At 69.4% G+C, this 47,661-nt stretch carries 45 protein-coding genes and 2 pseudogenes (1 of these 47 running past the window's edge); 30 read left to right on the forward strand and 17 right to left on the reverse strand.

Annotation, left to right across the window (positions count from 1 at the left end):
* The 5 genes and pseudogenes from ASF43_RS10340 to ASF43_RS29800 all read left to right on the forward strand — a co-directional run.
* A protein-coding gene (locus ASF43_RS10340) for an ABC transporter ATP-binding protein (protein WP_082497768.1) crosses the window boundary here: on the forward strand, positions 1-249 show its 3' portion. 951 nt of this gene lie to the left of the window's left edge; 249 of the gene's 1,200 nt are visible here — the last part of the coding sequence; its start codon lies off the left edge, out of view; the stop codon is at positions 247-249.
* Between the two features lie 56 nt (positions 250-305).
* Complete coding sequence (locus ASF43_RS10345) at positions 306-2,714, forward strand: glycoside hydrolase family 65 protein (protein WP_082497769.1); 2,409 nt, start codon at positions 306-308, stop codon at positions 2,712-2,714.
* A 39-nt stretch (positions 2,715-2,753) separates the two neighbouring features.
* A complete protein-coding gene (gene pgmB / locus ASF43_RS10350; RefSeq protein WP_235578207.1) occupies positions 2,754-3,416 on the forward strand; it encodes a beta-phosphoglucomutase in 663 nt (220 codons plus the stop codon).
* Between the two features lie 146 nt (positions 3,417-3,562).
* The gene (locus ASF43_RS10355; protein ID WP_056180023.1) at positions 3,563-4,819 is read left to right on the forward strand and encodes a carbohydrate porin; all 1,257 of its coding nucleotides are present in this window, start codon (positions 3,563-3,565) and stop codon (positions 4,817-4,819) included.
* 126 nt (positions 4,820-4,945) lie between these two features.
* Positions 4,946-5,154: pseudogene (locus tag ASF43_RS29800) on the forward strand (6-aminohexanoate hydrolase); the annotation flags it as partial.
* Positions 5,155-5,362: 208 nt separating this feature from the next.
* On the opposite strand, the gene ASF43_RS10360 reads toward ASF43_RS29800, so the two are convergent.
* The 3 genes from ASF43_RS10360 to ASF43_RS10370 are packed head-to-tail and all read right to left on the reverse strand — an operon-like array spanning position 5,363 to position 7,499.
* Positions 5,363-5,641, reverse strand: a complete 279-nt coding sequence (locus ASF43_RS10360) for a DUF3325 domain-containing protein (RefSeq protein ID WP_056180027.1) — start codon at positions 5,639-5,641, stop codon at positions 5,363-5,365.
* A complete protein-coding gene (locus tag ASF43_RS10365) occupies positions 5,638-7,212 on the reverse strand; it encodes a PepSY domain-containing protein (RefSeq protein ID WP_235578208.1) in 1,575 nt (524 codons plus the stop codon). Before ASF43_RS10365 ends, ASF43_RS10360 begins: the two co-directional genes overlap by 4 nt.
* A gap of 29 nt (positions 7,213-7,241) precedes the next feature.
* Positions 7,242-7,499: a DUF3649 domain-containing protein gene (locus ASF43_RS10370; RefSeq protein WP_235578209.1), complete on the reverse strand. Its 258-nt coding sequence runs from the start codon at positions 7,497-7,499 to the stop codon at positions 7,242-7,244.
* A gap of 319 nt (positions 7,500-7,818) precedes the next feature.
* Here ASF43_RS10370 and ASF43_RS10375 point away from each other — a divergent pair, with 319 nt between their 5' ends.
* Entirely contained in the window at positions 7,819-8,157 is a 339-nt protein-coding gene (locus tag ASF43_RS10375) for a PRC-barrel domain-containing protein (protein WP_056180036.1), read from the forward strand.
* A 9-nt stretch (positions 8,158-8,166) separates the two neighbouring features.
* Here ASF43_RS10375 and ASF43_RS10380 read toward each other — a convergent pair whose 3' ends face one another.
* Positions 8,167-9,657: a deoxyribodipyrimidine photo-lyase gene (locus ASF43_RS10380; protein ID WP_056180037.1), complete on the reverse strand. Its 1,491-nt coding sequence runs from the start codon at positions 9,655-9,657 to the stop codon at positions 8,167-8,169.
* A gap of 44 nt (positions 9,658-9,701) precedes the next feature.
* Here ASF43_RS10380 and ASF43_RS10385 point away from each other — a divergent pair, with 44 nt between their 5' ends.
* The 6 genes from ASF43_RS10385 (at position 9,702) to ASF43_RS10410 (ending at position 14,563) form a co-directional block, all read left to right on the forward strand.
* Positions 9,702-10,301, forward strand: a complete 600-nt coding sequence (locus ASF43_RS10385; RefSeq protein WP_056180040.1) for a YqgE/AlgH family protein — start codon at positions 9,702-9,704, stop codon at positions 10,299-10,301.
* Positions 10,298-10,720, forward strand: coding sequence for a Holliday junction resolvase RuvX (ruvX, locus tag ASF43_RS10390; protein WP_056180043.1), 423 nt, complete (start codon positions 10,298-10,300; stop codon positions 10,718-10,720). Before ASF43_RS10385 ends, ruvX begins: the two co-directional genes overlap by 4 nt.
* Before the next feature lie 165 nt (positions 10,721-10,885).
* Complete coding sequence (gene pyrR / locus ASF43_RS10395) at positions 10,886-11,386, forward strand: bifunctional pyr operon transcriptional regulator/uracil phosphoribosyltransferase PyrR (RefSeq protein ID WP_056180046.1); 501 nt, start codon at positions 10,886-10,888, stop codon at positions 11,384-11,386.
* Between the two features lie 2 nt (positions 11,387-11,388).
* Positions 11,389-12,351 carry an aspartate carbamoyltransferase catalytic subunit gene (locus ASF43_RS10400; protein WP_056180049.1) on the forward strand — a complete coding sequence of 321 codons (963 nt, stop codon included), beginning with the start codon at positions 11,389-11,391 and terminating at the stop codon, positions 12,349-12,351.
* A gap of 169 nt (positions 12,352-12,520) precedes the next feature.
* Positions 12,521-13,816 carry a dihydroorotase gene (locus ASF43_RS10405; RefSeq protein ID WP_056180053.1) on the forward strand — a complete coding sequence of 432 codons (1,296 nt, stop codon included), beginning with the start codon at positions 12,521-12,523 and terminating at the stop codon, positions 13,814-13,816.
* 3 nt (positions 13,817-13,819) lie between these two features.
* On the forward strand, positions 13,820-14,563 hold the full coding sequence (locus ASF43_RS10410) for a 1-acyl-sn-glycerol-3-phosphate acyltransferase (RefSeq protein ID WP_056180055.1): 744 nt from the start codon (positions 13,820-13,822) through the stop codon (positions 14,561-14,563).
* A gap of 3 nt (positions 14,564-14,566) precedes the next feature.
* Here ASF43_RS10410 and ASF43_RS10415 read toward each other — a convergent pair whose 3' ends face one another.
* Positions 14,567-15,433: a MurR/RpiR family transcriptional regulator gene (locus tag ASF43_RS10415; RefSeq protein ID WP_056180059.1), complete on the reverse strand. Its 867-nt coding sequence runs from the start codon at positions 15,431-15,433 to the stop codon at positions 14,567-14,569.
* 111 nt (positions 15,434-15,544) lie between these two features.
* Between ASF43_RS10415 and ASF43_RS10420 the strand changes: the two genes are divergently transcribed.
* From ASF43_RS10420 to ASF43_RS10430, 4 genes and pseudogenes are all read left to right on the forward strand, one after another.
* Positions 15,545-16,867, forward strand: coding sequence for an aspartate aminotransferase family protein (locus tag ASF43_RS10420; RefSeq protein ID WP_056180170.1), 1,323 nt, complete (start codon positions 15,545-15,547; stop codon positions 16,865-16,867).
* A gap of 72 nt (positions 16,868-16,939) precedes the next feature.
* Positions 16,940-17,053, forward strand: a pseudogene (locus ASF43_RS30665) (amino acid ABC transporter substrate-binding protein); the annotation flags it as partial.
* A complete protein-coding gene (locus ASF43_RS10425) occupies positions 17,053-17,709 on the forward strand; it encodes an aspartate/glutamate racemase family protein (protein ID WP_056180062.1) in 657 nt (218 codons plus the stop codon). The pseudogene ASF43_RS30665 and the gene ASF43_RS10425, both read left to right, overlap by 1 nt.
* A gap of 32 nt (positions 17,710-17,741) precedes the next feature.
* On the forward strand, positions 17,742-19,037 hold the full coding sequence (locus ASF43_RS10430; RefSeq protein ID WP_056180065.1) for an acetyl-CoA hydrolase/transferase family protein: 1,296 nt from the start codon (positions 17,742-17,744) through the stop codon (positions 19,035-19,037).
* Between the two features lie 5 nt (positions 19,038-19,042).
* On the opposite strand, the gene ASF43_RS10435 is transcribed toward ASF43_RS10430, so the two are convergent.
* The 3 genes from ASF43_RS10435 to ASF43_RS10445 all read right to left on the reverse strand — a co-directional run bounded on the left by ASF43_RS10435 (position 19,043) and on the right by ASF43_RS10445 (position 20,891).
* Positions 19,043-19,435, reverse strand: a complete 393-nt coding sequence (locus ASF43_RS10435; RefSeq protein ID WP_056180068.1) for a type II toxin-antitoxin system VapC family toxin — start codon at positions 19,433-19,435, stop codon at positions 19,043-19,045.
* 76 nt (positions 19,436-19,511) lie between these two features.
* Positions 19,512-19,760, reverse strand: coding sequence for a type II toxin-antitoxin system Phd/YefM family antitoxin (locus tag ASF43_RS10440; protein WP_056180071.1), 249 nt, complete (start codon positions 19,758-19,760; stop codon positions 19,512-19,514).
* A gap of 60 nt (positions 19,761-19,820) precedes the next feature.
* Positions 19,821-20,891, reverse strand: coding sequence for an ABC transporter ATP-binding protein (locus ASF43_RS10445; RefSeq protein ID WP_056180075.1), 1,071 nt, complete (start codon positions 20,889-20,891; stop codon positions 19,821-19,823).
* Between the two features lie 92 nt (positions 20,892-20,983).
* On the opposite strand from ASF43_RS10445, the gene ASF43_RS10450 reads away from it, so the two are divergent.
* Positions 20,984-22,591 carry an iron ABC transporter permease gene (locus tag ASF43_RS10450; protein ID WP_056180078.1) on the forward strand — a complete coding sequence of 536 codons (1,608 nt, stop codon included), beginning with the start codon at positions 20,984-20,986 and terminating at the stop codon, positions 22,589-22,591.
* A 42-nt stretch (positions 22,592-22,633) separates the two neighbouring features.
* Here the strand turns inward: ASF43_RS10450 and infA are convergent, their stop codons facing one another.
* Both infA and ASF43_RS10460 read right to left on the reverse strand, forming a co-directional pair.
* The gene (gene infA / locus ASF43_RS10455) at positions 22,634-22,888 is read right to left on the reverse strand and encodes a translation initiation factor IF-1 (RefSeq protein ID WP_056180081.1); all 255 of its coding nucleotides are present in this window, start codon (positions 22,886-22,888) and stop codon (positions 22,634-22,636) included.
* Between the two features lie 232 nt (positions 22,889-23,120).
* Positions 23,121-24,020 carry a LysR family transcriptional regulator gene (locus tag ASF43_RS10460; protein WP_056180084.1) on the reverse strand — a complete coding sequence of 300 codons (900 nt, stop codon included), beginning with the start codon at positions 24,018-24,020 and terminating at the stop codon, positions 23,121-23,123.
* A gap of 98 nt (positions 24,021-24,118) precedes the next feature.
* Between ASF43_RS10460 and ASF43_RS10465 the strand changes: the two genes are divergently transcribed.
* The 8 genes from ASF43_RS10465 to ASF43_RS10500 all read left to right on the forward strand — a co-directional run bounded on the left by ASF43_RS10465 (position 24,119) and on the right by ASF43_RS10500 (position 34,101).
* Complete coding sequence (locus tag ASF43_RS10465; RefSeq protein WP_056180086.1) at positions 24,119-26,230, forward strand: 3-hydroxyacyl-CoA dehydrogenase NAD-binding domain-containing protein; 2,112 nt, start codon at positions 24,119-24,121, stop codon at positions 26,228-26,230.
* A 35-nt stretch (positions 26,231-26,265) separates the two neighbouring features.
* Positions 26,266-27,453, forward strand: a complete 1,188-nt coding sequence (locus ASF43_RS10470) for an acetyl-CoA C-acyltransferase (protein ID WP_056180089.1) — start codon at positions 26,266-26,268, stop codon at positions 27,451-27,453.
* 176 nt (positions 27,454-27,629) lie between these two features.
* On the forward strand, positions 27,630-28,808 hold the full coding sequence (locus tag ASF43_RS10475; RefSeq protein WP_056180091.1) for an acyl-CoA dehydrogenase family protein: 1,179 nt from the start codon (positions 27,630-27,632) through the stop codon (positions 28,806-28,808).
* Between the two features lie 7 nt (positions 28,809-28,815).
* The gene (locus ASF43_RS10480; RefSeq protein ID WP_056180095.1) at positions 28,816-29,940 is read left to right on the forward strand and encodes an acyl-CoA dehydrogenase family protein; all 1,125 of its coding nucleotides are present in this window, start codon (positions 28,816-28,818) and stop codon (positions 29,938-29,940) included.
* Positions 29,937-30,731: an oxepin-CoA hydrolase, alternative type gene (locus ASF43_RS10485; protein WP_056180098.1), complete on the forward strand. Its 795-nt coding sequence runs from the start codon at positions 29,937-29,939 to the stop codon at positions 30,729-30,731. Before ASF43_RS10480 ends, ASF43_RS10485 begins: the two co-directional genes overlap by 4 nt.
* A gap of 126 nt (positions 30,732-30,857) precedes the next feature.
* Entirely contained in the window at positions 30,858-31,853 is a 996-nt protein-coding gene (locus ASF43_RS10490) for a tripartite tricarboxylate transporter substrate binding protein (protein ID WP_056180101.1), read from the forward strand.
* 54 nt (positions 31,854-31,907) lie between these two features.
* On the forward strand, positions 31,908-33,074 hold the full coding sequence (locus tag ASF43_RS10495; RefSeq protein WP_056180104.1) for a CaiB/BaiF CoA-transferase family protein: 1,167 nt from the start codon (positions 31,908-31,910) through the stop codon (positions 33,072-33,074).
* A 40-nt stretch (positions 33,075-33,114) separates the two neighbouring features.
* A complete protein-coding gene (locus tag ASF43_RS10500) occupies positions 33,115-34,101 on the forward strand; it encodes a tripartite tricarboxylate transporter substrate binding protein (protein ID WP_056180107.1) in 987 nt (328 codons plus the stop codon).
* A gap of 57 nt (positions 34,102-34,158) precedes the next feature.
* Here ASF43_RS10500 and ASF43_RS10505 read toward each other — a convergent pair whose 3' ends face one another.
* From ASF43_RS10505 to ASF43_RS10520, 4 genes are read right to left on the reverse strand one after another with little or no spacing between them, the layout of a single operon-like run.
* Positions 34,159-35,151 carry a tripartite tricarboxylate transporter substrate binding protein gene (locus ASF43_RS10505; RefSeq protein ID WP_056180110.1) on the reverse strand — a complete coding sequence of 331 codons (993 nt, stop codon included), beginning with the start codon at positions 35,149-35,151 and terminating at the stop codon, positions 34,159-34,161.
* Between the two features lie 28 nt (positions 35,152-35,179).
* Positions 35,180-36,133 carry a 2-hydroxyacid dehydrogenase gene (locus tag ASF43_RS10510; protein ID WP_056180113.1) on the reverse strand — a complete coding sequence of 318 codons (954 nt, stop codon included), beginning with the start codon at positions 36,131-36,133 and terminating at the stop codon, positions 35,180-35,182.
* A 17-nt stretch (positions 36,134-36,150) separates the two neighbouring features.
* Positions 36,151-37,347, reverse strand: a complete 1,197-nt coding sequence (locus tag ASF43_RS10515; protein ID WP_056180114.1) for a mandelate racemase/muconate lactonizing enzyme family protein — start codon at positions 37,345-37,347, stop codon at positions 36,151-36,153.
* A gap of 1 nt (position 37,348) precedes the next feature.
* Complete coding sequence (locus ASF43_RS10520) at positions 37,349-38,359, reverse strand: tripartite tricarboxylate transporter substrate binding protein (protein ID WP_056180117.1); 1,011 nt, start codon at positions 38,357-38,359, stop codon at positions 37,349-37,351.
* An 89-nt stretch (positions 38,360-38,448) separates the two neighbouring features.
* On the opposite strand from ASF43_RS10520, the gene ASF43_RS10525 reads away from it, so the two are divergent.
* Positions 38,449-39,135 carry a FadR/GntR family transcriptional regulator gene (locus ASF43_RS10525; RefSeq protein ID WP_056180121.1) on the forward strand — a complete coding sequence of 229 codons (687 nt, stop codon included), beginning with the start codon at positions 38,449-38,451 and terminating at the stop codon, positions 39,133-39,135.
* A gap of 21 nt (positions 39,136-39,156) precedes the next feature.
* On the opposite strand, the gene ASF43_RS10530 is transcribed toward ASF43_RS10525, so the two are convergent.
* A complete protein-coding gene (locus ASF43_RS10530) occupies positions 39,157-40,512 on the reverse strand; it encodes a chloride channel protein (protein ID WP_056180124.1) in 1,356 nt (451 codons plus the stop codon).
* A gap of 103 nt (positions 40,513-40,615) precedes the next feature.
* Between ASF43_RS10530 and ASF43_RS10535 the strand changes: the two genes are divergently transcribed.
* Positions 40,616-41,023 (forward strand): GFA family protein, encoded by a 408-nt coding sequence (locus tag ASF43_RS10535; protein WP_056180127.1) that lies wholly within the window; start codon positions 40,616-40,618, stop codon positions 41,021-41,023.
* Between the two features lie 405 nt (positions 41,024-41,428).
* Here ASF43_RS10535 and ychF read toward each other — a convergent pair whose 3' ends face one another.
* Together ychF and ASF43_RS10545 are read right to left on the reverse strand one after the other, a co-directional pair.
* Positions 41,429-42,520 carry a redox-regulated ATPase YchF gene (ychF, locus tag ASF43_RS10540; protein WP_056180130.1) on the reverse strand — a complete coding sequence of 364 codons (1,092 nt, stop codon included), beginning with the start codon at positions 42,518-42,520 and terminating at the stop codon, positions 41,429-41,431.
* Positions 42,521-42,622: 102 nt separating this feature from the next.
* Entirely contained in the window at positions 42,623-43,537 is a 915-nt protein-coding gene (locus tag ASF43_RS10545) for an MOSC domain-containing protein (RefSeq protein ID WP_056180133.1), read from the reverse strand.
* 109 nt (positions 43,538-43,646) lie between these two features.
* On the opposite strand from ASF43_RS10545, the gene ASF43_RS10550 reads away from it, so the two are divergent.
* From ASF43_RS10550 to ASF43_RS10560, 3 genes are all read left to right on the forward strand, one after another.
* Positions 43,647-44,795 carry an FAD-dependent monooxygenase gene (locus tag ASF43_RS10550; protein WP_056180136.1) on the forward strand — a complete coding sequence of 383 codons (1,149 nt, stop codon included), beginning with the start codon at positions 43,647-43,649 and terminating at the stop codon, positions 44,793-44,795.
* A gap of 119 nt (positions 44,796-44,914) precedes the next feature.
* Positions 44,915-45,622, forward strand: a complete 708-nt coding sequence (locus ASF43_RS10555) for a DsbC family protein (protein ID WP_056180173.1) — start codon at positions 44,915-44,917, stop codon at positions 45,620-45,622.
* Between the two features lie 50 nt (positions 45,623-45,672).
* Positions 45,673-47,517, forward strand: coding sequence for a M61 family metallopeptidase (locus tag ASF43_RS10560; RefSeq protein WP_056180139.1), 1,845 nt, complete (start codon positions 45,673-45,675; stop codon positions 47,515-47,517).
* Positions 47,518-47,661 lie beyond the last annotated feature (144 nt).

The raw sequence follows: 47,661 nt of genomic DNA on the forward strand, positions 1-47,661 counted from the left end.
CTGGGCGAGGCCGGCTACGTCTATGTGCGGCTGGCCGGCGGTGAGCTCGTCACCGTGCGCCAGACCGGCCATTCCGCCCTGGCAGTCGGCAGCCCCATCAGCCTGTACTTCCCGCCGCAGGACATCCATGTGTTCGACGGCAACGACGTGGCCGTCAAGCGCACGGCCGACACGCTCACGCACGACCAGCCGCCCATGGTGGCCGGCGTGTCGATCTCTCGCACGAGCAGCTACGCCGGACGGCACTGACGCCAGCGCCCGGCCGCGGTGCGCTGCGCACCGCCCCTTTCACTTCGACTGAGTTCATGACCGACACCGAAACCTCCCCGCTGGGGGTGGCTCCCTGGAGCCTGCCCGAATCGCGCTTCGACCCCGCGCGCGCGCCCCTGCACGAGACCCTGTTCTGCCTGGGCAATGGCCGCATCGGCCTGCGCGGCGCGCACGAAGAAGCGCACTGGCCCGGCACCGAGCAGGACGCCACCTACCTGAACGGCTTTCACGACGTCGAAGACATCGCCTATGCCGAAAACGCCTACGGCCTGGCCCGCCACCACCAGTTCCTGGTGGCCGTGCCCAACGCCAAGGCCATCGGCTGGCAGATCGACGACGAGCGCTTCGACCCGCGCACCGGCGCCATCGAGGACTACCAGCGCGCCCTGGACTTCCGCACCGGCCTGCTCACCCGCAACTTCACATGGGTTTCGCCGCAGGGCCGGCGCGTGGCGGTGCGCAGCACGCGCCTGGTGAGCCTGGAGCGCGAATCGATCTGCGCGCTGCGGTATGAGCTGCAGGTGCTGGACGGGCCGGCGCGCATCGTCGTGGAGTCCTTCATCGACGCGCGGGCGCACGAGATGGAGGTCAGCGACGATCCGCGCGTGGGCTCGGCGAACGCCGCCAAATCGCTGGTCGAAGTCTCGGCCGAACGGCGCGCGCAGCAGGTGCAACTGATCCACCGCACCAAGCGCAGCGAGCTGTATGTGGCCAGCTTCATGCACAACAGCGCCGAGGGCTCGCAAGGCGCCATCGCCGCGCACGACGCCGGCACCACGGCCTGCCTGGGCCACCGCTTCGAGGCCGAGCTCATGCAGGGCGAGAGCCTGCGGCTGGACAAGGTCTTCGGCCTCATGAGCTCGCAGCACGCGCCTGCGGCCGACGTGCCGGCGCTGCTCGGCCGCGCCGTGGAGCAGGCGGTGGAGGCCGGGTTCGCACAGCTGTGCGCGGAGCAGCAGGCCTACCTGGCGCGCTTCTGGCAGGACGCCGACATCGAGATCGAGGGCGACGACGCGCTGCAGCAAGGCATGCGCTTCAACCAGCTGCATCTGCTGCAGTCGGTGGGCCGCGACGGCCGCACCAACATCGCGGCCAAGGGCGTGACCGGCAGCGGCTACGACGGCCATTACTTCTGGGACACCGAGATCTACGTGTTCCCCATGCTGCTGCACACGCAGCCACAGATCGCGCGCCGCCTGCTGGAGTTCCGCTACCACACGCTGGACGCCGCCCGCGCGCGCGCGCGCGAGATGGCGCATGCCCAGGGCGCGCTGTTCCCGTGGCGCACGATCAACGGGCCGGAATGCTCGTCCTACTTCCCGGCTGGCACGGCGCAGTACCACATCAACGCCGACATCGCGTTCGCCGTCAAGCGCTACTGGGAGGCCACCGGCGACGACGCCTTCATGCTGGCCCACGGCGTGGAACTGGTGTTCGAGACCGCGCGCATCTGGATGGGCCTGGGCCACTTCCAGGACGGCCGCTTCGAGGACGGCAGCACGCGCCGCTATTGCATCCACACCGTGACGGGCCCGGACGAATACACGGCGCTGGTCGACAACAACTTCTACACCAACGCGATGGCGCAGATGCACCTGGCCTTCGCGGTGGAGCTGGTGCAGTGGATGGCGCAGCAGCATGCCGGCACGCTGCTGCAGCTGCAGTTGCGCATCGGCCTGGACCTGCGCGAAGCCGAGACCTGGCAGGAAGCCGCGCGGCGCATGTATCTGCCCTACGACGGCGCGCTCGGCGTGCACCCGCAGGACGATGGCTTCCTGGCCAAGCCGCGCTGGGGCTTTGACACCGGCAGCGACGACGCGACCGCCCAGCGCCCGCTGCTGCTGCACTACCACCCGCTGGTGATCTACCGCCACCAGATCTGCAAACAGGCCGACGTGCTGCTGGCCCTGCTGCTGCTGGGCGAGCAGTTCAGCCTGGCGGACAAGCGCCGCGACTTCGACTACTACGAGCCGATCACCACGCACGACTCCTCGCTGTCGCGCTGCATCTTCGGCATCGTGGCCTCGGAGGTCGGCTACCACGCCAAGGCCTACGATTACTTCGCGGCCGGTGCACGCGCAGACCTGGACGACCACCACCACAACACGCGCCACGGCGTGCACACGGCCGCCATGGCCGGTGCCTGGCTCGGCGTGGTGGCGGGCTTCGCCGGCCTGCGCATGCACAAGCGCATGCCGACTTTTGCGCCCACGCTGCCCGCGCACTGGCAGCGATACGGCTTCAAGTTGCGGCTCGCTGGCGTGCAACTGCAGCTCAGCGTGGACGCCGAGTCCTGCACCTACCGGCTGCTCGAAGGCGGCTGGCTCGCGCTGCGCCACTGCGGCCAGACCGTCGTGCTGGGCGGCGAGCGCACCGAAATGCGCCTGCCACTGGCCACGCGCCCCCCCGTCCTGGCCGTGCCCGCAGTGGCCCACCCCGCCTGATTTCTCACCTGCCACACCACCACAAGAAAGCTCGCCACCGTGACCTTGCGCTTCACCCACGCCTTCATCTTCGACCTGGACGGTGTGATCACCGACACCGCCACGCAACACCTGCAGGCCTGGCACAACCTGGCGCTGGAGATCGGCGTGCCATTCGATCCGCAGATGGGCGAGAAGCTCAAGGGCCTGTCGCGCATGGACTCGCTGGAGCTGCTGCTGGCAGGCTCCAAACGCCACTTCGACGACCGCATCAAGCAGCAGTTCGCGGACCGTAAGAACGCCGCCTATGTGCAGTCGCTGGCCCGCATGTCGGCCGCCGACCTGCTGCCCGGCGCGCTGGACGCGCTGCAGGCCGTGCGTGCCGGCGGCTGGGGCCTGGCGCTGGCCTCGGCCAGCAAGAACGCCATGACCGTGCTGGACCGCCTGGGCATCGCCCACCTGTTCCACCACGTGGTGGACGCCGCGCGCATCGCCCGCGGCAAGCCCGACCCCGAGACCTTCCTCGCCGCCGCGCAGGCGCTGGACGTGTTTCCCACGCGCTGCATCGGCATCGAGGACGCCGTGGCCGGCGTGCAGTCCATACGAAGCGCCGGCATGTTCGCCGTCGGCATCGGCAGCGCCGAGGTGCTGGGCGCGGCCGACCTGGTGCTGCCCGACCTGACGGCCCTCCAACCCGAGGCCTTGCTGCGACGGCTGCCCTGACGTCCGCACCGCTGCCTCTCCCACAAGAACAGAAAAGGAGACACCCCCACGAAAGCAGTCCACGCCCGCCACCGACCGACGTCACGACCGGCCGGCGCCCCTGCACGCGCCGGCCTCATCCCCCAAAAAGATCCGAGGAGATTTCCATGATCACCCATCCCTTGACCCGCACGGCCGCGGCAGCCGCCGCGCTGCTGCTGGGCGCCGTTCCCCTGCTGGCCCAGGCCCAGGACAAGGCCGACCCCACCAAAGAATTCGTCCAGAAGGTCAACAACGCGACCGGCCTGGAGTTCTGGGGCTATGCACGCAGCGGCTTCTACGTGGGCCACAAGGACCAGGGCCGTCTGCGCGGCAACTATTCGCTGGGCGGCGATCTGCACAAGTACCGCCTGGGCAACGAAGGCGACCACTACATCGAGTTCGGCATCGGCAAGCGCTTCGACCTGGGCGACGGGCTCAAATGGGGCGTGTTCTACATGCCCAAGATCTACAACGGCGACACCGGAACGGCCCAGGCCTACGCCACCATGACCGGCATCTTCGACAACAGCGCGACGCTGTGGGCCGGCCAGCGCTTCCACCGCATCCAGGACGTGCACATCGTCGACAACTGGGTCATGGAAGACGGCGACAACTACGGCGCCGGCATCGACGACATCCCGATGTTCGGCGTGGGCACCCTGAACGTGGCGCTGCACACCTCGGACTCGTTCGACAACAAGGCCGGCAACGTGAACGACGCCAAGCGCGTGAACCTGCAGTGGCGCAAGATCCCGACCAACCCGGGCGGCAGCATCACGCTGACCGCGGGCCTGATCTCTGGCGACTTCGCCAGGGGCAGCGACGGCGGCGCTCTCGGCATCGTGCACAACCAGAAGGACTTCCTCGTCAAGGGCCTGAACAACTCGCTGATGTTGCAGGCCTCCACGGGCCATTCGGACATCCGCGGCAAGTTCAGCGGGCTGGACGTGGACGGCACTTCGTTCGGGGGCGCCAAGCAGCGCCGCATCCTGGACGTGGTGGACTTCCAGCTCGGCAAGCTCGGCGGCCAGGCCCTGATCGGCTACCAGACCATCGACCCGGACGACGGCGGCGACATCAAGGACTTCAGCCTGGGCGGCCGCGTGAGCTACGGCATCGCCAAGCGCACCAAGCTGCTGGCCGAGATCGCGACCACGCAGCGCAAGGTGGACGGCGAAGCCAACCGCCGGCTGAACAAGGGCACGGTGGCCGTGGCCTTCGCGCCCAACACCGACTTCTGGACGCGCCCGGAATTCCGCATCTACTACACGCACGCCAACTGGAACAACGCCGCGCGCCTGGCTGCCGCCAACTCCTACGGCTTCGGTGGCAAGCGCAACAACAACACCTTCGGCGTGCAGATGGAAGTGTGGTGGGAATGATGTGAAGACGGCCTCCGCCTGAGAGGGCGGGGCATTTGGTGCCGCCTCGGCCTCCGGCCGCAGGCGGCTTTTTCTTGCCCGCGCACGGTCCCGGGCCAGACCCGATGCCGGTGCGCAGGGCCTTCGGGCAGCGGCGAGACACTGGACTTCGGCCAGATGCTCACGCGCACCTACACCGACGGCATCCTCGTGCTGCACCAAGGCCGCGTGGTCTACGAGAAGTATTTCGGCGCGCCACGCCGGAGCGCCCTGGCGACGCCACGGTGCGCCAGGTGATGGACATGACGATTGGCGTCAGGTATTCGGAGAACTACGCCGATCCAAAGACCGAGATGGTGATCGTGCGCTACGCGGCGCACCCGATCGGGGCGAATGCCGGCAACGATCCGCTGACGCTTCCGGCGTTCCATGCGGTGGCAACGGCGTTGATGGCGCCGTGACCAGGCCGCACAGAGGCATCACAGGTTCAGAACTCCACCCGCGCCACGCTGTCGTGGCCGCCCTTGGCATCCTTCCCGACCACCGCCGGCGGCGGTGAAAGTGTCAGCCCACCAGGCGCTGGCGCACGACGAGAGAGATGGAGACCAGTCCTGCGCAGAGGCTGGTGTGCCCGCTGAGTGTCACCAGCCCCAGGCTCCATCCCTGTGCGCGCACTGCAGCCAGCAGGGCCAGCAGCAGCGCGGCCCAGCCCGCGCTGCGCAGCGCGAGCGTGGTGCGGCGTGGCAACGGGCGTTTGAACAGATCTTCCTGATGCCGCTCCATGGCCAGCGCCAACGCCGCAAAGCCCAGCAGCGACAGCGTGAAGACGGCGAGATGCGTCATGCGCCCTCCCCGACCGCATCGCCCGCCAAGGGGCGTGCAGCCGCAGCGCGCCGGGCCGGCCGCGCCTTGGGTTGGTGCCGCGCCGTGCGCAGGGCCAGCGTCGCGTGCAGCGCGGCCAGCGCCAGCAGCGTGAGCTCCAGGCCGGCGAAGGCCCAGTCGCCCTGGGCCAGGCTGGTCCACAGCGGCCGCTCGGTCGTGAAGACGTTGAGCACGGGCAGCAGCGCCAGCAATGCCGTGGCCGCCCACAGCTGCTCGATCCAGGCGCGCCTGGCGGGCCGCAGCACGGCATGCAGCAGCGTCGCGGCCCAGACCATGAAGAACAGGTGGATCTCCCATTCGCTGCGCGCGGTCATGGTGGTCGGCAGCAGCCGGTTGCCCCACAGGAAGGACGCCATCGCGATCGACAGCCCGGCGATGGCGGCGATGTTGAGCCGCTCCACGAGCCGCAAGCCAAGATAGGGCTTGTCCGGGTCGGGCAGCTGCGCGCGGCGCTTGACGGTCCACATCACGAGGCCCGTGCCCACCATGGCCGTGCCGGCCAGGCTCACGAGGAAGTACAGCCAGCGCGTGGTGGTGTCGGAGAAGCGCCCCAGGTGCAGCGCGTACAGCACGCCGCGCGTCTCGGCCGCGGGGCCCACGTGGTCCTTGGCCCCGACCAGCTGGCCAGTCGTTCCGTCGAACAGCAGGTACTGCGGGCTGTACGACACGCGGCCGACCTCGCTGCGCACCACGGTCACGCGGGCCGCGGCGTCGCCGCCGTGGTGGACGGTGATGCGGCCCACGCTGCCCGCGCCCCAGCGCACCTCGGCCTCGCGCACCATGTCGGCCACGGGCGCCAGCGGCGCGGCCTGGCCCGTGGGCTTGCCGGCCTGCACGAACGCGCTGAGCGCGGCATTCATGGCGCGCCGCTCGGCCTGGCTCTTGAATGCCGCGTCGCCGCCCCAGGGCATGTACAGCAACATCAAGGTGATCAGCCCCGAGTAGGTGATCATGAAATGGAAGGGCAGGCCGAACACCGACAGCATGTTGTGCGCGTCCAGCCAGGAGCGCTGGCCCTTGCCCCAGCGGAAGGTGAAGAAGTCGATGAAGATCTTCTTGTGCGTGACCACGCCGCTGACGATGGCCACCAGCATGAACATGCCGCAAAAGCCCGCCAGCCAGCGGCCCCAGAGCACCGGCATGTAGTGGAAGTTGAAGTGGAATCGGTAGAAGAAGTCGCCGCCGCCGGTTGCGCGCGCCTGCACCTGGCGGCCGCTCACCGCATCGAAGGTGGCGCGCTCGAAGCCGCGCCGGCCGTCGACGGCAGGCACGCGCCAGAACGCGTCCACCGTGGGGTTGCGCGCATCCGGCAGGCCGAAGCTCCACTGCGGGCTGCCGGGCGCCGCCGCGGCCATGGCGCCGGCCATGGTCTGGGCGACCGTGGCGGCGTCGGGCAGCGGCTGCTGCGCAGGCAGCTCCGGCCGCATCCAGCCCGAGATCTCGTCGCGGAAATAGGAGACCGTGCCGGTCAGGAACATGGCGTACAGCAGCCAGCCGACCAAGAGGCCAGTCCAGATGTGCAGGTCCGACATGGTTTGCCGAAGGCCGGGCGCTTTCGCACTCATGGCGCGGCCCCGTGCCAGTACGGCCAAGCCGCCAGCAGCAACGGCGCGGCCGCCACCAGCAGGCCCGCCCAGGCCCGGCGCGCGCTGCGCACGGCGAACACCCAGACCACCGCGCCGGCATAGACCAGGAAGCTCAGCAGCATCCCCGTCAGCACGGCCTCGGATCGGGACAGCGGCAGCGCCAGCGTGGCCACGGACGTGAGCGCCGCCAGCGCATAGCCGCCGAACAGCGCGGCCACGATGCGGGACAGCAAGGGGCCGTTACGATAAAGAGGAAGGGGGGCGCGCGCAGCCACGAGCAGACCTCGAACGGAATGGAGCAACTAGGACAGGGGCGCCGTCGACGGCCCGGTCTGGCTGCGGCTTGACCTGGGAGTGCGAAAAGCGACGGAACGGGCGCCGAGTATAGGTTCTGGATGCGAACAGTTCGCGTTGTCGCCCTGGCGCCGACGCAGGTTTGGCCGCGCTCCTACGGCCGGGCCACGCCGCCGACCACAGCGCCCAGCCCGGGGTGTGACCACACTGAAATCCTGAGGCCGGTCACCTCGATCGGCCAGCCAACAGGAGAACACCATGGGCAATCCCGTCATCTCGTCCGACAAGGTCGAAGGCACCACCGTCTACAGCCCGGACGGCGGCAAGCTGGGCAGCATCGACAACCTCATCATCGACAAGCGCTCGGGCCAGGTGCGCTATGCCGCGCTGGAGTTTGGCGGCTTCCTGGGCATGGGCACCGACCGCTACCCCATCCCCTGGAGCATGCTGACCTACGACACCAACCTGGACGGCTATGTTGTGCCTCTGCAGCAGGACCAGCTGGAACAGGCACCGCGCTACGACAAGGCCGAGTCGCCCGAATACACCGACGAATACGGCCGCCGCGTCTACGACCACTACGGCGTGACCTGGTAAGGCCCGCCGTCAGCGCCGCTTGGGCTTGGCGTCCAGCGGCTTCTTGACCACGGCATAGCGCGCGAGCGTCCGCTCGCGCGCATCGGCGTGGTCCACCAGTGGCCGTGGGTAGTCGTGGCCCAGCTTCACACCCGCCGCCTCCAGCTCAATCTCGCTTGCACGCCAGGGCGCGTGGATCAGCTTGTCGGGCAGGCTGGCCAGCTGCGGCAGATAGCGGCGGATAAACTTGCCGTCGGCGTCGAAGCGCTCGCTCTGGCTCACCGGGTTGAATATGCGGAAATAGGGTTGCGCATCGCAGCCGGTCGACGCCGCCCATTGCCAGCCGCCGTTGTTGGAGGCCAGTTCGAAGTCGTTGAGCTTCTCGGCAAAGTAGCGCTCACCCCAGCGCCAGTCGATGCCCAGGTCTTTCGTCAGAAAGCTGGCCACCACCATGCGCAGCCGGTTGTGCATGTAGCCGCTCTGGTTGATCTGCGCCATGGCCGCGTCCACCAGCGGGTAGCCGGTCTGGCCATGGCACCAGGCGGCGAACAGCGTCTCGGCATGCTTGCCGTGCTCCCACTTGATCGCGTCGTACTCGGGCTTGAAGGCCGAGCTCGCCACGTGCGGGAAGTGCGCCAGGATCTGCATGTAGAAATCGCGCCAGCACAGCTCGGACAGCCACACGCTGGCGCCCTGCATGCCCTGAAGGGACAGCTGCTGCGCCGTGCCCGCCAGCTGGCGGATCGACACCGTGCCGAAACGCAGGTGCACGCCCAGGTAGCTCGGCCCCTTCACGGCCGGGTAGTCGCGCGCCACGTGGTAGTGGTCCATGCGCTCGAAAAATTCTTCGAACAGCTCCAGCCCGCCGCTGGCGCCCAGCGGGATCTTCAGCTCGCGCAGGTTGGTCGCCTCGAAGCCGATGTCGGCCAGGCCCGGCACGGCCTTGCGGTCGCCCTCGGGCCGCGGCGCCAGCGCCTGGGCATGGCGATCCACGGGGTAGGACGACAGGTAGAACGGCTCGAGCTTCTTCAGCCAGGCACTCTTGTACGGCGTGAACACGCTGTAGGGCCGGCCCATCTGCGTCAGCACCTCGCTGCGTTCGAAGATCACATGGTCCTTGCTCGTCACGAGCGCGATGCCCATGCCGGCCAGGTCGCCGCGCACGCGCGCATCGCGGGCCAGCGCGAAGGGCTCGTCGTCGTGGTTGGCGAACACCGCCTGCGCATGCAGCGCCTGCGCCGTCGCGGGGATGGCATCGCGCGCGGAACCGATGCGCACGATGAGCCCCGCATGCGGCTGGCCGGCCAGGCGGCGCAGGGCGGTGTCGAGCTCCTGCAACGCTGCCAGGATGAACTCCACGCGCCGGTCGGCGCGTGGCAGGTCGTCCAGGATGTCGGTGTCCAGGATGAAAACACAGTGCAGCTGGCTGCACGAGCGCAACGCGTGGTAGAGCGCCGCGTTGTCATGGGCGCGCAGGTCGCGCCGGAACCACATCAAACCGGTTGGGTACTTCTTGTCCATCAGCTGGGGGATTTGGGCCGGCAGCACGCCGTTAAAATTCGGGAATGAGCTCAGATTCTGCGCCGATGAACCTCACGCATCATTTCCTGATCGCGATGCCGGGGCTGGAGGATGAGACCTTCTCCCGCAGCGTGGTCTACCTGTGCGAGCACAGCGCCCGCGGCGCGCTGGGCCTGGTGATCAACAAACCCAGTGACATCAACCTGAAAAACCTGTTCGACAAGGTGGACCTGCCGCTGCGCCGCGCCGACCTGTCGGAAAGCCCCGTGCTGCAAGGCGGCCCGGTGCAGACCGAGCGCGGCTTCGTGCTGCACGAGGCCGTGGTCGCCACGCCACCCGACGAGGGCGAGAGCATCTATGCCTCGACCATGACCATCCCGGGCGGGCTGGAGATGACGACGTCCAAGGACGTGCTGGAGGCGCTGTCTACCGGCGCCGGCCCCAAGAAGGTGCTGGTCTCGCTGGGCTACGCAGCCTGGGGCGAGGGCCAGCTCGAATCGGAGCTGGCCGAGAACAGCTGGCTCACGGTGGAGGCCGACACGGCCGTCATCTTCGACACGCCGATCGCCGAGCGCTACGACCGTGCCCTGCTGCTGCTGGGCCTGCAGTCGTGGATGCTGTCGCCTGAAGCGGGGCATGCGTGAGCATTCCCGTCGACACACCGGCCGTTCCTTCGCATTTCCAATCGTTTCTGGCTTTCGACTACGGCACCAAGCGCACCGGTGTCGCGGTGGGCAACAGGCTCACGCGCACGGCCACGCCGCAGGCCACGATCAAGGCCGAGGGCGCCGCGGCGCGGCTGGCCGCCGCCGAAGCCCGTGTGCGCGAATGGCAGCCCGACGCGCTGGTGATCGGCGTGCCCTACCACCCCGACGGCGCCGCACACGAGAACACGGCGCGCGCGCAGCGCTTCGGCCGCCAGCTCCGCGCGCGCCTGCAGCAGCCCGTCTACGAGGTGGACGAGCGCTACAGCACGACCGAGGCCCTGAGCGAAGGCGCGCGCGATGCCGATGCCGCCTCGGCCTGCATCATCCTGGAACAGTTTTTACGAGCCCTGCCATGACACAACCCCCACGCTCATCGCTTCGCGTATCGCTGCCCCCCAAGGGGGCCGAGCCCGGACACGAAAGGTCCGGTGGACCTTTCGCGCCTGGCGAGGGGCCGGGGCGCAAGCCCCGGCGCGGCCTGCAGGGCCGTCAGTGCCTTCGGGCGGCCGGGCGCCACTGACATGAGCACCCTGACCCTGAACGCCGAGGCGCTGTACGCCGAGCTGCTGCGCGGCATCCGCCCGCTGTGCACCCCTAAGACGCAACTGGTCGGCATCGCGTCCGGCGGCGTGTGGCTGGCCGAGCGCCTGCAGGCCGACCTGCAGCGCAGCGGCCAGCCCGGCACGATCTCGTCGTCCATGCACCGCGACGACTTCGCGCAGCGCGGCATGGTGGGCGGCAGCGGCAACAAGACCACGCTGGCCTTCGACGTGCAGGGCGCGCAGATCCTGCTGCTGGACGATGTGCTGTACACGGGCCGCACCATCCGCGCGGCGCTCAACGAGCTGTTCGACTACGGCCGGCCCACCAGCGTGCGCCTGGCCGTGCTGGTGGACCGCGGTTCGCGTGAACTGCCGATCCAGCCCGATTTCGCGGCGGCTCGCGTCACGCTGCCGGCGAACCAATCGCTGGCACTCGCGCGTGCCGACGACGGCGCCTTCAGTTTCAAGATCGAGGGCTGACCATGCTCGCCAGCAGAAATCCGCAGCTGAACAAGAACGGCGAGCTGATCCACCTGCTCTCCATCGAAGGCCTGCCCAAGGACATCCTGACGCAGATCCTGGACACTGCCGCCAACTTCGTGAGCGTGAACGACCGCGAGGTGAAGAAGGTGCCGCTGTTGCGCGGCAAGAGCGTCTTCAACCTGTTCTTCGAGAACAGCACGCGCACGCGCACCACGTTCGAGATCGCGGCCACGCGCTTGTCGGCCGACGTGATCAACCTGGACATCGCGCGTTCCTCGGCCGCCAAGGGCGAGTCGCTGCTGGACACCATCGCCAACCTCTCGGCCATGGCGGCCGACCTGTTCGTGGTGCGGCACAGCGAATCGGGCGCGCCCTACCTCATCGCGCAGCACGTGGCGCCGCATGTGCATGTGATCAACGCAGGCGATGGCCGGCACGCGCACCCCACGCAGGGGCTGCTCGACATGTACACCATCCGCCACTACAAGAAGGATTTCAGCAATCTCACGGTGGCCATCGTGGGCGACGTGCTGCACTCGCGCGTGGCGCGCTCCGACATCCACGGCCTCACCACGCTGGGCTGCGCCGAGGTGCGCGTGGTCGGCCCCAAGACCCTGGTGCCGAACGACTTGGCGCAGATGGGCGTGCGCGTGTGCCACACGCTCGAAGAAGGCATCAAGGACTGCGACGTGGTCATCATGCTGCGCCTGCAGAACGAGCGCATGAGCGGCGCGCTGCTGCCGTCCAGCCAGGAGTTCTTCAAGAGCTTCGGCCTCACGCCCGACAAGCTGGCGCTGGCCAGGCCGGATGCGATCGTGATGCACCCCGGCCCCATCAACCGCGGCGTGGAGATCGACTCGGCCGTGGTGGACGGCAAGCAGAGCGTGATCCTGCCGCAGGTCACCTTCGGCATCGCGGTGCGCATGGCCGTGATGGGCATCGTCGCAGGGAATGAAGCATGAACATGGGGTCCACCCTCGTTTCTTGCTCACTTCGTGTAGCCGAATCCTCCCTCAAGGGAGCGACACCAGCGGCCCGGCAAAGCCGGTTCCGCGGTGTCCCCCGCCTTCTGGCCGCAGCCTGCGTGAGGCCGCGCAACAAATTCGACAACGCTCGCTCGAGAGAATCGTCATGAAGACACTCATTCGCGGTGGCCGCGTGATCGACCCGGCCTCGGGCCTGGACACCACCTGCGACATCGCCATCGGCTCCGGCCGCATCCTCACCATCGGCCAGGTGAGCGCCGAGTTCAAGCCCAACCGCACGCTGGACGCTGCCGGCTGCATCGTGATGCCCGGCCTGGTGGACCTGTCGATGCGGCTGCGCGAGCCCGGCCATGAGCATGCCCGCATGCTGGAAAGCGAGATGGCCGCGGCCGTGGCCGGCGGCGTGACCAGCCTGGTCTGCCCGCCCGACACCGACCCGGTGCTGGACGAGCCCGGCCTCGTGGAGATGCTCAAGTCGCGCGCCGAGAAGCTGCACCAGGCCCGCGTGTTCCCGCTGGGCGCGCTGACGCGCAACCTGGCCGGCGAGGTGCTGACCGAGATGGTCGAGCTGACCGAAGCCGGCTGCGTGGGCTTCAGCCAGGCTGAGGTGCCGCTGGCCAACATCCAGGTGCTGCAGCGCGCGCTGCAATACGCCAGCACCTTCGGCCTCACCGTGCACCTGCGCCCGCAGGACCGCGACCTGGGCAAGGGCGTGGCCGCCAGCGGCCCGCTGGCAACGCGCATGGGCCTGTCGGGCGTGCCGGTGGCGGCAGAAACCATTGCGCTGCACACCATCTTCGAGCTCATGAAGACCACCGATGCGCGCGTACACCTGTCGCGCATTTCCAGCGCGGCCGGCATCGAGCTCGTGCGCCAGGCGCGCGCAGCCGGCCTCAAAGTCAGCTGCGACGTGAGCATCAACTCGCTGCACCTGACGGACCAGGACATCGGCTACTTCGACAGCCGCGCGCGCGTGAACCCGCCGCTGCGCCAGCAGCGCGACCGCGACGCCCTGCGTGCCGCGCTGGCCGACGGCACGGTGCAGGCCCTGGTCTCCGACCACACGCCCGTGGACGCCGACGCCAAGACCCTGCCCTTCGCCGAGGCCGAGCCCGGCGCCACGGGCGTGGAGTTGCTGCTGAGCCTGGCGCTCAAGTGGGGCGAGGAACAGGGCGTGCCGATGGCGCGCACGCTGGCCACCGTCAGCGCCGCGCCAGCCGCCGTGCTGGGCGGCGCGCTGGGCACCCTGCAGGCCAGCATCGGCCAGCTGGTGGAAGGCGGTGTCGCCGACGTCTGCGTGTTCGACCCCGCCGCGCGCTGGACGGTGGCCGACGAGGCACTGCGCAGCCAGGGCAAGCACACGGCCTTCACCGGCTACGAGCTGCCCGGCCGCGTGCGCTGGACGCTGGTCGGCGGCCACGTGGCGTTCGACGCCGCCTGAGGCATGCGCCACGCGCGGGCGCTGTGGCGGCTGCTGTGCCTGCTGGCGCACGGCGTGCGCGGGCTGTGGACGATCAAGACGCGCTTTCCGGGCTGGAGCACGCTGGAGCGTGAACAGGCCGTGCAGCGCTGGGCCGCGGGCGTGCTGTCGCTGTCCGGCATCGGGCTGCAGGTGAACGGCGCGCCGCTGTCGGCCGGCCCGGTGCTGCTGGTGGCCAACCACATCTCGTGGCTGGACATCGTGGTCATCCACGCGGCCGGCTATTGCCGCTTCGTCTCCAAGGCCGACGTGCAGCACTGGCCGCTGGTGGGCGCACTGGCCACCGGCGCCGGCACGCTGTACATCGAGCGTGCCTCGCGGCGCGACGCCATGCGCGTGGTACACCACATGCGCGACCGCCTCGCGGCCGGCGACGTGGTGGCCATCTTCCCAGAGGGCACGACCGGCGACGGCCGCACGCTGCTGCCCTTTCACGCCAACCTGGTGCAGGCCGCCATCAGCGCCGACGTGCCGATCCAGCCGCTGGCGCTGCGCTTTGCCGATGGTGTGCGCGGCCCGACCAGCTTCGCGCCCAGCTTCGTGGGTGACGAGACGCTGGTGGGCTCGGTCTGGCGCACGCTGGGCGCTGCCCAACTGGTGGCCCATGTGCACGTGGGCACGCCCGAGCGGCACGTGGGCCGCGACCGGCGCACCTGGGCGCAGGATCTGCAGGCCGAGGTCGAGCGGCTGCGCGCGCTGACGGGCTGAGGGCTACCCGCCGCGCGGCGTGGGCGCCTGCAGGTAGGCGCCCGATTCGAACAGCTGCCGCTCGGCCTCATCGATGCGTCGCACCACAGCCTTGCCGGCGCGGCTGGCCAGCAGCTCGACCAGCGCCTCCGTCAGCGCCAGGCCGGCCGCAACCGACGGGAAGAACGAGGGGCTCGCGATCGTGAACAGCAGCAGCTCGTGCGCCAGCAGCGCCAGCGGCGAGGCCGCGCTGTCGGTCAGCGCGACGATGCGGCAACCCGCGGCTCGGCCGGCCTCGGCCACCTGGACCGCCTCGCGCGAATACGGCGCGAAGCTGGCCACCAGCAGCACATCGCCCTTGGCCAGCGCGCGCTGCTGCATCTCCAGCGACCCGCCCTGCCCGTCCAGCAAATGCACCGTGGGCCGGAACAGCCGGTACTGGTAGACGAAGGCGAACGCGATCGGAAAGCAGGCCCGGAACCCCGCGGCATGCACGGCGGGCGCCTTCTCCAGCAGCGCGCAAACCGCCTCCAGCCGCGCCGCGCTCTGCTCCTGCGTGGCCTGCAGGTTGCGGCGCTGCACGGCGAACATCTCGCCGGCCAGATCGCCCTGACGCGCCCGGCCCACCAGCTGCTGCGCACGCGCGCCATAGGTGGCGCCACCCAGGCCCATGTCGGCCACAAAGGCGGCCTTGAGCTGCGGCCAGCCCGCAAAGCCCAGGTGCTGCGCAAAGCGCACCAGCGTGGCCGGCGTGCTGCCGGACTGCACGCCGATGTGGCGCATTGAGCTGGTGACCACCTCGGCCGGGTGGTCGAGCAGGTAGCGCGCCACCTGCTGCAGCGCTGGGCTGAGTTCGGCAAAGCGCTGGCGGAGCCGGTCCTGGATGGTCATGGAACAAATGTTACCGGCAGCGGCCCAGCGCCCATGTTGACGGAACATTTGATCCACCCAATAATTTAAACAGATCATTTGTTCCAAGCCCGTTCCACGCTGCATGACCGCATGACACACATCTTCCACCGCCACCTGCATCACACCCCGCCCGTCGCCGTCTCGGCCCGGGGCCTCTACCTGCGCGACGCCGAGGGCCGCGACTACCTGGACGCCTCGGGCGGCGCCGCCGTCTCCGCGCTGGGCCATGGCCATCCCGACGTGGTCGCCGCCATGCACGCGCAGATCGACCGGCTGGCCTACGCGCACACCAGCTTCTTCACGAGCGAGGTGGCCGAGCAGCTGGCCGACGAACTGGTGCGCAGCGCGCCGGCTGGGCTGGAACAGGTGTACCTGGTCAGCGGCGGCTCCGAGGGCGTGGAGGCCGCGCTGAAGATGGCGCGCCAGTACTTCGTGGAGATCGGCCAGCCGCAGCGCACGCACTTCATCGCGCGGCGCCAGAGCTACCACGGCAACACGCTGGGCGCGCTGGCAGTGGGCGGCAACGCCTGGCGACGCGAGCCGTTCGCGACCATCCTGGTGCCGGCCACGCATGTCGCGCCCTGCTACCCCTACCGCGAGCAGCGCGAGGACGAGACGCCCGAGCAATACGGCCAGCGCCTGGCGCGCGAGCTGGAAGACGCCATCGTGGCCCAGGGCCCGGGCCGCGTGATCGCCTTCGTGGCCGAGACCGTGGGCGGCGCCACGGCCGGCGTGCTGACGCCGGTGCCGGGCTACTTCCAGGCCGTGCGCGCGGTCTGCGACCGCCATGGCGTGCTGCTGATCCTGGACGAGGTCATGTGCGGCATGGGCCGCACCGGAACGCTGTACGCCTGCGAGCAGGAGGGCGTGGTGCCCGACCTCGTGACCATCGCCAAGGGCCTGGGCGGCGGCTACCAGCCCGTGGGCGCGGTGCTGGCGCACAAGAACATCGTCGAGGCCATGTCGCGCGGCAGCGGCTTTTTCCAGCACGGCCACACTTATTTGGGCCACCCGGTCGCCTGCGCGGCGGCGCTGGCCGTGCAGCGCGTGATCCAGCGCGACGGCCTGCTGGCCAAGGTACGCAGCGACGGCGAACACTTCAGCGCACTGCTGCGCCAGGCGCTGGGCGAGCACCCGCACGTGGGCGACATCCGCGGCCGCGGCTTCTTCTGGGGCGTGGAGCTGGTGGCCGAGCGCGCGCGCAAGACACCGTTCGACCCCGCCCGCAAGCTGCACGCGCAGATCAAGAAGGACGCCATGGCGCGCGGCCTGCTGGTCTACCCCATGGGCGGCACGGTCGACGGCCGGCAGGGCGACCACGTGCTGCTGGCGCCGCCCTTCATCGCCTCACGCGCCGAGCTGGAGCGCATCGCCGGCCTGCTGGCCGAGACCATCGCCGCCGTCACGCGCTGACCCCCCCCCCGGCGCGCACAGCAGTGCCCATGTCCCGCCCCCTCTGCGCCCTGCTCGCCAACATGGACATCGCTCGTCGCACGCTGGTTCATGGCGCCGATCCCGCCCGAAGGTGCCAACATCAACTACCCGCTGAACGCCGAGACGCGCGACGCCTTTGCCAACCCTTCTTCCAAAGGCATCTGATGCCACGCATCGCCCTGATCCACGCCCTCTCGCACTCGGTCGAACCGATCAACGCGGCCTTCGTGCGTGACTGGCCCGAGGCCCAGCGCATGAACCTGCTGGACGACAGCCTGTCGGCCGACCTGGCCGCCGGCGGCCGGGGGCTGGACGCGGCCATGCACGCGCGCTTCGAGCGGCTGGCGCAGTACGCGGTGGACACGGGCGCCGACGGCATTTTGTTCACCTGCTCGGCCTTCGGCCCGTGCATCGAGGCCGTGGCGCGCCGACATGCAGCGCTCCCGGTGCTCAAGCCCAACGAGGCCATGGTGGCGCAGGCCACACAGGGCCAGGGCAAGCTGGGGCTGATCGCGAGCTTCGCAGCCACGCTGCAGTCCATGCCGCCGGAATTCCCTGCATCGGTGCCGTTGGAACTGGCGCTGGCCGAGGGCGCGTTGGAGGCGCTGCATGCGGGCGACGGCGCCACGCACGACGCACTGGTCGCGGCGCAGGCCCGGGCCCTGGCCGCGCGCGGCTGCACGCGCATCGCGCTGGCCCAGTTCAGCCTCGCGCGCGCGCGGGCCGCCTGCGAACAGGCCAGCGGCCTGCCGGTGCTGACCACGGTGGACAGCGCCGTGCGGGCACTGCGCGCGCGGCTGCAGCCGGGTGATCCCGCGTAGCCTCGGCCAGGAGAACGCGGCATCATCCGCGCATGTCACACCAAGCCCTCTACCGAGACAAGCGCACTACGGCCGCGCAGGCCGTGCGCCACGTGCGCAACGGCGACATGGTCATCGTGCCGACCGGCGTCGGCGAGCCGCCGACCTTGCTGACGGCACTGTCCGAGCAGCGGCGCGACTTCCTGGATGTGAAGGTCGCGCAGATCCTGGCGATGCGCCCGTACGCCTACATCGACCCCGAGACCACTCAGCATGTGCGGCACGTGGCGCTGTTCTTCGGCGGCGCCACGCGGGCTGGTGGCCAGGCCGGCTGGATCGACTTCATCCCGAACTACTTCTCGGAGATCCCGGCGCAGATCGCGCGCGGGCTGATCCCGGCCGAGGTGGTGTTCAGCATGGCCTCGCCCATGGACGACGACGGCTGGCTGTCGCTGAGCCTGGGCGCCGACTACACGATGGCGGCCGTGGCCAAGGCGCGCGCCGTGGTGCTGGAGGTGAACCCGAACGTGCCATTTGCCAATGGCGACTGCCGCATCCACATCTCGCAGGTGGCGGCGCTGGTGGAGAGCAGCGAGCCGGTACTGGAGGTGGGCCTGCCCAAGATCGGCCCGGTGCAGGAGGCCATCGGCCGGTACGTGGCCGAGCGCATCGACGATGGCTCCACGCTGCAGATCGGCTACGGCGGCATTCCGGACGCGGTGGTGATGCAGCTCGCGCACAAGCACGACCTGGGCATCCACACCGAGATGCTGGGCGACGGCATCCTGACGCTGATCGAGGCCGGCGCCGTCAACAACAGCCGCAAGAACTACCTGCCGGGCAGGACGATTGCCACCTTCGCGCTCGGCTCGCGCAAGCTGTACCAGTACATGCACCGCAACCCGGCGCTGGAGATGCACCCGGTCGATTTCACGAACGACCCGCTGCTGGCCGGCCAGAACGACAACCTGGTCGCCATCAACGCCACGCTGCAGATCGACCTGCTGGGCCAGTGCGGCTCGGAGAGTCTGGGCCACGCGCCGTTCTCGGGCACGGGCGGGCAGTCGGATTTCGTGCGCGCCGCGAACCGCTCGCGCGGCGGCAAAGCCTTCATCGTGCTGCCCTCAACGGCCAAGGGCGACACCATCTCGCGCATCGTGCCCTCGCTCTCGCCCGGCACGCATGTGAGCACGAGCAAGAACGACATCCACTATGTCGTGACGGAGTACGGCGTGGCGCAGCTGCGCGGCAAGTCGGCCAAGCAGCGCGCGCAGGAGCTGATCGCGGTTGCGCACCCGGATTTCCGGGGCGAGCTGACGGCGCAGGCGCGATTGGCGCGGCTGTTGTAGCCGCGTCAGACGGCGGGGCCCAGGATCACGCGCAGGCCCGTCAATCGAGAGAAGTCGCGGTCGTGCGTGACCAACGCCACCGCGCCGATCTCCAGCGCCGTCGCGGCCTGCAGAGCGTCCGGTAGCCGCAAGCCACTGCCAGCGCGCAGCCGGGCAGCAGTCACTGCGATCTCCTGCGACACCGGCACCACCTCGAATCCGGACAACGTCTTCTCATAGCGCTTGGCCAGGGCATCCTGCCCGTGCTTGAACGGGCCTGCCAGCACCTCGGCCACGGCCATGGTCGAGATGGCGATGTGCAGCGCGCCTTGCTCGTAGGCCTCGAACAGGCCTGCGAACTGCGGCGCGAGTACAGGGTGGTCGTCGAGCAGGTAGATCAGCGGCGCGGAATCCACCACGACCAGATCGCCCTGGCCGAGACCACCCCATCGCTCGGAAGCCGCCGAGCGGCTCGCGGTCTTCCTGGCCGCCACGTCAAGACCATTCGTCGCGCAGGTCTGCCACGGTGGCAGCCGGCGACGTGCCCCACAGCCCCTTGCCACTGCCACGCAGCGCCAGGAAACGCGCCCTGGGCCGCGACTTGGCCAGCATGTCGGCCGAGACGATGGCCGCATAGGGCTTGCCATGCCGCGTCAACAGGCTGGGCTCGCCGGCATGGGCACGCGAGGCCAGTTCAGGCAAGGTGTTGCGGCCTTGTTCCAGTCCCACTGTGTGCAGCGTCATAGTGTCGTTTCCGTACAGTCCGTACATTATAGAAACGACCCGCCGTTCTCGCGCGAAACCCTAGCCGCCCCGCGGAAACGTCACCACATGGTCCAGGTCCGCCCGCACGCCGATCCACTCGCCGATGCGGTGGTCGTGGTGGCTGGGCACATGGGCCAGCACCACTTCACCCGAGGCCAGGCGCAGCGTGTACAGGAACTCCGAGCCGCGGAACGCCTTGCGCAGCACCTCGGCCTTGATCGGCGCGGCGTCGTCGTGCACCACGTCGTCGGCACGCAGCAGCAGGTCCAGCGGGCCGTTGCCCTGCAGGCTGGCGGCGGCCTGGGCGGCGGCGCTGCCGTTGACGGGCCCGAGCGGCGTCTCCACGCGCAGGCCGGTGTCGCCGTGCGTGACGGTGACGGGCGCGAACACGCCATGGCCGATGAAGTCGGCCACGAAGCGCGTGGCCGGCCGGTGGTACAGCGTGTAGGCATCGGCCCACTGGTGCAGCCGGCCCTCGTGCATCACGCCGATGGCGTCGCCGATGGCGAAGGCCTCCAACTGGTCGTGCGTGACGAACAAGGCCGTGGCCTTGGCCGCCTTGAGGATGCCACGCACCTCGTGGGCCAGGCGCTCGCGCAGCTCCACGTCCAGGTTGGAGAAGGGCTCGTCCAGCAGCAACAGCTGCGGACGCGGCGCCAGCGCGCGGGCCAGCGCCACGCGCTGCTGCTGGCCGCCCGAGAGCTCATGCGGCGCGCGGCGCTCCGCGCCCTCCAGGCCCACCAGCGCCAGCACCTCGGCCACGCGCGCGGCGCGTTCGGCACGCGGCAGCGCGGCGAGGCCGAAGCCCACGTTTCGACCCACGTCCAGGTGCGGGAACAGCGCGTAGTCCTGGAACACCATGCCGATGCGGCGCTGCTCGGCCGGCACCTGCAGGCCGGCGCTGCTGACCACCTTGCCCGACAGCCGGATCTCACCTGCCTGCGCCGGCTCCAGCCCGGCCACGGTGCGCAGCAAGGTGGTCTTGCCGCAGCCCGAAGGGCCGATCAGCACGCCGATCTCGCCTGCAGCCAGGCCGAACGACACATCGTCCACGGCAGGCCGGGGGCGGCCGGCGTAGCGCACGGCGAGGTGGGAGACATCGAGGAACATGGCGGCCGATTGTAGGCAGCGTGATGCGTACAATTCTCATCTTCTGCGCCCGCGGCGGCGCCCCTCCCCGCTCCCCTCCCTCGCCTATCTCCATGCCCCGCCGCTGGCTTTCCCTCGCGCCCATGCTGCTGGTCGCCGCCGTGCTGACCTTGCCCGTGCTGGCCGTGCTGGCGTCGTGGACGCAGTGGGACGCCCAGACGGCGCAGATCCTGCGCGAGATGGGCCAGACCGTGCTGCCCGGCTACGTGGGCACCACGGTGGCGCTGAGCGCGATGGTGGCGTTCGGCGTGGTGCTGGTCGGCACGGCCACCGCGGCCTGCGTGACGCTGTTCGACTTCCGCGGCCGGCGCACCATGGAATGGGCGCTGCTGCTGCCGCTCGCCATGCCGGCCTATGTGCTGGCCTATGCCTACACCGACTTCCTGCAGTTCAGCGGCCCGGCGCAGACCTGGCTGCGCGAGAGCTTCGGGCTGCGCGGCCGCGTTCTGCCCGAGGTGCGCAGCCTGTGGGGTGCGGCCTGGGTGTTCACGTTCTCGCTGTACCCCTACGTCTACCTGCTGGCGCGCACGGCGCTGGCCGAGCGCGCCACGCACCTGATGGAGGCCGCGCGGCTGCTGGGCGCACCGCTTTCGCGCCGCATCCGCGAGGTGGCGCTGCCGATGGCGCGGCCGGCCATCGCCGCCGGCACGGCGCTGGCGTTGATGGAGACGCTGGCGGACTTCGGCGTCTCCAGCTACTTCGGCATCCAGACCTTCACGGCCGGCATCTACAAGGCCTGGCTGGCCATGGACAACCGCATCGCCGCCGCGCAGCTGGCCACCATGCTGCTGGCGCTGGTGGTGGTGCTGCTGGCGCTGGAGCAGCGCGCCCAGGCGCGCATGCGCTTTGCCACGTCGCGCGGCGCGCGCCCCGCCGGCAGCGATGCCCAGCCCGTGCGACTGCAGGGCGCGCGCTGGCTGCTAGCGCTGGCGCTGTGTGCGCTGCCGGTGCTGATGGGCTTCGTGCTGCCCGCGCTGTTCATGTTGCGCCCGCTCGCGGCCGACTGGTCGGTGCTGCCCTGGAACCGCTTCGTGCAATGGGCGACGAACAGCATCTGGCTCGGCGCCTTGACCGCCGTCCTGGCCGTGGCGCTGGCGCTGTTCCTCGCGTTCTGCGTGCGCCGCACGCCGCGAACGCTGCAGCGCGGCGCCGTGCAGCTGGTGGCCCTGGGCTATGCCGTGCCGGGCGCGGTCATCGTGGTGGGGCTGCTGCTACCGGTGGGCTGGCTGCAGCAGGCGGCGCCCGACAGCAGTGCGGGCTACTGGATCACGGCCACGGCCTTGGGCATCGTCTGGGCCTACCTGGTGCGCTTTTGCGCCGTGGCGCTGCAGTCCATGCAGAGCGGCTATGCGCGCATCCCGCAGAGCTTCGACGACTCCGCGCGCATGCTGGGCACGGGCGCCATGGGGCTGCTGCGCCGCGTGCATTGGCCGCTGCTGCGGCGCTCGACGGCTGCGGCAGCGCTGCTGGTGTTCGTCGACGTGATGAAGGAATTGCCGGCGACCATGGTGCTGCGCCCGTTCAACACCGACACGCTGGCCGTGGTGGCCTACCAGCTCGCGCGCGACGAGCGCCTGGGCGAAGCCGCCCTGCCGTCTCTGGCCCTGGTGCTGGTGGGGCTGATGCCGGTGATGCTGCTGAGCCGCACGCTGCGCAAGTAGCCAGCCCCCGGCCTGCGCGCAGGGCTGCCAGGGAATCGGCGTTCAGCGCGACGACGTCGGCGGCATCGGGCCGCGGTTGTCCAGGTGGCGGAACTTGATCCGGCCCTTGGTCAGGTCGTAGGGCGAGAGCTCCAACGTCACGCGGTCGCCCGCCAGGATGCGGATGTGGTGCTTGCGCATGCGCCCGGCGCTGTAGGCCACGAGCTGGTGGCCGTTTTCAAGCACCACGCGGTAGCGCGAATCCGGCAGCACTTCGTCCACCACGCCGGTCATTTCGATCAGGTCTTCCTTCGCCATCGTCAGCTTTCGTATCAGTCCATTCCATCAACGGCCCGGGACGGGCCAACCGTATCGCCCTCGCGCCGCATGGGCGCGAGGTGCCGGTTAGCCCGCACAGGCGGAAAACCCAGCAACGATGCGGTTTAGGAGTCTACCGGAAGGCATCGTTTTGCAGGGTTGCCACAGTGCCGCGCGCAGCCCGGCCGCGTGCTCGCGCAGGACCGCCGGGTGTCGTGAACGACGCGCGGTCTCAGCCACGCTCGCGCGAGCGCTGCAGGATGTAGTCGATGAAGGTCGCCATGGCCCGCGTGTGGTGCCGGTTCGGCATGTACAGCAGATGCATGTGCGTGCCGAAGATCGACAGCCGCCAGGCGTCCAGTGCCGTGACGGCGGTGCCGGCCTCCAGCAGGTCGCGCACCGTGTAGTCGGGCACCAGTCCGACACCGAGGCCGGCGACGATGGCCTCGCGCAGGAACATGAAGTTCTCCGAGATCAGCGTGGGCTCGATCAGCACCTCGTGCCGTTCGGCGTCCAGATAGGCGGCCAGGCGCAGCTGCCTGCCGATCACCGCCGCCGTCAACAGCGGCGTGTGCTGCAGGTCTTCCAGACGCTGCGGCAGGCCCTGGCGCTCGGCATAGTCGCGCGAGGCGCAGGCCACGAAGCGCACCGGCCCCATGTCGCGCGCGACCAGGTTCTGCGGCGGGTCCGACAGCACGCGCACGGCGATGTCGATCTCCTCGCGCATCAGGTCTTCCACGCGGTTCTCGAACAGCACGTCCAGCACGATGGCCGGGTACAGCCGCTTGAAGTCCAGCAACCAGGGCGACATGGTCAATTGCCCATAGCCGCTGGGCACCGAGAGCCGCACGCGCCCGCCCAGCTCCTGCCCCAGCGTGGCCACGGCCTCGCGCGCGGCCAGCAGCTCGTTCTGGATCACGCGGCCGTGCTCGTAGAGCTTGAGCCCGATCTCGGTCGCCTCCAGCCGGCGCGTGGTGCGGCGGATCAGCTGCTGGCCGATGGCGCGCTCCACCTGGTTCAGGTGGTAACTGATGTTGGCCCTGCTCATCTTGAGCCGGCGCGCGGCCTCAGCCAGGTTGCCGGCATCCAGAATCTGGACCAGCAAGGTCAGGGATTGGACATCGAGGCTCATTGTTCAAATCGGCTTGACGGTGTGTCCAAAGTCTATGCCATTGTCAAGCCGACGAAGCAGGCGAACAATGCCGGCTCCGCTTCCTCAGGAGACAAGACATGGCGACAGACGAACAAGTGGTCCGCACCCAACTGCACGGCAAGGTGCTGCTGGTCACCGTGGACAACCCGCCCGTGAACGCGCTGGGCGCCGCTGTGCGCCGCGGCCTGGCCGACGCGATGGAGCGCGCCGAGGGCGATGCCGCCATCGCCGCCGTGCTGATCGTGGGCGCCGGCAAGAGCTTCATCGCCGGGGCCGACATCCGCGAATTCGGCCTGCCGCCGCAGCCGCCGCTGCTGACCGATGTCTGCAAGCGCATCGAGGCGAGCAGGAAACCCGTGATCGCCGCTATCCACGGCGCCGCGCTGGGCGGTGGATTGGAAGTGGCCATCGCCGCGCACTACCGCATCGCGGTCGCCAACGCCAAGCTCGGCCTGCCCGAAGTGCTGCTGGGCCTGCTGCCCGGTGCCGGCGGCACGCAGCGCGCACCGCGCCTGGTGGGCGCCGCCGCCGCGCTGGACATCATGCTGACGGGCCGCCACGTGGGCGCTGCCGAAGCGCTGAAGCTGGGCCTGATCGACCGCCTGGCCAAGAGCGACGACACGCTGGCCGAGGGCCTGGCCTATGCCCAGGAACTCCTGGCCGCGGGCGCCGGCCCGCGCCGCGCGCGCGACGCCACAGGCCTGGCCGACGTGGAGGCCAGCCGCGCCGCTATCGCCGCCGCGCGTGCCGAGCAGAAGAAGAAATCGCACAACCTGTTCTCGCCGCACAGGATCGTCGACGCGGTCGAAGCCGCCCTCGACAAGCCCTTCGACGAGGCCATCAAGTACGAGCGCGAGCTGTTCATGCAGTGCCTGGACAGCCCGCAGCGCGCCGGCCTGATCCACGCTTTCTTCTCCGAGCGCGACGTGGCCAAGGTGCCCGAGGCCGCAGCCGCCCAACCGCGCGCGCTGCAGTCCGTCGGCGTGGTCGGCGGCGGCACCATGGGCGCCGGCATCGCCGTGGCCGCGCTGGACGCCGGCCTGCCCGTCACCATGGTCGAGCGCGACGAGGCCTCCATTGCCCGCGGCCGCGCCAATGTCGAGAAGGTCTACGACGGCCTCATCGCCAAGGGCCGCATGACGGCGGACGGCAAGGCCAAGGTCATGGCGCGCTACACCGGCAGCACCGACTACGCCGCCTTCGCCAACGTGGACCTCGTCATCGAAGCCGTGTTCGAAGACATCGAGGTCAAGAGGGCCGTGTTCAAGGAGCTCGACCGCGTCTGCAAACCCGGCGCCGTGCTGGCCACCAACACCTCCTACCTGGACATCGACGCCATCGCCGCCAGCATCGGCCGGCCGCAGGACGTGATCGGCCTGCACTTTTTCTCGCCGGCGAACATCATGAAGCTGCTGGAGATCGTGGTGCCGGCCAAGGTCAGTCCCGACGTGGTGGCCACGGCCTTCGAGTTGGCCAAGAAGCTCAAGAAGGTGCCGGTGCGTGCCGGCGTGTGCGACGGCTTCATCGGCAACCGCATCCTGGCCGTCTACAAGCAGGCCGCCGACTACCTCATGGAAGACGGCGCCAGCCCCTACGCCATCGACGCGGCGGTGCGCAACTTCGGCTACCCCATGGGCCCTTTCCAGGTGTCGGACCTCGCCGGTGGCGACATCGGCTGGGCCACGCGCAAGCGCAAAGCGGCGACGCGCAACCCTGAAGCCCGGTATGTGCCCGTGGCCGACCGCATCTGCGAGCGCGGCTGGTTCGGCCAGAAGACCGGCCGCGGCTGGTACCAGTACCCGCAGGGCGCACGCACCGGGGTGGAAGACCCCGAGGTGCTGGCCATCGTCGACGCCGAACGCGCCGCCAAGGGCATCACGCCGCGCAGCTTCACCGAAGAAGAGATCATGCGCCGCTACATGGCCGCCATGGTCAACGAGGGCGCCAAGGTCGTGGCCGAAGGCATCGCGCTGCGCCCGCTGGACGTGGACGTGACCTTCCTCTCGGGCTACGGCTTTCCGCGCTTTCGCGGTGGCCCCATGCACTACGCCGACACGGTGGGCCTGCCTAAGATCCTGGACGACATCCAGACCTTCGCCAAGGAAGACCCGCTGTTCTGGCAGCCCGCGCCGTTGCTGGTAAAGCTCGTCGCCGAAGGCAAGAATTTCGCGAGCCTGAACAAGGCCTGATCCCTCTCTCACACACAACCACCAGGAGACCCGCCATGCGCGAAGCCGTCATCGTTTCCACCGCCCGCACCCCGCTCACCAAGTCGCACCGCGGCGAATTCAACATCACGCCCGGCCCCACGCTGGCGGCCTTCGCCGTCAAGGCCGCGGTCGAGCGCTCGGGCCTGGACCCGGCGCTGATCGAAGACCTGATCCTGGGCACCGGCTACCCCGAGGGCACGACCGGCCGCAACGTGGGCCGCCAGACGGCCCTGCGCGCCGGCCTGCCGCTGTCGGTGGCCGGCCTCACCGTCAGCCGCTTCTGCGCCTCGGGCCTGCAGGCGATTGCCAGCGCGGCCGGTGCCATCGTGGCCGGCGCGCCGGCCATGGTGGCCGGCGGCGTGGAAAGCATCTCGCAGATCCGCACCCGCAGCGCCACCGATGCCGGCGATTCGGGCATGGACCCCTGGCTGGTCGAGCACAAGCCCGCCCTCTACATGGCCATGATCGAGACCGCCGACATCGTGGCCGCCCGCTACAACATCAGCCGCGAGGCGCAGGACCGCTTCTCCGCCGAGAGCCAGCGCCGCACCGAGGTGGCGCAAAAGGCCGGCATCTACGCCGACGAAATCGTGCCCTGCACCACCACCATGGCCGTGACCGACAAGGAAACCAAGGCCGTCACGCAGCGTGAAGTGACCGCCACCATGGACAACTGCAACCGCCCCGGCACCACCTACGAGGCGCTGGCCAAGCTGCAGCCCGTGCGCGCGCCGGACCAGTTCATCACGGCCGGCAACGCCTCGCAGCTGTCAGACGGCGCCTCGGCCTGCGTGATGGTCGAAGCCAAGGAAGCCGAGCGCCTGGGCCTCAAGCCCCTGGGCGCGTTCCGCGGCTTTGCGGTCGCCGGTTGCGAGCCCGACGAGATGGGCATCGGCCCGGTCTATGCCATCCCCAAGCTGCTCAAGCGCCATGGCCTCACGGTGGACGACATCGACCTGTGGGAACTGAACGAAGCCTTCGCCTCGCAGGCGCTGTATTGCCAGCAGCAGCTGGGCATCCCGCACGAGAAGCTCAACGTGAATGGCGGCGCGATTTCCATCGGCCACCCATTCGGCATGACGGGCGCGCGCCTGGCCGGCCACCTGCTGCTGGAAGGCCGCCGCCGCAAGGCCAAGTACGGCGTGGTGTCCATGTGCATCGCCGGTGGCATGGGCGCCGCCGGCCTGTTCGAAATGTATTGACCACCCCCGTTTGGATGGCTCACTGCGTGTAGCCACCCCATCCCCCCTCGAGGGGGCGCACCCAGCGGCCTGGCAGAGCCAGTTCCGCGGGTGCACTGGGATGGTCTGCTCTGCGGCCTTTGGCATCGCCGCATGCCGGCCCGCGCTGAGAACGGCAGAACTGAAAGGACAAAAGTATGGACATGAACTTCACCCCCGAAGAAATCGCGTTCCGCGATGAAGTGCGCGCCTTCCTGAAGGACAACCTGACGCCCGAGCTCTCCGACAAGGTCGGCGATGGCGAGCACCTCTCAAAGGCCGACATGGAAGCCTGGCACGCCAAGCTGAACGCGCGCGGCTGGCTGGCCAACCACTGGCCCGAGCAGTATGGCGGCCCTGGCTGGAGCGCCGTGCAGAAGTACATCTTCGAACACGAGTGCGCCATCGCACACGCACCGCGCATCGTGCCCTTCGGCGTGAACATGCTTGGCCCCGTGCTCATCAAGTACGGCAACGAGCAGCAGAAGAAGCATTGGCTGCCGCGCATCCTGAACGGCGACGACTGGTGGTGCCAGGGCTACAGCGAGCCCGGCGCGGGCTCGGACCTGGCGGGCGTGAAGACCACCGCCGTGCGCGACGGCAACGACTACATCGTCAACGGCCAGAAGACCTGGACCACGCTGGGCCAGCACGCCAACATGATCTTCTGCCTGGTGCGCACCGACCCGGCGGCCAAGAAGCAGTCGGGCATCAGCTTCCTGCTGGTGGACATGCAGAGCCCGGGCGTGGAGATCCGCCCCATCATCACGCTGGACGGCGCGCACGAGGTCAACGAAGTCTTCTTCACCGACGTGCGCGTGCCCGCCGAGAACCTGGTCTACGAGGAGAACCGCGGCTGGGACTGTGCCAAGTACCTGCTGACCTACGAGCGCACCAACATCGCCGGTGTGGGCTTCTCCATCGCCGCGCTGGCCCGGCTCAAGAAGGCCGCCGCCAAGGTGCAGAAGAACGGCAAGCCGCTGCTGGACGACCCGCTGTTCGCGGCGCGTGTGGCCAAGGTCGAGATCGACCTGGAAAACATGAAGACCACCAACCTGCGCGTGATCGCGGCCGTGGCCGGTGGCGGCGTGCCGGGTGCCGAGAGCTCGATGCTGAAGATCCGCGGCACGGTGATCCGCCAGGAACTCACCTCGCTGCTGCGCCGCGCCATGGGCCCCGAGGCGCGTGCGCTGGCCGACGAAGAAGGCTGGCACCCCGGCGCCGAGGAAGCGCCCAACGCGGCGCTCGGCTACTTCAACAACCGCAAGCTGTCGATCTTCGGCGGCTCCAACGAGATCCAGCGCAACATCATCTCCAAGATGATCCTGGGACTGTGAGGCCAAGATGAACTTCGAACACACCGAGGACCGCCGCATGCTGGCGGACACTTTGAACCGCTACGTGGCCGAGCAGTACGGCATCGAGGCGCGGCACAAGATCGTGAAGGCGCCCAAGGGCTACAGCACCGAGCAGTGGCAGCAGTTCGCCGAACTCGGCGCCATCGGCGCGCTGTTCAGCGAGGCCGATGGCGGCTACGGCGGCGCGGGCTTCGACATCGCCGTCGTCTTCGAGGCGCTGGGCCGCGGCCTGGTGGTCGAGCCGCTGCTGGGCAGCGCCGTGCTGGCCGGCAGCGCGATCGCCAAGGCGGGCAACGAAGCCCAGCGCGCGCACTTGGAGAAGATCATCGACGGCAGCACGATTGCTGCCTTCGCGCATGGCGAGCCGGGCAGCGGCTACACGCTGGACCAGGCCGCCACCACCGCAACGCAGACCAGCGACGGCTGGCTGCTGAACGGCACCAAGACCATGGTGCAGCAGGGCGAAGCCGCCACGCTGTTCGTGGTCTCGGCCAGCACCACGCAGGGTCTGTCGCTGTTCCTGGTGCCGGCCGATGCCACGGGCGTGTCGGTCAACGGCTCGCCCACGGTGGACGGTGGCCGCGTGGCCCAGGTCACGCTGACGAACGTCACCGTGCCGGCCGACGCGCTGCTGGGCACCGAAGGCAAGGCGCTGGCCACCGTCGAGCATGCGGTCGCCCGTGGCATCGTGGCGCTGGCCGCCGAGTCGCTGGGCACCATGGACGTGGCGCGCGCCGCCACGCTGGAATACCTGCAGACGCGCAAGCAGTTCGGCGTGCCCATCGGCAGCTTCCAGGCGCTGCAGCACCGCATGGCCGATGTGCTGCTGGAGATCGAGCAGGCCCGCTCGGCCGTGATCAACGCCGCGGCCGCGGTGGATGGCGACGACCGCATCGCACGCGAGAAGGCTGTGTCGGCCGCCAAGTACAGCGTGGGTCGCATCGGTACGCTGGTGGCCGAGGAGGCCATCCAGCTGCACGGCGGCATCGGCATGACCTGGGAACTGCCGCTGTCGCACTATGCCAAGCGCCTGGTCATGATCGACCACCAGCTCGGCGACGAGGACTTCCACCTGCAGCGCTACATCGCGCTGGGCAAGGAGGCCGCATGAGCGAGGCACTGCTCACGCGCCGCGAGGGCGCGGTGCTGGTGCTGGTCAACAACAACCCGGCGGCGCGCAACGCGCTGTCGCCGGATTTCTACACGGCCGCCACGCAGGCCCTGGCCGATGCCGACGCGGACCCGGGCATCGGCGCCATCGTGCTGACCGGCGCCGGCAACTTCTTCTGCGCCGGCGGCAACCTGAACCAGCTGATCACGCGGCGCGACATGGCCCCAGCCGACCGGCGCGAACGGCTGGAGCTGCTGCACGGCTTCGTGCGGCGTCTGCGCGACACGGCCAAGCCGGTGATCGCCGCCGTCGAGGGCGGCGCGGCCGGCGCCGGCATGTCGGTGGCGCTGGCCTGCGACCTGCTGGTGTCCTCGCGCACCGCGTTCTTCAGCGCCACCTACATCAAGGTCGGCCTCACGCCCGACGGCGGGCTTACGTCGTTCCTGGCCGAGTTCGTCTCGCGCCAGGTGCTGACCGAGATGTGCCTGCTGGGCGAGCGCATCACGGCCGAGCGCCTGCATGCGCTGGGCGCGGTGAACCGCCTGGTCGATGCGGGCAGCGCCGAAGCCGCAGCGATTGCACTCGGCGCGCAACTGGCCCAGGGCCCGGACCGTGCCAGCGCGCGCATCAAGGCGCTGTGCCGTGGTGCGCATGCGCGCACGCTGGACGAACAGTTGGAACTCGAAGCGCGGTCCATGGTCGAAAGCCAGGGTGATGACGAGGCACAGGAAGGCATTGGTGCCTTCCTGCAAAAGCGCAAGGCCGATTTCACGGCACTGCGCCGGCGCTGAGCGCGCAGCCTCCGACATCCCCTCGCCTTGCACGCCCCCCCTGGGGCTGTGCACGGCGCCCTGGCGGCGGCTCTCGCCGCGCAGAGGCGCCCCCTCCCATCGCATCGATTCCGAAGGACCCCCTCCATGCGTTTTCCGTCCAGCGCCACGCGCCGCCATGCCATTGCCTTCGCCGTGGCCGCCCTGGGTGTCGCCAGCACTGCATCGGCCCTGGCCCAGGCCTGGCCCAACAAGCCCATCAGGCTGATCGTGCCGTTCCCACCGGGCGGCCCCACCGACACGGCCTCGCGCGTCGTGGGCCAGAAGCTGGCCGAGCGCCTCAAGCAGCCCGTGGTGGTGGAGAACCGCGCCGGCGCCTCCGGCACCATCGCCGCATCGTTCGTCGCCAAGAGCCCGGCCGATGGCTACACGATCATGATGCTGGCCACGCCCACGCTGCTGGCGCCGCACCTGTACAGCAGCGTGAGCTACGACACCACGCGCGACTTCGTGCCCATCGCCACGGTGTATGACCTGCCGATCGTGATGGTGGTGAACCCGAGCGTGCTGCCCGGCGTGACCAGCCTGCCGCAGATGATCGACAAGGCCAAGGCCGAGGCCGGCAAGCTCAACTACACCAGCTCCGGCCCCGGCAGCTTCGGCCACCTGACCACCGAGATGCTCAAGGACCTGGGCAAGTTCGACATGCAGCACGTGCCGTACAAGGGCGGCACGCCGGCCGTGACCGACCTGTTGGGCGGCCAGGTGCCGATGATGTACGCCGACCTCGTGGCTGCGCTGCCGCACATCCAGGCCGGCAAGCTGCGCGCCATCGCGGTGGGCTCGCCGCAGCGCGTGAGCATGCTGCCCGATGTGAAGACGGTGGCCGAGCAGGGCTTCCCCGGTTTCGATGCCGTGTCCTGGGGCGGCCTGCTGGCACCGGCCGGCACGCCCAAGGACATCGTGGAGCGCCTCAGCACCGAGGTGAAGCAAATCCTCGCCGACAAGGACGTGCAGTCGCGGCTGCTCAACGCCGGCGCCATCGCGGCCTACCAGCCGCCCGCCGACATGGCCACGCGCATCCGTGGCGACTTCGACAAATGGGGCAAGGTGGTGCGCGACAAGCACATCGTCGCGAACTGATCGCCCGCCAGCGCCGGGCATGATCCCGGCATCCACAACAAAGGAGAGACAACCGTGACCCAAGCTTCCCCCTCCACGCTGCCGCTCGCCGGCATCCGCGTGCTCGACTTCTCGCGCGTACTGGCCGGCCCGCTGTGCGCCCAGGTGCTCGGCGATTTCGGCGCCGACGTCGTGAAGATCGAGCACCCCAAGCGCGGCGACGACACGCGCGACTGGGGCCTGCGCGTCGGCAAGACCGAGACCACCTACTTCAACAGCATGAACCGCAACAAGCGGTCCATCACGCTGGACCTCTCCACGCCCGAAGGCCAGGACATGGCGCGCCAGCTCGTCGCCAAGGCCGACGTGGTGGTGCAGAACTTCAAGACCGGCGGCATGGAGAAGATGGGCCTGGGCTACGAGCAGTTGCGCGAGCTCAACCCGCGCCTCATCTACTGCTCGGTCACCGGCTACAACCGTGGTGGCCCCGAGGCCAAGCGCCCGGGCTACGACCTGGTGATCCAGGGCCAGGCCGGCATCATGGCCATGAACGGCGAAGAGGGCCAGGGCCCGCTCAAGTTCGGCATCGCCGCGGTGGACCTGATGACCGGCATGTACAGCGCGCAAGCCGTGCTGGCCGCGCTGTACCAGCGCGAGAAGACCGGCGTGGGCCGGCATGTGGAGATGGCCCTCTTCGACTGCGGCCTCATGATCACGGCCTACAGCGGGCTGGAGGCGCTGCTGCAGGGCGGCGACCCGCCCAAGTACGGCAACGCGCACCCCAGCATCGTGCCCTATGGCGTGTTCGACGCGGCGGACGGCCCCGTCATCATCAGCGTGGGCACCAACGCGCAGTTCGAGAAGCTGTGCACCGAGGCGCTGGAGCGGCCCGACCTGGCGGCCGACGAGCGCTTCAAGACCAACCTGGGCCGCGGCCAGAACCGCGCCGCGCTGCTGCCCGAGCTGTACAAGGAAATCGGCAGCCGCAAGCGCGACCAATTGGTCGCCACCATGAGCAAGGCCGGCATCCCCTGCGGCGAAGTGCTGGGCCTGCATGAGGCGCTGACCTCCACGCGCGCGACGGAAGACGGCCTGGTCACGCAGCAGCCGCACCCGGACGCCGGCACCACGCATGTGATGGCGCCGCCCTACCGCATGGACGGGCAGCGACTGCCGATCCGCCTCGCGCCGCCGCAGCTCGGCGCCGACCGCGATGCGGTGCTGAAGGAATGGCTGGGCTGAGCCCGCCGCATTGATTTCCCCCACAACAAGAGAGACAGACATGACCCGAACGACTTCCCGCCGCACCCTGCTCGCCCTGGGCACCGGCCTCGTGGCCGCCCCCTTCGTGCGCGCCCAGTCCGCCTGGCCCACGCGGCCCATCAAGATCATCGTGCCCTTCAACGCCGGCGGCGCCACCGACGCCGTGGCCCGCATGCTGGCCGACAAGCTCACCGCGCGCCTGGGCCAGCCCGTGATCATCGACAACAAGGGCGGCGCCGGCGGCATCATCGGCACCGACGCCGTGGCCAAGGCTGCGCCGGATGGGCAGACCTTCACCGTGTCGCTCAGCACCTCGCTGCTGATCAACCAGTTCCTCTACACCAAGCTGCCCTACAACCCGCAGAAGGACCTGGCGCTGGTTTCTCAATTGGCCATCGCGCCGGTCACGCTGGTGGTGCACCCCAGCGTGCCTGCCAGCAACGCGGCCGAGCTGCGCAAGTACATCCAGGCCAACAAGGGCAAGGTGTCGTACGGCTCCTACGGCATCGGTTCGTACGCGCACCTGGCCGGCGCGTTCATGAGCCAGTCGCTGGACGCCGACATGGCGCATGTGTCGTACAAGGGCGAGGCGCCCATGGTGCAGGACCTGCTGGGCGGCCAGATCCAGATGGCGTTCTCCAGCGCGCAGAACACCAAGCCGCACATCGATGCCGGCAAGCTCAAGGTCATCGGCACCACGGGCGACAAGCGCATGGCCGTGCTGCCCAACGTGCCCACGCTGGCCGAGCAGGGCATGAACGACGACGCCTACCGCATCGTCGGCTGGGTGGCGATGGCCGCGCCGGCCAAGACGCCCACCGAGATCGTGCACCGCATGGCCAAGGAGATCACCGCCGTGTTCGAAGCGCCCGACATGCGCGAGCGCATCGCCAACCTGGGCTTCGATGTGGTGGCCGGGACGCCGGAGGCTTTTGCGGCGGCGTACAAGAAGGATGCGCCGGTGTGGGAGAAGCTGGTGAAGGCTTCGGGGGCGAAGCTGGATTGAGCGGCGTGGACCACAGCCGCCCAACATGGCGGCCGTGGCACTGCGCCAGCGAGGCGACTACTCCGGCTTGATATTGTTGTCCCTCACCACCTTGCCCCAGCGCACCGTCTCGGCCTGCATCCACTCGGCCATCTGCTGACGGCTCATGTCCGAGGGCTCCGAGCCCAGCTCGGCCAGGCGCCTGGCCACGTCGGGCCGCGCGACGATCTCGCGCACCGTGGCCTGCAGTTTGTCGAGCACCGCGGGCGGCGTGCCAGCCGGCGCCATCAGGCCCTGCCAGGAGCCGGTCACGAAGTCGGGGATCTGCGAGGCCACGGTGGGCACGCCGGGCGTGGCGGCGAATGGCTTGGCGCTGGTGACCGCAATCGCCTTGATCTTGCCGCTCTGCACCAGCGGGTTGGTGGCCAGCACGCTGGCCATGGCGCTGTCGATCTGCGCGCCGGCCAGGTCGGCCAGCGCCTGCGCGCCGCCCTTGTAGCCGATCACGTTGAATTCGAAGCCTTTGTTCTGCGCCAGCAGGATGCCGGCCAGCTGGCTGATGGAGGCCAGCGGCGTGCCGAAGCTGAGGGGCTTGCCGTTCTTCTTGGCCCAGGCGGCCAGCTCGTCGATGTTCTTGACGGGCAGGTCATGCCGCACCACCAGCAGGTGCGGTGAATAGGCCGGCATCAGGACCGGCGTCAGTTCCTTGAGCGGGTTGTAGTTGAGCTGGGCGACGCTGGGACCGATGGTGGCGTTGCTCATGTCCATGAGCAGCAGCGTGTAGCCGTCAGGCGCGGACTTGGCGACGAAGGAGGCGCCGATGTGGCCGTTGCCGCCAGCCTTGTTCTCCACCACCACGGGTTGCTTGAGCGTCTCGCCGAGCTCCTTGCCGATCAGGCGGGCCAGTACGTCGGAGGTGCCGCCGGGCGGGTTGGGCACGATGATGCGGATCATCTTGTTGGGGTAGCTGGCGGCGTCTTGCGCGAGGGCGGGCAGCGCGGTGCCGGCCAGCAGAGCCGTGGTGATGGCGATCGCGGCGCGCCGCGTGGACAGGTTCTTGTGGGTAGGCATGCTTGTCTCCAGGTTGAAAGAGGTGCGATCAGCTCGCGGGGTGGATCACGTTTTGTGGCGGCTCGCCAGCCTGCAGCCGCAGGATGTTGCGGGCCATGAAGGCGTAGCGCCGCTGCAGCAGCGCTGGCGTGATGGCCGAGATGTGGGGCGTGGCGCGCACGTTGGGCAGCTCGTGCAAGGGAAAGCGCGAGGGCGCCACGGGCGGCTGGCCCTTCCTGGGGTACTGGTACCAGACGTCGAGCACGGCGCGGCCCAGGCGCTGGTCGCGCAGCGCCTCGTACAGCGCCTGTTCCTCGACGACCTCGGCACGCGCCACGTTGACCAGCAGCGCACCGGGCGGCAGCAGGCCGAACTGGCGCGCACCGATGAGGCCGCGCGTGCTGTCCTCCAGCGGGCAGGCGAGCACCAGCACGTCGGCGCGCGGCAGCACGCGGTCGAGCGCGGACACGGCCACGCTCTCGTCGGCCAGCTCATCTGGCTTGCCGCTGCGCGTGACGGCAACCACGTGCATGCCGAAGGCGCGCGCGCGCCGCGCGATCTCCTGGCCGATGTGGCCGAAGCCGACGATGACGACGGTGCGGCCATCGGCCTCGCCATGCTGCGGCCGCGCGGCGTAGACCTGGGCGAAGGCCTCGGCGTCCAGCCGCGCCGGGTACTGCCACAGCTGCAGGCAGTGCTCCAGGATCGCGTGCAGCGTGAACTCGGCGATCGGCACCTCGTGCCCGTGCACGTTGCAAACCGTGGTGCCGGCCGGCAGGAATGGCAGGGCGACCTGCTCGGCGCCGGCGCCGGGCACGTGCACCAGGCGGCAGCGCAGGCGCGCGGCCTCGTCGGCGGCGATGGCGTTGGCGATGACCACGTCGGCAGCGATCTCGCCGCTGGCGGGGAAGGCGTCCAGCGCCTGGACCTCGTGGTCGGGTCCGAGCAGCTCGCGCAAACGCGGGGCGTTGGGGGCGTGCAGCCCGACGATCTTGATCTGCATGGGGGTCCTCGACGCAGTCATCGGCTTTCGCGCACGATCACGCCGCTCTGTTGCTTGAAGCTGTCTTTCAACCGCGTGCACAGGCCGGACTCGGCCGGCGGCTGGGCCATGCCGGCGTCGATGACGGGCAGGCCGGTCACGATGTCGCGGTACCAGGTGGCCAGCGTGGCGCGCACCACCTCCTGGTAGATCGCAGTCGGGGCGTGCAGCGCCATGTGCAGGCCCGCCATCAGCGTGACCGGGCCGGTGCAGTCGTGCGGTGCCAGCGGCCGGTTGTAGGCCTGGGCCAGGGCGGCGATCTTGCGGCCCTCGGTGATGCCGCCGCACCAGGACAGGTCGAGCATCACCACGTCCAGCGCGTCGCCGGCCAGCAGGTCGCGGAACGGGCGCAGGCCGCCCAGCGTCTCGCTGCCGCAGATCGGCACGCGCGTGCGGCGGCGCAGGTCGGCCAGGCCGGCCACATCGTCCATCTTGTTCAGCGGGTCCTCGACCCAGAACACGCCGTACTCCTCCAGCGCCTGGCAAATGCGCAGCGCCGAATGGCCGCCGAACAGGCTGTGCAGCTCGCACATCACCTCGATCTGGTTGCCCACGGCCTCGCGGATCTGGCGGAAGGGCTGCAGGCCCTTGTCCAGGTCGGCCAGCGTGATCAGGTTGCCGCCGCTGGCCGGAACGTAGATGTCGAACGGCCAGATCTTCATGGCCTTGTAGCCCTCGGACAGCAGGCTCTTCGCGAGCGCGCCGGCATCGCGCATGAAGGCGACCTGGTCGTCGTAGGGGCCGGCCGCTTCGTCCTCGGTGCCGATGTCGCGGCGCTTGCCGGTGGTGTTGTACGCGTAGCCCGCGCAGGTGTTGTAGACCGGCACGCTGGCCCGCGCGCCGCCGCCGAGCGCCTGGTACACGGGCACGCCCTGGCGCTGGCCGGCCAGGTCCCACAGCGCGATGTCGACCGCGCTGGCCGAGCGCACCTCGGTGCCCGAGCTGTTGTAGCCCACGTAGGGCGTGAGCAACTGGCGCGAGATGCCCTCGATGTGGCGCGCGTCGCGGCCCAGCAGCACCGGCGCGAGTTCCTCGTGCAGACAAGTCTCGACAGCAGCAGCGCCGCGGAAAGTCTCGCCCAGGCCGACGAGGCCGTCACTGGTCTCCAGTTCCAGCCAGATCAGGCTGGGGCGTTCGGGCACGCGGTAGGTGCGCAGGGTGCGGATGGTGGTCATGTCAATCGGCGGTGATCTTGCGGGTCTCGATGAGCGTCTTCCAGCGCGCAAACTCCTTCGCCTGGAAGTCCGCGAACTGGGCCGGCGTGTTAGCCACGATCTCCAGTCCCTGCTCGGTCAGCCGCGCGGCGACCTGCGGGTCGCGCATGGCGGCAGCGGCTGCGGCGGCGGCCTTGTCGCGTACGGCCGGCGGCAGGCCGCGCGGTGCGGCCAGGCCCTGCCAGGAATAGACCTCGGCACCCTGCACGCCGGCCTCGGCCAGCGTGGGCGTGTCCGGCAGCACCGGCGAGCGGCGGGCGCCCGTCACCGCGATGGCGTGCAGCTTGCCCGCGCGGATCTGCTGCAGCACGGCGTTGACGTTCTGGAACGAGTAATCGACCTGGTTGCCCAGCAGGTCGTTGATGGCCGGCGCGCCGCCCTTGTAAGGCACGTGCAGGCCGGAGGTGCCGGTCTGCTGCCAGAACAGCTCGGCCGACAGATGGTCCGACGCGCCGTTGCCCGAACTCGCGAAGCTGACCTTGCCGGGGCTGGCCTTCAGCTCGGCCAGCACATCGGCCACGCTGCGCGCTTTCTTGCCCGGCGCGGCCACCAGCACATTGGGCGCCTGCACGAGCACGCTCAGGTAGTCGAAGTCCTTGAGCGCGTCGTAGGGCACGGACTTGAACAGGTGCGGCGCGACCACGTAGGGCGCGAGCGAGGCCACCAGCAGCGTGTAGCCATCGGGCGCGGCGCGCTTGACGAGGCCGGCGCCCAGGGTGCCCGTGGCGCCGGGCCGGTTGTCGACGACGAAGGACTGGCCCAGCGCCGCCTGCATCTGCGTGGCCATGGCGCGTGCGGCGGAATCGGTAGCGCCACCGGCCGGGAACGGCACGACGACGGTGACGGTCTTCTCGGGCCAGGCAGCCTGGGCGTTGGCGATGCCAGGCAGGGGCACAAGGAAACAGGCAAGGGCCAGCGACAGCAGGGATTTCAAGGTTGTCTCCAGAAGCAGGCACTGGGGCCGGTGGCGCATGGTCCGCGCGCACGCCTCGACATGTCAATTTCGGAGCCGACATGTCAGACAACTTGCCGATAATCGGCTGACAACTCCGACGCCCCACCATGGCCACGACTCTGCTGACCGACACCGTCTACGACCAGGTGCTGGTGCTGATCCAGCACGACAAGCTCGCCACCGGGGACCGGCTGCCGGGCGAGCATGCGCTGGCCGAGCGCTTCAGCGTGTCGCGCCCCGTGGTGCGGCAGGCGCTGGCCCGGCTGCGCGCCGAGGGCCGCGTGACGGCCGCGCGCGGCGCCGGCCATTTCGTGGCGGAAGAACCGGCCCACAAGACCATCGACTACGGCCCGATCCAGGGCATTCCGGACGTGCGCAGCTTCCTGGAATTCCGCTGCATCCTCGAAGGCGAGAGCGCGGCGCTGGCTGCTCAGAGCCGCGACGCACGGCTGCGCGCGGCCATCACCGCGCGGCGCAAGGCCCTGGACACGGCCCAGCAGCGCGGCGAACCCGGCGTGGAGGAAGACATCGCCTTCCACGCCGCCATCGCCAAGGCCAGCGAGAACCGCTACCTGGTCCTCACCATCGCAGCGCTGGTGGAGCACACGCGCGTGGCCATCCGCCTGGTGCGCGAGCTGTCGCCGCAGCCGCTCATGCACCGCTGGCGCGACGTGCGCGCCGAGCACCTGCGCATCGACGAGGCCATCGCGGCACGCGACCCCGCGGCGGCGCGCGAGGCGATGACGCTGCACCTGCGCAGCGGCATCGGGCGGCTGTTTCCGCGCGAGGCCTGAGCCGGATGCGCCCAAGGCGCTTCAGTGGCGGCCTGGCGCGGGCGGCGTGGGCTGGCGGGCGTGCAGCTCCTGCACCAGCAGTTCGCACAGCGTGGCGTACAGCGGTCGGCTGACCATGCGCGAGACCAGGCTGGCCAGCAGCGCGCAGCCGATCAGGCTCAGCACCATGGCATGGCCGTCGGTCATTTCCATCACGATGATCATGGCGGTGATCGGCGTCTGCGTCACGGCGGCCAGGAAGCCGGCCATGCCCAGCGCGATCAGCGCCGGCAGGTGCGGCGACCCGGTGATGGCCGCCACGTCGGCGCCCCAGCTGGCGCCGATGGACAGGGCCGGCCCGAAGATGCCGCCCGGCACGCCGGACCAGGCCGACAGCCACGAGGCGATGAACTTCAGGCCCGTGTAGGTCAGGAAGGCGTGCTCCTGCGCCGACGCGGCGGCCAGCAGTTCGCGCGTGTGGTGGTGCCCGCCGCCCACGGCCGCGCCCTGGCTGATCAGGCCGATCAGCGCCACGAAGAAGCCGCAGCCCGCGGCAAAGCGCACCGGGTGGCGCCGGCGCCAGCCGCAGAAGCGGTCGGGCAGGCCGGTGGCCGACGCGATCATCAGCCGCGCCAGCAGGCCGCCGAACAGGCCGCTGCCGAGCGCGACCAGAGCGCCGGGCAGCAGCTGGCTCCACCAGGCCAGCATCTCCACATGCACGCGGCCGAAGTACGAGAAATTGCCGAAGGCCGACACCGCCACCAGGCCGCCGACCACGATGGCCGCCAGCATCAGGCCGCTGCTGCGCTGCTCGATGCGCCGCGACAGCTCCTCGATCGCGAACACGATGCCGCCCAGTGGCGTGTTGAAGGCGGCCGCCAGACCGACGGCCCCGCCCGCCACCAGCAGCTCGCGGTCGCTCACGCCCGAGCGCGCGGACAGGAAGCGGCGCGCGGCGAACATCACGCCCGCGGCCACCTGCACCGAGGGGCCCTGCCGGCCCGTCGACAGCCCGGCCAGCAGGCCGCCGGAGACGGCCAGGATCTTCGCGCCCGACAGGCGCAGCGAGACGAAGCGCGCGCGCTCGTGCGGCGGCACGCGCGGATCGAGCGCCGCGCAGACATGGGGCACGCCCGAGCCCGCCGCGCCCGGGAACCAGCGGCGCGTGGCCCAGACCACGGCCGCCGTCAGCGCGGGCGTCCACAAGAGCGCCAGCCAGGGCCGCTGCGCGCGTTGCGCGAGGAACCAGTCCATCGCGCCATCGGCCAGCAAGGTCAGCAGCACGACAGCCAGGCCGGCCAGCGCGGCGAAGCCGAGCACCAGGGCACGGTCGACCCAAACGCGCGCATCTGACAGTTCTTCGTGCAGCTTGCGCAGGAAATCCGGTTCGCGGTCCATGGGGCGGCCGATTGTCGCAGCCATGCCCGGGCGACCTTGGCGACGCCATGGAACAGGCCGAGCGGCGATCATCAGGGCTGACCAGCCACACCCGAGGAGCAGCATGAAAGTCCAAGGCCAGTGCCACTGCGGCGCGATCGCGTTCGAGGCCGACGTGGAGCCGGGCAGCATGACGGTCTGCCATTGCACCGATTGCCAGACGCACTCGGGCTCGGCCTTCCGGGCCAACATCTCCGCGCCCGCCGCCAGCTTCCGGCTGCTCAAGGGCGAACCCCGCACCTACGTCAAGACCGCGGCCAGCGGCAACCAGCGCGTGCTGGCGTTCTGCGCGCACTGCGGCAGCCCGCTGTACGCCTGCGCCACGCAGGAGCCGACGGCCTACTCGCTGCGCATCGGCACACTCCGGCAGCGGCATGAACTCGGCCCGCCGCAGCGGCAGATCTGGGCACAGCGGCGCCTGGCCTGGGTGGCGCTGCCGCCCGATGTCGAGGCATTCGAAGGCCAGCCCTGACGGGCCGCACGGCTCAACGCCTCTGCACGACCGCCTCCAGAACGTCGCGCGCCATCGGCGACAGGGCGCCCGCCTGTCCCGGCAGACATCGGTATGGGCCCGGAGGGAACGCCCGTCCGGGCCATGGTCGCCCAACTGCCTGGACGCCATCGCGCGCGCAAGCCTGCTGGCATGCCACGCTGCCGCTGCGCGATGGGCGAGGTGGCCCTCGGCCGAACGGGCCGAGACCTGCAACGCCAGCGCCCAGGCTCGCCATGCCGGGTCTTCGTTTCGCTGCTGTCGGGCGGGCCGGGCCTCTGCGGTGGCCCCAGGTGCCAGGCTGTGCAAGCTGCCTGCCCTGGGGAACGGCGCCGCGGCTGCGCGAGCACACGCAGGCCGTGGCGGCCGGCTTCGGGCTGGAAGGCCTCAGGAACTGAACAGGAAGTTCATCACGTCGCCATCCTTGACGACGTAGTCCTTGCCTTCGGCGCGCATCTTGCCTGCGTCCTTGGCGCCTTGCTCGCCCTTGTAGGCGATGTAGTCGTCGAAGGCGATGGTCTGGGCGCGGATGTAGCCCTTCTCGAAATCGCCGTGGATCACGCCGGCCGCCTGCGGGCCGGTGTCGCCGATGTGGATGGTCCAGGCGCGCACTTCCTTCACACCAGCGGTGAAGTAGGTCTGCAGGCCCAAGAGCTTGTAGGCGGCGCGGATCAGGCGGTTCAGGCCCGGCTCGTCCTGGCCCAGCTCCTTCAGGAATTCGAGCCGGTCGGCATCGTCCATCTCGGACAGCTCGGCCTCGATCTTGGCGCAGATGGCGACCACGGGCGCGCCCTGCTTGGTCGCGTACTCGGTCAGCCGGTCGAGGAAGGGGTTGTTCTCGAAGCCGTCCTCGGCCACGTTGGCCACGAACATGGCGGGCTTGGCGGTGATGAGGCTGAAGCTCTTGACCAGCGGGCGCTCTTCCTTGGTGAAGTCCAGCGCGCGCACGGGGGTGTTCTCGTTCAGCGCGGCCTGGCAGCGCTCCAGCAGCGCGACGAGCTTTTGCGCGTCCTTGTCGCCGGAGCGGGCCACCTTGGTGTGGCGGTGCAGGGCCTTCTCGACCGTGGCCAGGTCGGCCAGGCACAGCTCGGTCTGGATGACCTCGATGTCGGAGATCGGGTCGACCTTGCCGGCCACGTGGATCACGTTCGGGTCTTCGAAGCAGCGCACCACGTTGACGGTGGCGTCGGTCTCGCGGATGTGGGCCAGGAACTTGTTGCCCAGGCCCTCGCCCGTGCTGGCACCGGCCACCAGGCCGGCGATGTCCACGAACTCGACGATGGCGGGCACCACGCGCTCGGGCGAGACGATGGCCGACAGCTGCGCCAGGCGCGGGTCCGGCACCTCGACCACCCCGGTGTTGGGCTCGATGGTGCAGAAGGGGTAGTTCTCGGCCGCGATGCCGGCCTTGGTCAGCGCGTTGAAAAGGGTGGACTTGCCCACATTGGGCAGGCCCACGATGCCGCATTGGAGGCTCATGGCAGGGCTTTCAGGGGGATTCGGGAGAACCCGGCATTTTAGGCGGCCGGCATGCACCCGCGCTGCGGTGCGACCGGCCGCGCACGGGCCGGCGCGCAGGCTTCAGTCGAACCGGTAGTCCGCACCCGCCTGCTGGCCCGGCCGCAGCGCGTGGTCGATGCCGTCCAGCACGATGGCGTTCATGCCGAAGGCGATGGCGCCGCCCACCACGTCCAGCGCGCGGTAGGCCTGCATGGCATCGCCGACCTCGGGGCTGGAGAGCGCCGTGGCCGGGTCGATGTTCGGGATTGGGCAGCGCGGGCAGGGCTTGACCATCTTCAGGCGCGCCGGGCCGTCGGCCGTGGCGATCTCCAGCACGTCCAGGCGGTCCTCGTCGTGCGCCTCGATGCCGTCCAGCACGATGTTGGGCCGGAAGCGCTCGATGCCGACCGGGGCGTGCCCGGCGGCTTGCAGGCGCTGGTTCAGGCCGTCCAGCGAGGCCTGGCTCAGCACCAGCGCGGCAAAGCCGTCGGCGAACTGGGTCGGGGCATCGATGTCGCCGGTCCAGCGCTTGTTCGACAGGCGCTGCTGTTCGGGGTCGAAGCGCACCAGGCGCAGCGCGCGCGCGGGTGTGCCGGCTGGACGATCGGCGTTCAGGAAGTCGCTGAACCACTGGGCAGCGACATCGCCCATGTCGTAGGCCTGGACCTGGTCCTTCCAGACCCGCACCTGGACGGGTGCTTCCACCGTGTCGAGCGCGATGTGCAGGGCCAGCATGCCGGGCGCGCGCAGGACCATGTCGAAGTGCTTGAGCTGCGGCCGGACCAGCGCCATGCGCGGACACTCGCGCTGGGTCACGAACACGCCCTGTTCGTCCACCACCATCCAGGCGCGGTCGAACTCGAGCCCGGTTTCGGTCAACAGCGCTTCGGGAACCTCGATCCCGGCGCAGGACTTGATGGGGTAGATGAACAGCCGCGCGATGCGGGCCTGGACATCGCGCGCCGGAGCGGCGGCGGCAGAGGGATGCGTGGTCACGGCGGCTGAACTTCCTGGTCGCAGAGAAGGCGCGCATTGTGCATGGGCCGTGCCAGGCCATCCAGGCCCGCGCGCCCGGGCTGTGGCACCCCACTCCTACAATCCCGCGATGCCTTCTCCCCCAGCTTTCGACATCTGCATCCGCGGCGGCGGCATCGTGGGGCGCACGCTCGCGCTGCTGATGGCGCGCGAGCGCCTGCGCGTGGCGCTGGTGCCGCATGCCGGCGCGACGCGCGCGGGCGAATCGTCCGATGTGCGTGCCTATGCGCTGAATGCCGCATCGCGCGCGCTGCTGGAGGGCCTGCGTTGCTGGCCCGACTCCGTGCATGCCACGGCGGTGCAGGCCATGCAGGTGTTCGGCGACGACGGTGGCGAGGTGAATTTCGATGCGGCGCGCCAGGGCCGTGGCACACCGCTGGCCTGGGTCGTGGACGTTGCGGCCCTGGAGACGCGCCTGGCCGAAGCCGTCCGCTACCAGCCGCAGATCGAGGTGCTGGAGCAGGCACCGCCCGCCGCCCTGACCGTCCTGTGTGAAGGCAAGGCCAGCAGCACCCGCGCTGAATGGGGCCTCGACTACGACGCGCATGCCTACGGGCAAAGCGCCATCGCGACGCGGCTGCAATGCGAACGCCCGCATGGCCAGGTCGCCCGGCAATGGCTGCTGGCGGGCGAGGTGCTGGCCTTGCTGCCATTGGGCGGAGCAGAGGGCAGCACCGTGGCCGTGGTCTGGGCGGTGCCGCAGGACCGCATTGCCGCCAGCCTGGCGTGGGACGACACCACGTTCACGCAGGCGCTGGAGCAGATCAGCCACCAGTCGCTGGGTCGCTTGCAGGCGAGCGGCGAACGCGCCGCGTGGCCGCTGCAGCTGGCGCAGGCCCGCCATTTCGTCGGCGTGCGTACTACGGGGGACGGCCAGGCCATGGCTTGGGCCCTGGCGGGGGACAGTGCGCACACCGTGCACCCGCTCGCGGGCCAGGGCCTGAACCTGGGCCTGGGCGATGCCGCAGAACTGGTGAACGTGCTGCGCAGCCGCGAGAGCTGGCGCAGTGTGGCCGATCTGCGGCTGCTGCGCCGCTACGAACGTTCGCGCAAGGCCGCATTGGCCGCGATGCGGCTGGCGACCGATGGGCTGCAACAGCTGTTCGCGCACCAGGCCCCTGCGTTGCAGGGCCTTCGCAACTGGGGCATGAAGGGCTTCGAGCGCAGCGGCCCGTTGAAGACCTGGGTGGCGCGCCGTGCGATGGGCACCGGCGGCTGAACCACACAACTCACAAAGGACATCCCGTGATCCAACAACTTCCCCGCTCGCGCGTCGCGCTCGCCGCGCTGTTTCTGGCGGGCCTTGCCGCGTGCGGCAAGAACGAGGCGGCCAACCCGGTGCCCGCGGCGGCCCCTGTCGCCACCAGCGCCGCATCGGCCGACCCCATCGCAGCGATCCGCAAGAACCTGGCAGAGCGCCTGCCCCAACTGCCCCCGATCGAGGAGATCACGCCTGCGCCCATGGCGGGCCTGTACGAGGTCCGGCTGCAGGGTGCAGACATCGTCTACACCGACGCCGAGGGCAACTACCTGATTCAGGGTCAGGTCTTCGACACCAAGCTGCGCCGCAACCTGACCGAAGAGCGCATCGACAAGCTGACGGCGATCGATTTCAAGAGCTTGCCGCTGAAGGATTCCTTCAAGCTCGTGCGCGGCGACGGCAAGCGCACGCTGGCGGTGTTCGTCGATCCCAACTGCGGCTATTGCAAGCGCTTCGAGCGCGACCTGGAGAAGATCGACAACGTGACCATCCACCTGTTCCTGTACCCCATCCTGGGCGCGGATTCAGTGGCGAAGTCGCAAAGCATCTGGTGCGCCAAGGACAAGGCCAAGGTCTGGTCCGACTGGATGGTGCGCGACCAGGCGATCCCATCGGCGCAATGCGACGGCGCGCCTGTCGCGCGCAACGTCGAGTTCGGCCGCAAGCACAAGATCACGGGCACGCCGACGCTGTTGTTCGCCAACGGCACGCGCGTGCCGGGCGCCTTGCCTGCGGCAGAGGTCGAGAAACTGCTCGTGGCGGCGGCGGGCAGCACCAAGCCCTGACGGGGCGCCAGCCCGGGGAGATCGCGCCGACGCTCCTGTATTCTCAGGACATGCAGACGACTTCTTCCCCAGCGCGCAAGTCCCCCTCCGATGCGCACCATGACACGCCTGCGATCGGCTACCGCGTCGAGCTGGCCGATCTTCATGCCCATCTCTACCGTGTCACGCTGACGATCCAGGCGCCATCCGCCCATCAGCGCGTGTCACTGCCGGTGTGGATTCCCGGCAGCTACATGGTGCGCGAGTTCTCCAAGCACCTGCAGCAGTTGGAGGCGCATCAAGGGCGCCGCGTCGTCAACTGCGTTCAACTGGATAAGAACAGTTGGGATCTGACCGCCGAGCCCGGCAAGCCCCTGGTGCTGCGCTACGTGGTCTATGCGAACGACAATTCCGTTCGGACGGCATGGCTGGACAGCCAGCGGGGCTTTTTCAACGGCACGAGCCTGTGCCTGCGCGTTCATGGCCATGAGACGCAGCCACATGCCCTGGAACTGGTGGCATCGCGCGCGACGGCCAGCTGGTCGGTGGCGACCGGGCTCACGAGCACCGATGTGGACGCTGCGGGTTTTGGCCACTACCTTGCGGCCGACTACGACGAACTGGTCGATTGCCCATTTGAATTGGGCACGTTCTGGCATGGCGAGTTCAAGGCTGCCGGCATTCCACACCGCTTCGTCGTCGCAGGCGCACCCCTGTCGTTTGACGGCGCTCGCCTGTTGCACGACACCCAGAAGATCTGCGAGGAGCAGATCCGCTTTTGGCATCCGCCAACAGATGGGGCTGTCAAGGGCAGCAAGCCGCCACACAAGCGCTATGTGTTCATGCTCAACGCAGTCGACGACGGCTACGGCGGGCTGGAGCATCGCAATTCCACGGCGCTGCTGTGCAACCGTCGGGATCTGCCGCGCCGTGACGAGCAGGCAGGGGAATCCGCGCAGGGGCCGCATACCTCGCGGCAAAGCGAGGGTTACACGACATTGCTGGGCTTGATCAGCCACGAATACTTCCACACCTGGAACGTGAAACGTCTGCGCCCAGCCGAGTTCGCCCGCTATGCCTACGACGCCGAACAATACACCCAGCTCTTGTGGTTCTTCGAGGGGTTCACGAGCTACTACGACGACCTGATGCTGCATCGCTGCGGCTTGATCGACAACGCCGGTTACGTGAAGCTTTTGAACAAGGGCATCAATCAAGTCATGCAGACGCCCGGTCGGCTGCTGCAGTCCGTCGCCCAGTCCAGCATGGACGCCTGGGTCAAGTACTACCGCTCCGACGAAAACACCCCGAATGCCACGGTCAGCTACTACACCAAGGGCGCGCTCGTGGCGCTGTGTCTGGACCTGAGCCTGCGCGCAGAGGGCAAGACAACGCTGGACAACGTCATGCGGGCGCTGTGGACGCGCTGCGGCGGCGGGCCGATGGCCGAGGCCGATCTGGCCGCCGTACTCGCCGAACTGGCAGGCCGACCCTTCGATGACGAATTAACTGCGTGGGTGCACGGCCATGACGAGCTGCCATTGCAGCCATTGCTGGAGGCACATGGTGTGGCCGTGCACGAGGACGCGGCGCAGCTGGCGCACCGGCTTGGCCTGCGCGTATCGGAGGCCAACGGCATCCAGGTCAAAATCGTGTTGCGGGGCGGGGCCGCCGAACTGGCCGGATTTTCCGCTGGCGACGAGTGGCTGGGCGTGGAAACAGAACACGATGGCTGGCGGCTCTCACGCCTTGACGACCTGCTGTTCTATACGGGCAGAACCCGGCACGTCACCGCCCTTGTCGCACGTGACAAGCGCCTCATGCGTCTGCGCCTCGAGATTCCGACGACAACAGACGTCAGAACCTGGCGGCTTTCTGTCGAGAATGCCGCATCTACGACCCAATGGCTGGGCTGATATTCGACGCGCACTGATTGCGCGACATACGGTGCCCGTCAAATTCTTCCGCGCAAAGTAAAACGCCCAGACCTTTAGGAGGTCTGGGCGTTTTAGGGCTGTAGGAGCCTGACGATGACCTACTTTCACACGGGAACCCGCACT

Source organism: Pseudorhodoferax sp. Leaf267, from assembly GCF_001422405.1.
In the GTDB taxonomy this organism is placed as follows: Bacteria; Pseudomonadota; Gammaproteobacteria; order Burkholderiales; family Burkholderiaceae_C; genus Pseudorhodoferax.

Coding starts and splice junctions, on each gene's coding strand:
- ASF43_RS10535 (WP_056180127.1), top strand. CDS start 40,616: ATGAAAGTCCAAGGCCAGTGCCACTGCGGCGCGATCGCGTTCGAGGCC.
- infA (WP_056180081.1), bottom strand. CDS start 22,888: ATGGCGAAGGAAGACCTGATCGAAATGACCGGCGTGGTGGACGAAGTG.
- ASF43_RS10345 (WP_082497769.1), top strand. CDS start 306: ATGACCGACACCGAAACCTCCCCGCTGGGGGTGGCTCCCTGGAGCCTG.
- ASF43_RS10425 (WP_056180062.1), top strand. CDS start 17,053: ATGCCACGCATCGCCCTGATCCACGCCCTCTCGCACTCGGTCGAACCG.
- ASF43_RS10515 (WP_056180114.1), bottom strand. CDS start 37,347: ATGACCACCATCCGCACCCTGCGCACCTACCGCGTGCCCGAACGCCCC.
- ASF43_RS10410 (WP_056180055.1), top strand. CDS start 13,820: ATGCGCCACGCGCGGGCGCTGTGGCGGCTGCTGTGCCTGCTGGCGCAC.
- ASF43_RS10355 (WP_056180023.1), top strand. CDS start 3,563: ATGATCACCCATCCCTTGACCCGCACGGCCGCGGCAGCCGCCGCGCTG.
- ASF43_RS10560 (WP_056180139.1), top strand. CDS start 45,673: ATGCAGACGACTTCTTCCCCAGCGCGCAAGTCCCCCTCCGATGCGCAC.
- ASF43_RS10520 (WP_056180117.1), bottom strand. CDS start 38,359: ATGCGCCACCGGCCCCAGTGCCTGCTTCTGGAGACAACCTTGAAATCC.
- ASF43_RS10460 (WP_056180084.1), bottom strand. CDS start 24,020: ATGAGCCTCGATGTCCAATCCCTGACCTTGCTGGTCCAGATTCTGGAT.
- ASF43_RS10365 (WP_235578208.1), bottom strand. CDS start 7,212: ATGTCGGACCTGCACATCTGGACTGGCCTCTTGGTCGGCTGGCTGCTG.
- ASF43_RS10470 (WP_056180089.1), top strand. CDS start 26,266: ATGCGCGAAGCCGTCATCGTTTCCACCGCCCGCACCCCGCTCACCAAG.
- ASF43_RS10440 (WP_056180071.1), bottom strand. CDS start 19,760: ATGACGCTGCACACAGTGGGACTGGAACAAGGCCGCAACACCTTGCCT.
- ASF43_RS10445 (WP_056180075.1), bottom strand. CDS start 20,891: ATGTTCCTCGATGTCTCCCACCTCGCCGTGCGCTACGCCGGCCGCCCC.
- ASF43_RS10510 (WP_056180113.1), bottom strand. CDS start 36,133: ATGCAGATCAAGATCGTCGGGCTGCACGCCCCCAACGCCCCGCGTTTG.
- ASF43_RS10530 (WP_056180124.1), bottom strand. CDS start 40,512: ATGGACCGCGAACCGGATTTCCTGCGCAAGCTGCACGAAGAACTGTCA.
- ASF43_RS10360 (WP_056180027.1), bottom strand. CDS start 5,641: ATGACGCATCTCGCCGTCTTCACGCTGTCGCTGCTGGGCTTTGCGGCG.
- ASF43_RS10465 (WP_056180086.1), top strand. CDS start 24,119: ATGGCGACAGACGAACAAGTGGTCCGCACCCAACTGCACGGCAAGGTG.
- ASF43_RS10490 (WP_056180101.1), top strand. CDS start 30,858: ATGCGTTTTCCGTCCAGCGCCACGCGCCGCCATGCCATTGCCTTCGCC.
- ASF43_RS10450 (WP_056180078.1), top strand. CDS start 20,984: ATGCCCCGCCGCTGGCTTTCCCTCGCGCCCATGCTGCTGGTCGCCGCC.
- ASF43_RS10430 (WP_056180065.1), top strand. CDS start 17,742: ATGTCACACCAAGCCCTCTACCGAGACAAGCGCACTACGGCCGCGCAG.
- ASF43_RS10380 (WP_056180037.1), bottom strand. CDS start 9,657: ATGGACAAGAAGTACCCAACCGGTTTGATGTGGTTCCGGCGCGACCTG.
- ASF43_RS10500 (WP_056180107.1), top strand. CDS start 33,115: ATGACCCGAACGACTTCCCGCCGCACCCTGCTCGCCCTGGGCACCGGC.
- ASF43_RS10480 (WP_056180095.1), top strand. CDS start 28,816: ATGAACTTCGAACACACCGAGGACCGCCGCATGCTGGCGGACACTTTG.
- pyrR (WP_056180046.1), top strand. CDS start 10,886: ATGAGCACCCTGACCCTGAACGCCGAGGCGCTGTACGCCGAGCTGCTG.
- ASF43_RS10475 (WP_056180091.1), top strand. CDS start 27,630: ATGGACATGAACTTCACCCCCGAAGAAATCGCGTTCCGCGATGAAGTG.
- ASF43_RS10485 (WP_056180098.1), top strand. CDS start 29,937: ATGAGCGAGGCACTGCTCACGCGCCGCGAGGGCGCGGTGCTGGTGCTG.
- ASF43_RS10385 (WP_056180040.1), top strand. CDS start 9,702: ATGAGCTCAGATTCTGCGCCGATGAACCTCACGCATCATTTCCTGATC.
- ychF (WP_056180130.1), bottom strand. CDS start 42,520: ATGAGCCTCCAATGCGGCATCGTGGGCCTGCCCAATGTGGGCAAGTCC.
- ASF43_RS10400 (WP_056180049.1), top strand. CDS start 11,389: ATGCTCGCCAGCAGAAATCCGCAGCTGAACAAGAACGGCGAGCTGATC.
- ASF43_RS10550 (WP_056180136.1), top strand. CDS start 43,647: ATGCCTTCTCCCCCAGCTTTCGACATCTGCATCCGCGGCGGCGGCATC.
- ASF43_RS10405 (WP_056180053.1), top strand. CDS start 12,521: ATGAAGACACTCATTCGCGGTGGCCGCGTGATCGACCCGGCCTCGGGC.
- ASF43_RS10375 (WP_056180036.1), top strand. CDS start 7,819: ATGGGCAATCCCGTCATCTCGTCCGACAAGGTCGAAGGCACCACCGTC.
- ASF43_RS10505 (WP_056180110.1), bottom strand. CDS start 35,151: ATGCCTACCCACAAGAACCTGTCCACGCGGCGCGCCGCGATCGCCATC.
- ASF43_RS10415 (WP_056180059.1), bottom strand. CDS start 15,433: ATGACCATCCAGGACCGGCTCCGCCAGCGCTTTGCCGAACTCAGCCCA.
- ASF43_RS10420 (WP_056180170.1), top strand. CDS start 15,545: ATGACACACATCTTCCACCGCCACCTGCATCACACCCCGCCCGTCGCC.
- ASF43_RS10525 (WP_056180121.1), top strand. CDS start 38,449: ATGGCCACGACTCTGCTGACCGACACCGTCTACGACCAGGTGCTGGTG.